This is a genomic window from Paramesorhizobium endophyticum (genome assembly GCF_014640615.1).
GTDB lineage: Bacteria > Pseudomonadota > Alphaproteobacteria > Rhizobiales > Rhizobiaceae > Paramesorhizobium > Paramesorhizobium endophyticum.
Genome location: NZ_BMHH01000001.1, coordinates 338,318 through 394,240, shown reverse-complemented (window position 1 = coordinate 394,240; position 55,923 = coordinate 338,318). Strand labels below are relative to the sequence as shown.

The following is a 55,923-nucleotide window of genomic DNA, read 5'->3' as shown; positions in this document are numbered from 1 at the left end:
CAACTGGGGATTATCTGATCCCAGCTACTCCTGAAAATCCATGCCCAACCGAAAGAGAAGTTCTCATGAATTACATTTATCACGCCAAACTGACGGACGATCCCGATGGCGGATATCTCGTCACCTTTCCCGATGTACCGGAAGCCATAACCGGCGGCGCCGACCATGCGGAAGCGTTGCGCAACGCCTCCGAGGCACTCGGGCTGGCGCTGCGTGGCTACCTTGTGGGAGACCGTCCATTGCCGATCCCCTGCGCTCGCGCGGACGATCTCGTGCCCGTCCCCGTCGAAGCGTCCGACGCGCTGAAACTGGCGGTTATCGAAGCCTTCAACGCCTCCGGCCTCACCAAAACCGAATTGGCGAGGCGCTTGGGTAAGGCTGAAACGGAAGCGAGGCGAATTCTGGACCCTGACTACCCGTCCAAACTCCCGATACTTCAGGCAGCGCTGGCCGTTCTGGGAAAAAGGGTCGTGGTGTCCATTCAGGACGCGGCGTGAGGACGCATCCTTAGCGACAGGCGCCACGGCCTGGCCCCATCAAGCCAGGCCGTGGTCGGCATTGCAGGGCGTCATGCGCACGAAGCGATGGGATACTCATGCGACCGACCGGCGTCCTGCAAACTTCATCCGTGTTCCCGGCTCCCTCCTCCCAAGCCGGGAAGCCCCTCTGGCTCCGCGGATGCTCGAAGGGACCCGCCTTGCGTGCCGGATCGGCAGATCAACCTTCGATTGCTTTATCTAGTCACGATTCTTATTGGTTGTAAAGATGGAATTTTAAACTATTGAGAGAGTGGCGTTACTGCTGGCAATACCATTTTCGAAGCGCCGAAAACCTTGTCGTTCCTTACGGAATTCTAATGGAATAGAACTTGTGCGCACCGCAATTGACTTGGGGGGAGGTTGCATCTATAAGCCGCCCCACGTTCGGACATATTGGCCTGACGGCAGTTTTGCGCTGCCTGAAAGCCGGCCGGGCCAGCTCCTGTTCAATCTGACAGAATCAAGAAGGGCCGCACACCGCGGTATTAAATAAATGAAGCGCACCTATCAGCCGTCCAAGCTTGTTCGCAAGCGCCGTCATGGTTTCCGCTCCCGCATGGCCACGCCTGGCGGGCGCAAGGTCATTGCCGCTCGCCGCGCCCGCGGTCGCAAGCGGCTTTCGGCGTAAAGCCGATCCGCGTGTCTTTCACGCGGCGCTCCGAAGAAACCATGAAAGAACAAAAGCCACTCCGCCTTCGCAAGAGAGCGGAGTTTTTGGCTGTAAGAAATGGCGAAAAGCGGCGGGGGCGGTTTTTCCTGCTGGAAGTCAAAAAGCGCGAGCCGGCGGAATCCGCCGCCGCGAAAGTGGGCGACAAGCCGCGCGTGGGGCTGACCGTCACCAAGAAAAACGGTAACGCGGTGATCCGTAATCGCATTCGCAGGCGTCTGCGTGAAGCAATGCGCGCCAATGCAGGTGACATGGCCGATGGGACCGACTATGTGATCGTTGCACGCCGTGACGCGCTCGATGCGCCATTCACCGAACTTGTCAGGGAACTCGCCAGACGGGTTGCCAAGACTGAAACGAAACGCTGATCCGGCTCGACCGGACCTGGGACCATCGATGGAAAACAACCGCAATTTCTTTATCACCATTGCCCTGTCCATCCTGATCCTGACCCTGTGGCAGGTGTTCTATATGAACCCTAAGGTCGAAGCCCAGAAGGAACAGGCCCGGATCGAGGCGCAGCGCCAGGAACAGGCGCAAAAGCAGGCGCAGACGCAGGCTCCCGCGCCCGGACAGGCGCAGCCGGCTCCGGCGGATAGCCACGTCAACATCCCCGGGGCGCCCGCCCAGCAGGGCATTCCCGGCCAGTCCACGGACGGCGCGGCCAATGTGACCCGCGAGGCGGCTATTGCACAGTCGGGCCGCGTCAAGATCGACACGCCGAGCCTTCGGGGCTCGATCAACCTGACCGGCGCGCGCCTCGACGATCTCTATCTCAAGGGCTACCACGAGACGGTCAACGATTCCTCGCCCAATATCGAGCTGCTGGCTCCGTCGCAGTTGAAGCAGGGCTATTTCATCGAGCTTGGCTATACGGGCAATGCCGAGACCGGCGCGGTGCCTGGCCCCACGACCGTCTGGAAGGTCGAGGGCAACGACACGCTGACGCCTTCGACGCCCGTCACGCTCGTCTACACTAACGACAAGGGCCTGACTTTCAAGCGCGTCATCTCGGTGGACGACAATTACATGTTCACCATAAACGACACGGTGACCAACGCCTCCGGGGCTCCGGTGACGCTGCAATCCTACGGCCGCGTGATCCGCTTCGAGCCGCCTGCCCATCCGAGCGCCACCTATGTGCTCCATGAGGGCCTCATCGGCGTCATCGGCGACGATGGCCTGCAGGAAATCAAATATTCAAAGATGGCCGACGAGAAGGAAATCGCGCCGCCGAAATCGGCCGGTGGCTGGCTCGGTATTACCGACAAATACTGGGCTGCTGCCCTGATTCCGCCGCAGAATGAGACCTATCAGGCGCGCTTCTCCTTCTTCCCCGATGGCCGATCACGCTATCAGGCGGATTTTCTCGCCAATCCCGTCACTATCCAGCCCGGCCAGTCGACCTCGATCGAGAACCATGTGTTCGCCGGCGCCAAGGAAGTGGCCAAGATCAACGCCTATGAGAAGAATCTCGGCATCCGCCAGTTCGAGCTCCTGATCGACTGGGGCTGGTTCTACTTCATCACCAAGCCGATGTTCTACCTCATCGACTGGCTCTATAAGCTGTCAGGAAATTTCGGCGTGGCGATCCTGCTGGTGACCGTCATCCTGAAGGCAGTGTTCTTCCCGCTCGCCAACAAATCCTACGCCTCGATGGCGCGGATGAAGATGATGCAGCCGAAGATGCTGGAAATCCGTGAGAAATATGCGGATGACAAGGTGAAGCAGCAGCAGGCGATGATGGAGCTTTACAAGACCGAGAAGATCAACCCGTTGGCCGGCTGCTGGCCAGTACTGGTGCAGATCCCGGTGTTCTTCGCGCTCTACAAAGTGCTCTACGTCACCATCGAAATGCGCCATGCGCCGTTCTTCGGCTGGATCCATGATCTGGCCGCGCCGGATCCGACCTCGCTCTTCAACCTGTTCGGTCTCCTGCCCTTCGCGCCGCCGCACTTCCTGATGATCGGCGTATGGCCGCTGATCATGGGCGTCACCATGTTCCTGCAAATGCGCATGAACCCGACGCCGCCGGACCCGACCCAAGCCGCGATCTTCACCTGGATGCCCATCATCTTCACCTTCATGCTGGCGACATTCCCGGCGGGCCTCGTCATCTACTGGGCATGGAACAACACCCTGTCGATCACCCAGCAGGCCGTGATCATGAAGCGCCAGGGCGCGAAGATCGAGCTATGGGATAATCTCAAGGGACTGTTCAGTCGCAAACCGAAAGCGGCGGAGTGACCTGCAAGCTGGGGTGCACCTGAACACCCCCCTCTGCCCTGCCGGGCATCTCCCCCCACAAGGGGGGAGATTGGCTGGCACCAGCCACGGCGCGCATTCTGCAACATTGGCGATTGGCGAAAGCGGTATTCACATCCAATCTCCCCCCTTGTGGGGGAGATGCCCGGCAGGGCAGAGGGGGGTGAGCACTGCCAATTCAAGAAAGTACTCAACCGGCCGTGACCCAACCCGACAATCAACAAGCCGAACTCATCGAAGCGGGGCGGATGCTGTTCGCCAAGGGCTGGATATTCATCCGCGGCGTGCCGGCGATGAAATTCCTGCCGCCGGAGGGGCCGCTCGAGATCGCATTTGCCGGGCGCTCCAATGTCGGCAAGTCGTCGCTCATCAATGCGCTGGTTGGACAGAAGGGCCTTGCCCGCACCTCCAACACGCCGGGCCGTACGCAGGAACTGAATTATTTCGTCCCGGACGGCTATTCGGGCGAAGGCAGTGACCTGCCGCCGCTGGCGCTGGTCGATATGCCCGGCTACGGCTTTGCGGAAGCGCCGAAGGCGCAGGTCGATGCGTGGACGAAGCTTGTCTTCGACTACCTCCGCGGCCGCACGACGCTCAAGCGCGTCTATGTGCTGATCGACGCGCGCCACGGCATCAAGAAGAACGACGCCGAAGTGCTCGATCTCCTGGACAAGGCCGCCGTCTCCTACCAGATCGTGCTGACCAAGATCGACAAGATCAAGCCCGCCGGCGTGCCGCGGCTGATGGAGGAAACGGCCAAGGCCATCGCCAAGCGTCCCGCCGCTTTCCCCGGCATCATCGCCACCTCGTCGGAAAAAGGCGTCGGTCTCGATGAACTGCGGGCCGCGATCATCCTTCTCACGCGAGAGTAAAAGCATGATTTCGAAAAGTTGCAGACTTTTCGCGTAAGATCATGCGGCGGGGATATTTCCCTTCGCCGCGACATGCGCTAAGAGACCGCCAATTTACCCGCCCTCTCTCCTGCGGAGCCCATCATGGCCCATTCTCCTGAAAACGCGGCAATCCAGGCGCAGCTTCTTTCCGCCGCGCTGCCCTTCATGCAGCGCTACGAGAACAAGACCGTGGTGGTCAAATATGGCGGCCATGCCATGGGCAATCCAGAGCTTGGCAAGGCCTTTGCCCGAGACATCGCGCTTCTGAAGCAGTCCGGCATCAACCCCATCGTCGTCCATGGCGGCGGCCCGCAGATCGCGGCGATGCTCGCCAAGCTCGGCATCGAATCCCGCTTCGAGGGCGGCCTGCGCGTCACCGACGAGAAGACGGTGGAAGTGGTCGAGATGGTGCTCGCCGGCTCCATCAACAAGGAGATCGTCGCGCTCATCAATGCCGAGGGCGAATGGGCCATTGGCCTGTGCGGCAAGGACGGCAACATGGTCTTCGCGCAGAAGGCCAAGAAAACGGTCGTCGATCCCGATTCCAATATCGAGAAGGTACTCGATCTGGGCTTCGTCGGCGAGCCGGTCGAGGTGGACCGCACGCTGCTCGACCTCCTGGCCCGCTCCGAGATGATCCCGGTCATCGCCCCGGTGGCGCCGGGCCGCGACGGCCACACCTACAATATCAACGCCGATATTTTCGCCGGAGCGATTGCCGGTGCGGTCAAGGCTTCGCGCCTCCTGTTCCTGACCGACGTACCGGGCGTGCTCGACAAGGACAAGCAACTGATCAAGGAACTCTCCGTCGCGGACGCGCAAGCGCTGATTAGGGACGGCACGATTTCCGGCGGCATGATCCCCAAGGTCGAAACCTGCATCGAGGCGATCAGGCGCGGGGTCGAGGGCGTGGTGATCTTGAATGGCAAGACCCCGCATTCGGTATTGCTGGAGCTTTTCACTGAGCATGGGGCCGGTACGCTGATTGTTCCGTGAGGGTTACCCCCACGTCAACAGCAGCAGAATTCCCGCCACGATCAGCAGGCACCCCGCAACCTCCATGCGGTTGATGCGCTCGCGGAAGACGAACACCGACGCGATGAAGGTGAACACCAGCTCGATCTGCCCCAGCCCGCGCACATAGGCGACCTGCTGTAGCGTCATGGCCGTGAACCAGCACGCGGAGCCAAGCACGCCCGCCAGCCCGACCAGCGAGGATGAGCGCCAAGAGCGGATGACGCGGACGATCTCGGCGGCGTCTTTAACCGCCATCCAGAGGAGCATGAACACCGTCTGGAATACCGTGACGAAGGCGAGCGTCACCGCCGCCTGCATGATCGGATGCGGGCTATCCAGCGCCAGCGCGGCGGTGCGATAGGCGACGGCGGAAATACCGAAGATCGCGCCCGAGGCGATGCCGATGAGCGCGGTGCGGCTCATCAGCGCCGCGCCGAGATTGCGCCAGGTAAGCGGCATCCGCGCCACGGAAATCATCATCACCCCGACAATGCCGACGGCAATCGCCGCCACCGCGCCCGACGTGATCCTCTCGCCCAGGATGATCAGCCCGAACAGCGCCGCCTGCACCGGTTCGGTCTTAGAGTAGGCGGTTCCAACAGCGAAATTGCGCAAGGAAAAGAGATACACAAGCAGGATGGTGGCGAATATCTGCGCCAGCCCGCCGATGATCGACCAGATCGCGAATGTCGCGCTCAGCGATGGAAAGGCGTAGCCCGCCAGATGATGGAGCGCCAGGACATAGGCGAGCGCCACGGGAAACCCATAGCCGAAGCGCACGAAGCTTGCGCCTGTCGTGCTGAGCGACGTGCGCAGATGCTTCTGCAAGGCCGACCGCAGATTTTGCAGAAAGGCCGCCGCGATGGTGACGGGTATCCAGAGTTCCATGATGAGGAGCAGTGAGACGGGAAGTGAACGGAAGTGAGTGAGCGATACCTCTACCTCACTATCGCACTGTTCACCATCTCACTTTTCATGTCATAAGATTGGCCATGACCAATACGCCGCAGCCGCAAGCATTCGACCATGTCACCGACTGGGTTTTCGACCTCGACAACACGCTCTATCCGCACGCCTCGAACCTGTTTTCGCAGATTGATGTGAAGATGACGAGCTATGTCGCCCAGTTCCTCCAGCTTCCGCGCGAGGAGGCGAGGGCGCTCCAGAAGCAGTTCTATCTGGAATATGGCACGACGCTGAAAGGGCTGATGACCCGCTACGAGATCGACCCGGACGATTTCCTCGAAAAGGTCCACGACATCGATTATTCCTGGCTCGCGCCCGACCCGGCGCTGGGCGAGGCGATCCGGCGGCTGCCGGGGCGCAAATTCATCTTCACCAATGGCAATAAAGGCCACGCCGAACGCTCTGCGCGGCAATTGGGCATACTCGACCATTTCGACGATATCTTCGACATCGTCGCCGCGGATTTGATGCCGAAGCCCGCCCGCGAGACCTATGACAAATTCGTCGGCCTCTACCGTGTCGACACCCGCAACGCGGTGATGTTCGAAGACCTCGCCCGCAACCTCGTCGTGCCTAAGGCGCTCGGCATGACGACCGTGCTGATCGTGCCGAAAAACTTCGAGCCGACCTTCTCGGAAATCTGGGAGAAGGACCCGGAATTTACCGACGCGGTGGATTATGTGACGGATGATCTGGCGGGGTTTTTGGGGGGCGTTTTGGTGGGAGAAAGAAGCTGAAGTCGGCTCCAGGCAACCCCCTCTGCCCTGCCGGGCATCTCCCCCACAAGGGGGGGAGATCGGATGCTACGAGGCTCCGCTCGCATTCTGCAACGGCTGCGATTAGTAGCCGGCATAGATGAAAGCTAATCTCCCCCCTTGTGGGGGAGATGTCCGGCAGGACAGAGGGGGGTACTGTCCCGCGACGTACCCTGTTTAAAGCTTATAAAACCCCTTGATCTCCCCCCACGCCTCCTCCGCCGTGTCGACGAAGGTGATCAGATCGACATCGGCAGGCGCGATGGTGCCCTGTTCCGCGAGATACTCGATATTGATCGCGCGGGTCCAGAATTCCTTGCCGAACATCAGCAGCGGCACGCGCTCCATGCGCCCGGTCTGGATCAGCGTCATCGTCTCGAAAAGCTCGTCCATCGTGCCGAAGCCGCCGGGGAACACGACGACCGCTTTTGCGCGCATCAGGAAGTGCATCTTGCGGATGGCGAAATAGTGGAAATTGAAGCACAGATCCGGCGTCACGTAGGGATTAGGCGCCTGCTCGTGGGGCAGCACCACATTGAGGCCGATGGATGGCGCGCCGGCATCCGCCGCGCCGCGATTGCCCGCTTCCATTACGCCCGGCCCGCCGCCAGTGACGACGACGAACTCGTGATAATCGGTCGTCGCAGAATATTGCGAGCAGAGTTTCGCGAAGCGCCGCGCCTCCTCGTAATAGCGGGAGTTGGCTTCCAGATTTTTCTTCTGCGTCTCGTTCTTTGCAGCCCATGCCTCGCCGCCCGGCTCGGGAATTCGGGCGCCGCCGAAGAACACCACCGTCGATTTGATGCCGTGTTCCTCAAGGAGCATTTCCGGCTTCAGCAGCTCAAGCTGCAGCCTTATGGGGCGCAGCTCCCGGCGGGTCATGAATTCCTGATCGGTGAAGGCGAGCCGGTAGGAGGGCGCCTCGGTCTGGGGCGTCTGGGGCACCGCTTTGGCGTGCCTGACGTCCTCGCGTGAATGGGGAAATGGCGTCCAGCCGTTCTTTTCCATCGGATTCATCTTTTTCTTCTTCATTCCCATTCCATTAAAACCATTTTCGATTTTCGTACTGATGCTATAGGTCATCCAAAGTCCGCCGGCCAATGATAGCCGCTTGATCGTCAATAGCCCGTTAGGAGTTCCCTAATGTCCCAGCCAGATTTCGCCAGCCTCGAAAAGACCGTCGATAACGCCTTCGATGAACGTGATGGCATTAATGTGAATACGCGCGGCGAAATCCGCGACGCCGTCGAGCATGCGCTGAACCTACTCGATCGCGGCGAAGCCCGCGTGGCGGAAAAGGGGGCGGATGGCAGCTGGCATGTGCATCAATGGCTGAAGAAAGCCGTGCTCCTTTCCTTCCGTTTGAATCCCATGTCCATCGTCAAGGGCGGCCCCGGTGAATCCACCTGGTGGGATAAGGTTCCCTCGAAATTCGAAGGCTGGGGCGCGCTGGAATTCGAGAAGGCGGGCTTCCGCGCCGTGCCCAATTGCGTGGTGCGCCGTTCGGCCTATGTCGCGCCCGGCGTCATCCTCATGCCGTCCTTCGTCAACCTCGGGGCCTATGTCGATGAAGGCACCATGGTCGATACCTGGGCGACGGTCGGCTCCTGTGCGCAGATCGGCAAGCATGTGCATCTCTCGGGCGGCGTCGGCATCGGCGGCGTGCTCGAGCCGATGCAGGCCGGCCCCACCATCATCGAGGACAATTGCTTCATCGGCGCGCGCTCCGAAGTGGTCGAAGGCTGCATCGTCCGCGAGGGCTCGGTGCTGGGCATGGGCGTCTATATCGGCAAGTCCACCAAGATTGTCGACCGCGCCACGGGCGAAGTCTTCTACGGCGAAGTGCCGCCCTATTCAGTCGTCGTCGCGGGCACCATGCCGGGCAAGCCTTTGCCCAATGGCGAGCCGGGCCCGAATCTCTACTGCGCTGTCATCGTCAAGCGCGTGGACGAAAAGACACGGTCGAAGACATCAATCAACGAACTGCTACGCGATTGATTTAACACAATGAAAAAGCGGCGAAGCTTCGGCTTCGCCGCTTTATGGACAGTTCGGCAATTGTACTGGAGAACAGAGTGCCTGCTGTCCTATTCATTATTCACCGTTTGCCGGTGAAGCATCGCCGAAACGGTTCGCCGCCGGGTTGGTGGCTTCGAGCGTGGTCTTCGGAGCCTTGACGGTCGCCGTCGCGGTGTAATCGACGCGGGTCTGCTGAGCGGACGACGCGTGGTCATTGATGCCGAAATTCGGGTTTTCAGCGAAGGCAACGCCTGCGCTCAAGGAAAGGGCGGCAGCGGCGAGAATGATCTTGTTCATGATATGATACTCCTGTGAGTAAATTCAGTTAGCGAAAATACCTGTTATTGACCAACGGCGGGCGAGGCGTCGCCGAAGCGGTTAGCCGCCGGGTTGCCAGCGTCGACAGTCTTAATGGTGGCCGTGGCCGTGCGATCGACGCGGCTCTGCTGGGCGGACGGCGCGGGTTCATTGATGCCCAAATTGGGGTTTTCAGCGAAGGCGACACCGGCGCTCAAGGCAAGCGCGGTCGCTGCAAGAACGATCTTGTTCATGGGTCTAGTCCTGATTTTGGGGGAGGGTGGGATAGTGAGAAGGTGAAATTCCTATCTCACTATTCCCCTGTTGGCTTGGATTACTGCTGGTTCGCCGGGGAGGCATCGCCGAAGCGATGGGCCGCCGGATTGGTGTCATTGACGGTGCCCGTCTTGATCGAAGCCGGAGCAGTGTAGTCCACCTTCTGCTCGGCCTTCTGGCTGGCAACGGGGGTGCTGTCATTTGCGTAAAGATCGTCCGGCGTACCAACCGAGGGGTTTTCAGCAAAGGCGGCGCCAGCGCTCAGAATGAGGGCAGCCGTGGCAAGGGCAATGGTCTTCTTCATGATAATCTCTCCTAGAACTTTTTCGGAAGGGCTGTTTGGGAGGAAGTGTGCCCTTCCGATGACGTTCAGATGGGAGACAATGCGCTTTAGTGCCAGTAACGAAAATGTGCCGGAACTCACGCGTTTGTGCGCTTGAAATCCGGCTTATGGATTCTAATCAAATAGCTTGATGTTTATTATCAATGGCTTACAAGGTCACTGCCCAATCACGGGATCGTGAGCATTGGTTCATTGTTCCGATGTTCTGAACAGTCTGTTCTAATGCAGCGTTCAATAATCGAAAACGATGCCTTGTTTTGGCACCCCGGACGCCGCGCTACATGGCCGATTTTCATGACAGCCGCATGACAATCATGTCCGATTGATTCTATTGGAAGCCCCCTCACTGGCCAAACGGGCATGGCGAGGAGGGTAGCGCTCTCCAATGTCCTCAATTCGCGGCCACTTCGATGGCGCTTCCCGATATGCCGATCCAGCGGCCCGAATGGTTGGGCGCCTGCATCTTGACATATTGATAGCCCGTCTTCTCGACCGGCAGGATCTCATTGCGCAGATTGTCGAGCACGAAATCGCCCCTGTCGGTGCGCACCGTCAGCACGACATGCGCCTCGCCCCGGTTGCGCACCATGGTGATCAGGAGCTGCGATGCGCTGAAGCCCATGCCGAGCAGCCTTGCGCGTTTCATGAGCACATAGTCCTCGCAATCGCCCATCCTGTTGGTGGGAATCGTCCAGTAATCGCGCTTGCCATAGACCTCCTGGTCCGATTTCGGCTGGATGGCGGCATTGACCGACTGGTTGACGCGCTCGAGCTTGCGCCAGCGCACGCCGTTCAGCGCCACTGCCGGCATGATACGGTGCGCGCCGCAATCGCGCGGATTGCGCTTGCAATAGTCGAGATGGCCGTAGGGAATGCTCGTCGCTCCCCCTTCGGACAGCCGCTCGGCTGCCTTGGCCACACCCATAGCCCCGGCGAGAAACCCCGCCACACATGCCGCGACCGCATATTTGCGCATCGTCGTTCCCCTTTGCTGGCATGATCTTATCGGAAAAGTCTGTAACTTTTCCAGATCTTGCGCCAAGCGTTTTGCGTTTTTTCAAACGTTGCGGCTGGCCCGTAATCCGGGCTCTCATCAATATTCAGTTAACTAACGATAGCCGAGGCGGCGCGGTCAAGTTAAATTTATATGTCAGCCTCTATATAGAGGATCCGAACCCCCGGAAGCCGATGGAACCCATGACCCTTCTCCCCACCGATCCTGTCGAGAATCTGAGCCTCCTGATCCGCTGCCCCTCCGTCACGCCTGCGGAGGGCGGGGCGCTGACGGCGCTGGAGAACATGCTGAAACCGCTCGGCTTTTCCATCGAGCGTCCGGTCTTTTCGGAAGACGGCACGCCTGACATCGAGAACCTCTATGCAAAGTTTTCGGGCAATGGCCCGCATCTGATGTTCGCCGGCCATACCGACGTGGTGCCGCCCGGCGACGAGAGCGCCTGGAAGCATGCGCCCTTTTCCGCCGTCATCGAGAACGGCGAAATCTACGGACGTGGCGCGGTGGACATGAAAGGCGGCATTGCCTGCTTCGTCGCCGCCGTCGCGCGTTATGTGGAGGCCCATGGGGTCCCCGCCAGCGACCGAAGGGAGCTTAAGGGCGGGGCAGAGAATTTGGTCCCCGCCAGCGACGACAAGGAGCTTAAGGGCGGGGCAGGGACCTTCCCACTACCGGGCAGCGTCTCCTTCCTCATCACTGGCGACGAGGAAGGCCCGGCGATCAACGGCACGGTGAAGCTGCTCGACTGGGCGGCGAAGAAGGGCGAGCGCTGGGACGCGGCCATCGTCGGCGAGCCCACCAATCCGAATGGGCTCGGCGACATGATCAAGATCGGGCGGCGCGGCTCCGTCTCCGGCACGATTACGGTCCATGGCGTGCAGGGCCATGTCGCCTATCCGCACCTCGCCGACAATCCGGTGCGCGGCCTCGTCACGCTGGTCGATGCGCTGCTAGCCCCCGTGCTGGACGCGGGGACGAAGGATTTCCAGCCGAGCAATCTCGAAGTCACCAGCATCGATGTCGGCAATGCCGCGACCAATGTGATCCCGGCGAAGGCGACGGCGAGCTTCAACATCCGCTTCAACGACCATTGGACGGACGAGACGCTGAAGGCCGAGATTGAAAGCCGTCTCGACCGGGCGGCGAAAAGCAGCAAGCTGAGGCCCGGACGCGACACGCCAATCCGCTATGAGCTTTCCTGGCGGGAACGCCCCAGCCATGTTTTCCTGACGCGCGATGGGAAGCTGGTCGATACGCTCAGCGCCTCCGTCGAGGCGGTCACCGGCAGGCGGCCCGAGCTTTCCACATCAGGCGGAACATCGGATGCGCGCTTCATCAAGGATTATTGCCCGGTGGTGGAGTTCGGCCTCGTCGGCAAGACCATGCATATGGTCGATGAGCGCGCCGCCTTGTCCGATTTGGAAATGCTCACCAGAATCTACCAGAACTTCCTTGAGCGGTTTTTCAGCCGCTAAAGCATGTCTCCCAAAAGTGGGAACCGGTTTTGGGCAAAGACATGCTAAAAAACAAATACCTAAAGCGCGTTGCATGGGTGCGATTAAACGCAACGCGCTTTAGGGGCGATTGTTTAAGCATAGTCCCGAAAACTCTATCAACTTTTCAGGATTATGCTCCGGCCGGTTTTCTGCGCGAGGTTCCATGCCGACGCTCGACGATATCTACCGCTATCTCTACGGCAGCTGGCGCATGATGCGCGGGCGGCCGGACGGCTTGACGCTGCTCGATATTTCGGCGGAGGGGTTCTGGCAATCCTTCTACGCCATGCTGGTGGCGGCGCCGCCGCTCTTCGCCGGCTGGGTCGCCTATGCGGCGGATCTGGCGCGCGGCGACGACGAGGCGGGCCTGCGTTTAAGCATCGTGGTGCGCACCGCACTGGTGGATATGATCTCCTGGGTGGTGCCCATCCTGGTGATCGGCCTCCTTGCCCGGCGCATCGGCATTTCGCGCCGCTTCGCGCCCTATGTTATCGCCTCCAACTGGGGCACGGCGCTCATCGCCTGGCTGTTCGTCCCCATCACGCTCGTCCGGCTTTTCCTGCCCGTCGCGCCGGAGGTGTTGGCGCTGTTCTCGGTCATATTGTTCGGGCTGTCGATCGTCTTTTCCTACCGCCTGACGCAGGTGGCGCTGCAAAGGCCGCACACCTTCGTGCTGCCCTTCTACATCGCGCTCTTCATCGGCTCGATCCTGGTTACGGTAGTCCTGCAGCATCTTTTGGGCATCGAATATGCGGCCCCGGCGGACAGTACGCTGCTGCATCGGTAAATATGCCATCATCCTCGGGCTTGTCCCGAGTATGGCGGTGAGGAGAACTACCTCACCCCGTAATCCACCCCGATCAGATACAGCCCATAGGGCGGGGCGACCTGGCCGCAGGCGGCACGGTCGCGGGCGTCTAGCGCGGCGACGAGATCATCGGCCGTCCAGCGCCCCACGCCGACCTCCATCAGGCTGCCGGCAAGCGAGCGCACCTGATTGTGCAGGAAAGACCGGGCCGAGGCGCGGATTTCGATGAGTTCGCCCTTGCGCGCCACATCCAGCCGGTCGAGCGTCTTGACCGGGCTCTTGGCCTGGCATTGCGAGGCGCGGAAGGTGGTGAAATCGTGCTGGCCCAGCAGCTGCTGCGCCGCCGCATGCATAGCCTCCGCATCGAGCGGCTGCTTCACCCACCAGGCGCGGTCGGCCTCGACGGCGATGGGCGGGCGGCGGTTGACGATGCGGTAGAGATAATGCCGCGCGGTGGCGGAAAAGCGGGCGTCGAAACTGTCGGGCACGCGTTCGACATTGAGGATGACCACGCGCTCCCCGGCCATGACGAGATGGGCGTTGAGGGCATCGCGCACACGGGCCGCGCTCCAGTCCTTGGTCAGGTCTGCATGGGCGACCTGCGCCAGCGCATGGACCCCGGCATCCGTTCGTCCGGCGGCTCCCAGGGTCCCCTGTTCGCCGGAAAATTTGGCGATGGCCTGCTCGATGGCCGCCTGGATCGTATGCCCATTCTCCTGCCGCTGCCACCCGGCATAAGGCGTGCCGTCATATTCGACCGTGAGCTTGTAACGCGGCACCTCAGAAGGACTCCTGTGCGGAGTGCGCCGTCGCAGCACCCCCCTCTGTCCTGCCGGACATCTCCCCCTCAAGGGGGGAGATTGGCTGACACAGACCACGCCGCTTATTCTTCAACGCCTGCGATTGGTACCAAGCGTCAATGAAGGCGTAATCTCCCCCCTTGAGGGGGAGATGCCCGGCAGGGCAGAGGGGGGTGTAGGAGGAAAAGTGCCAACGCATCATAAAACCCGCGTCACGGGCGCGCCGCGCAGGAAGTCTTGCGCGCCGAGCGGCTTGCCGCCCGCCTTTTGCAGGAGCGTGAGCTTCACCGCGCCTTCGCCGCAGGCAATTGTCAGGCCGTCGCCGAGGATCGTGCCGGGCATTCCTCCCGAACCTTCCGCCAACGTGGACTTCAGCAGCTTCACCCGCTCGAGTTTGTCTGCCCCGCCCTTAAGCTCCCTTTGGTCGCTGGCCGGGACCCCAATCTCCATCTCGCACCACGCCCCCGGAAAAGGCGAGAGCCCGCGTATCCGATTGTGAATCTCTCGCGCCTTCCCCACCCAGTCGATGCGCGTTTCCGCCTTATCGATCTTGGCGGCGTAGGTGACGCCACTCTCCGCCTGTGGCGTCAAGGTCAGGCTGTCGCGCTCGAGCGCGGCCATGGCGCGCACCATCAGGTCGGCGCCGATCATGCTCAGACGGTCGTGCAATTCCCCTGCTGTCATATCGGGCGTGATCGCGACCTTCTCCACCATGGCGACGGGGCCGGTATCGAGCCCTTCGTTCATCTTCATGATCATCATGCCGGTTTCGCGGTCGCCGGCCATGATCGCGCGCTGGATGGGGGCGGCGCCGCGCCAGCGCGGCAGCAGGGAGGCGTGGCCATTATAACAGCCGAGCCGCGTGCCCTCCAGAATGGCTGATGGCAGCAGCAGGCCATAGGCGACGACAACAGCCACATCGGCTTCGAGCGCGCGAAATGCCTCCTGCTCCTCCGGGCTCTTGAGGCTCTTCGGCGTGCGCACCTCGATGCCGAATTCCTCGGCCTTCTGGTGCACGGGCGATTTGGTGAGTTCCAGCCCGCGCCGTCCGGCGGGGCGGGGCGGCTGGCTATAGACCGCCGCGATCTCATGGCCCTGACCGATCAGCGTCGTCAACACCGGCACGGAGAAGTCCGGAGTGCCCATGAAAATGATGCGCATGGGCTTTCCCCCTGTTAGATGGCGAGCCGGCTCGGCGGACGATCCTTGGCGAGCTTCTTGAATCTTTTTATCACCATGTCGCGCTTGAGCTTCGAGATATGGTCGATGAAAAGCACGCCGTTCAAATGGTCGATTTCATGCTGAAGGCAGGTCGCCATCAGCCCCTCGGCCTCGATTTCCTGAGGCTTGCCGTCGCGGTCGAGATAAGTCACGCGCACCCGCGCCGGGCGCTCCACTTCCGCGTAATAATCAGGGATCGAAAGGCAGCCTTCCTCATAGACGCTGCGCTCTTCGGAAGACGAAACGATCTCAGGATTGATGAAGACATAGGGAGCCCGCTCTTCGCCTTCCTTGGAAAGGTCGATGGTGAGCATCCGCAGCGGCGTGCCGACCTGGATGGCGGCCAGCCCGATGCCGGGCGCGTCATACATCGTCTCCAGCATGTTGTCGGCGAAGGCGCGCAACTGGCCGTCAATGCGCTCCACAGGCTTCGATACCTGGCGCAGGACGGGGTCGGGCAGAATGACAAGCGGCAAAACAGACATGCGCCTTCACCTAATTGTTCGGAAGCCAAGCGTCAATGGATCAGCGCGCGCTTCAGTCATAAATGTTCTCGTTTTGATCTCGCAATTCCAACTGGAATCGGCTAAGCCTCATTGCATGGATACGAACACTCTTCTCTCCGCCCCGCTGTTCCAATTCGGCGGCAATGCAGTTTCCGTCGGCGCAACGATGCTTTGCGGCTTGGGACTCGTCATTGCCTTCGCGCTGTTCTTTCTCGTCATGGCGTGGCGGGCCGCGCAGGCGCGGACAATTGCGGAAATCGAGGCGGCTGAGCGCGCCCGCGACGCCGAAATGCGCATGACGGAAATCCTGAAAGCGCAGGCCGAAATGCAGGGCCGGATGCAGACCATGGCCGAGGTCTTCGGCTCGCGGCAGGCGGAGCTCAACAAATCGATCCGCGAGCGGCTCGACGGCATGACCAGCCGCATCGGCCAGACCATGACCGAGCAGAGCAAATCGACCCATGAGAACCTTGCCAAGCTGCAGGAGCGGCTGGCGGTGATTGACACCGCGCAGAATAACATCCAGGCGCTGGCGGGGCAGGTGGTGCAATTGCAGGCGATTCTCGCCAACAAGCAGACGCGCGGCGCCTTCGGCCAGTCGCGCATGGAAGCGATCATCGCCGATGGCCTGCCGCACGGCGCATACGAGTTTCAGGCGACGCTCTCCAACGGCAACCGGCCCGACTGTCTGGTTCGGATGCCCAACGGCGCGCCTTCGCTCGTCATCGACGCAAAGTTTCCTCTGGAGGCCTGGAGCATGATCCGCGACGCCGAAGGGCCGGAAGCAAAGAAGGTCGCAATCGCCCAGTTCCGGCGGGACGTGGAAGTTCATATTCGCGATATTTCGGCGAAATATCTCATCACCGGCGAGACGCAGGACACCGCCTTCCTGTTCGTGCCGTCCGAATCGATCTTCGCGGAAATTCACGAGAATTTCGAAGGGCTGGTGCAGAAGGCGCATCGTTCGCGCATCGTCATCGTCTCGCCCTCGCTGCTGATGCTGTCGATCCAGGTCATTCAGGCCGTGCTGAAAGACGCCCGCATGCGCGAGCAGGCGCATCTGATCCAGGGCGAGGTGATCCGGCTGATGGAGGACGTCGCGCGGCTCGATGAGCGGGTGCGCAAATTGCAGGGCCATTTCCTGCAAGCCAACAAGGATATCGACGATATCCTCGTCTCGTCCGGCAAGGTGACGCGCCGCGGTGAGAGGATCGAGGCGCTGGAACTGGGCGAGCCCGTGACCGACGCGCCCGTGCCGCCTGCGCAGGCTGTTGCCAAAACCGCCGAAAGCAAGACCGGGCAGTTGCGTCTGCGCGTGGTGGAGGAGGAGTAGGGCTACCCTTTTTCCTTCTTGCGATCCGAGTGCCCCAGATCGCGTTCCGGCCAGACAATATCGCGCACGCGCTGCTTCAACACCTTCGCCTCGGGGAAGCCGCCGTCGCGCTTGCGCTCCCAGATGAGCTCGTCGCCCACGCGAATTTCATAGACCCCGCCGGTGCCCGGAATGAGCGCCACTTCCCCCAGATCCTGCCCGAAGGTGGAGAGCAATTCCTGCGCCATCCATGCGGCGCGAAGCAGCCAGGCGCACTGGGTGCAGTAGGTGATGGTGATGCGCGGTTTGTCGGTCATGCGTCGCCTGTGTCATAACATGTATCCGATGGAAGATGGCACGGCATCAGCCCTGAATGCCAGCCTCTTTCGGCGGCCCGTCGCTTTCCCCCGGCACCAATTCCATCGGCCAGATCGTCTCGACCTTTTCCCGTGGGTATTGGCTCTCGAATGCCGGCAGTGCTGAAAGCATGGCTTCCCCCAGCCTAATGCCGAGATCGCGCAGGGAGATGCGGAAGCAGGTGAGGATTGGCGAAAGGAAGCGGCTCTGCGGGCTTTCGCGGAAACCGATGACGGCTATATCGCGCCCCGGCTGCAGTCCCGCCTCATGGAGCCGCCGGTAAAGACCGATTGCCATGTTCTCATTGACGAGGATGATCGCGGTCGGCCTTGGGTTCTGCTTAAGCACCGCATCCGCCAGCCGGTAGCCGCCTTCCTCATTGCCGCTTGCGGGGAGAACAAGCGCCGGGTCGAATGGAATGCCATTCGCGGCGAGAGCCTTTTTGTAGCCGTCGAGAAACAAATATCCGAGATTGAGATCGCTCGCCGGAGTGCCGATGGCGATGCGGCGGTGGCCAAAACCGGCAAGCCGCGTCACGGCCGTCGCGGCGACTCCTTCGAAATCGAGATCGATCCATGGATAATCGCCCTCGGTTGCGCTACGGCCCAAGGCGACAAACGGAATTTTCCGTTCCAGCATAAAATCGATGCGGGGATCGTGGCGCATGGTCGCCGAGATGATCAGCCCGTCGACGAAGCGCCGCCCGACCATGCGGTTGAGGTAGGAAGCCGGGTCCTCGTCCGTCCCGCAGAGCAGCGCGACGAGATCGAGATGATGGCGGCGGAACACCGATTGCACGCCTTCGAAAACCGGCATGAAGAAGCTGCCGCCATTGTCCGCCGTCTCCAGGCTCGACTCGATCATGAAGCCGATGGTGTTGGTCGTGCCCTGCCGCAAGCTGCGGCCCGACTGGTTCGGCACATAGCCGAGCCGCTTCGCCGCTTCCAGCACGCGCTCCCGCGTTTCAGGGTTTACGTCCGCCTTGCCATTGAGCGCACGCGAGACGGTTCCGATGGAAATATCGAGATGGCGGGCAAGGTCCCTTATGCTCACGGGTTTTCTTCCTTTGTGATCACGACGCCTTAAACCACTAAAAAGAGGGATTGACAAAATCAAACAGCTATTATGAAATCGTAAACGTTTACGGAAGGTGTTTTATACCGTCTAAAACGGTTTAATAACGCATTTCCTGGGGAGGAGAGAAAATGCAGCGCGCCGTTTTAGTCGGCTGCGGAGCCATGAGCAAAGCATGGTTCGAGGCAGTCCGGACCATTGGCGATATCGACATTGCCGGTATCGTCGATCTCGACCCGCAAAAGGCCGAGGCGCGCGCCCGGGAGTTCGGCCTCGACGGCGCGATCATCTCGGACGATCTGCCGAGCGTGCTCAAGAAAACCGAGCCCGAGCTTCTCTTCGACATTGTTATCCCGCAGGCGCGCCACGCCACCGTTTCGGTCGGGTTAGAGGCCGGCTGTCACGTGCTCTCCGAAAAGCCGATGGCGGAAACGCTGGACGAGGCGCGCGATCTGATCGAGCGGGCGGAGCGGGCAGGACGTATCCATGCCGTCGTCCAGAACCGGCGCTATATCCCGCAGGTGCGGCGCATCTGCCAGTTGATCCGCTCCGGCGCCATCGGCGAGGTCACCAGCCTGCATTGCGATTTCTTCCTTGCCCCCCATTTCGGCGGGTTCCGCGAGGAGATGCGGCATGTGCTCCTGCACGACATGGCGATCCACACGTTCGACGCAGCGCGGCTTTTCGCGGGCGATGCCCCGAGCGCGGTCTATGCGCGGGAGTGGGAGCCGGTCAATTCCTGGTACCATCAGGGCTCGTCCGCAGCGGCGATTTTCGAATTCTCCAACGGAGCGGTCTTCACCTATCGCGGCAGCTGGTGCGCGGATGGCCTGCGCACGAGCTGGGAAAGCGCCTGGCGCATTGTGGGAAGCCGCGGCTCGCTCGTCTGGGACGGGCATGACGACATACGGGCCGAAGCCGTGACCCCCGGCAGAGACGGCCTGTTCTCCGAGGTGGCCGCCATCGAGATACCTCCCCTCGATTACCCCCACCGCGTGGGCGGCCACCTCGGAGTCCTCAAGGATTTTATCGCCGCCACGCGCGGCGGGCCCACGCCGGAAACCGTGGGAAGCGAAAACATCAAGAGCCTCGCCATGGTGTTCGGCGCGATCGATAGTGCCGAAGCCGGACGGCGCGTGGAAATTACGATCTGAAGGAGCAGAAATTGAGCGATCCGGCAAAATCCATCCGCATCGGTACGATGATCAAGGCGAATGCGCCCGATCCGGCCGCTTACGTCAAGAGCATCCTTCCCCACGGCTTCGAAAGCATCGAGCCCTTCTTCTGGCAGGTGATGAACAAGGATCTACCCACGCTCGCCGCTGAGTTGAAGGAGGCGATCGGCGATGCGGATGTCACCATCTCGACGCTCGGCATGTTCGGCAATCCGCTTGAAGATACCGGAATCGACCGCGAGACGCTGAAGGGCTGGGAGGCGCTCATCGACCACGCCCATCTCTTCGGGGCAACCACCATCGCCGGGTTCACCGGGCGCATTCGCGGCAAGCCCATCGAGGAGAGCCTGCCGCGCTACAAGCAGGTCTGGAGCGAGCTTTCAAAACGCGCCGCCGACAAGGGCGTGCGCCTCGCCTTCGAGAATTGCGCCATGGACGGCAATTGGGCGAGTGGCGACTGGAACATCGCGCATAATCCGGATGCCTGGGAGATGATCTTCAACGAAGTGCCGGCGGACAATCTCGGGCTGGAATGGGAGCCATGCCACCAGATGGTCTATCTGATCGATCCGCTGCCGCAGATCCGCAAATGGGCGGGGAAGATTTTCCATGTCCATGGCAAGGACGCAACGATCCGCTGGGATGTCATCCGCGAGCATGGCATCTTCGGCAAGGAGAAGTTCGTCTTCATGCGCTCGCCGGGCTTCGGCGACACCAACTGGACCGATGTGATTTCCGAACTGCGCCTCGCCGGCTGGTCCGGCTCCATCGACATCGAGGGCTGGCACGATCCCGTTTACCGTGACGCGCTGGAGATGACCGGGCAGGTCCATGCATTGAATTATCTGAAAAGGTGCCGTGGTGGCGATTTCGTCGCCAACCCCTAAGCAGGATTTCCGAAAAATAGGGACGGATTTTCGGAGAAAAATCCTGCGGAGTGAATTGCCCCGCGCCGGACGGGAATTTCCGGCTCATGCTTGAAGAGGAGGAGATGGCATGAAACGCATCGCATCATGGATCGCAGGGGCGGCGGTGGCCTTATCCGCCGTGACCGCAAAAGCCGAGCCGGTGACGCTGGAAATCTGGACCATCGATCGGCCGGATCAATATATCTATCTCGTCAAGGACGAGTTCGAGAAAGCGCATCCCGACATCAAGCTCAATTTGAAGACCGTGCAGTTCCGCGACATGGTCAATGATCTCGCGCGTGCGACGGCGACGGGCGAGGGGCCTGACGTCACCTATATCGACAATCCGGAAGTGGCGCTTTTCGCCTCGCGCGGCCTGCTGCTCGACCTGACGCCGATGATCGAACAGTCAAAGGTGATCAGGAAGGACGACATCTTTCTCGGCCCGCTCGCCTCGGTGACATGGGATGGCAAGATCTACGGCGTTCCGCGCGGGGCCAATACCCTCGCGCTCTATTACAATGCCGACATGTTTCGGGCGAAAGGCCTCGACCCCGACAAGCCGCCGCGCGCATGGGACGAGCTTTACGACGCAGCGAAGAAGCTGACAGATCCGGCGAAGAACGTCTACGGCCTCGCCTTCTCCGCCGTCGCCACGGAGGAGGGCACCTTCCAGTTCCTGCCCTGGCTGCAGATGACCGGTGGCGACTACAACAAAGTCGACACCGAGGGCGGTGTCCAGGTGCTGGAATTCTGGCGTAGGCTCCTCGACGAGAAGCTGGCCTCGCCAGACACGCTCATCCGCAGCCAGTACGATTCCACCGCAACCTTCAATGCCGGCAACGCGGCGATGGCCATTTCCGGCCCCTGGGAAATGCCGCGCATGGCCAAGGAGGCGAAGTTCGAATACCGCGCCGCCTTGCTGCCGGTCCCGCAAGAGGGCGCGCCCCGTGCCTCGGCGCTGGGGGAGGGCGATAATGTCATCCTCGCTAACTCCAAACATCCGAAGGAAGCCTTCATCCTGCTCGAATGGCTCTATGGGAAGATGCCGGAGGTCTGGAACCGCTTCGGCTTCCTGCCGGCCTCGAAGGTGAAGGTGGACAATCCGCAATGGCCGGAGGTCTATGCGGTGTTCGAGGAGAGCATGAAATACGCCCGCAACCGCGGCCCGCACCCACAATGGCCGAAGATTTCCAAATCCATCTACACCGCCATCCAGTCATCCCTCACGCACCAGAGCGAGCCGAAAGCGGCACTCGCAGCGGCGCAGAAGCAGATCGATGGGGTGTTGGGGCGGTGACGCTTCTTTCCCTCCCCCTTGAGGGGAGGGTGGCCCGAAGGGTCGGGTGGGGGTGGCGACGCTTGACGCCACGGTCGTCAGTAAAAGCGCACCCGTCACCACCCCCATCCGCCCGCTGACGCGGGGTTCGTCGCTGGAAAAGCCAAATCGTTGGCTTCTCCTCGGCCTACGGCCGAACGCTCCTCAATCCCCGCAAGGGGGAAGGAGGGCGCAAAACGAAGGGAGGGAACCACATGCAGCACATCATCCGCACAATCCGGGACGGCAGCGGGTTCGATATCCTGCTCCTCGCGCTTGCTCTCGCCTATCTCGTGACGTTCTCGGCCTTTCCGATTATCTACAACGTCATCATGTCGCTGCAGACGGTCGACATGTTCACGCTGGCTTCGTTCAATCGCCCGTTCGTCGGCCTCAAGAATTATTACGACATCCTCTCGCAGCCGATCGCTTCCCTCGTCTTCTGGAACACGGTGAAGTTCGTCGTCCTCTCCATCATCTTCCAGCTTTCCATCGGCTTCGGGCTGGCGCTGTTCTTCCAGCAGGATTTCCCCGGGGCATCCTATCTGCGTGGCCTGTTCCTCGCCGGGTGGATCATGCCGGCGCTGGTGGTGGGCGCGATCTGGAAATGGCTGCTCGCCGGGGATTTCGGCGTCTTCAATTACATCCTGATGTCGCTGGGCCTGACGCAAGAGCGCATCTTCTGGCTCTCCGACCCCGATATCGCGCTCTATGCCGTCATCATCGCCAATGTCTGGCTCGGCATTCCCTTCAACATGATCCTGCTCTCGGTCGGCCTCGCCGCCATTCCGCGCGATGTCTACGAGGCGGCGGAACTCGACGGGGCGGGGGCACTGACCCGCTTCCGCACGATCACGCTGCCCCTGATGCGCGCGCAGCTTGGCGCGGTCATTTCGCTGGGTATCATCTTCACACTGCAACAGTTCGACCTCATCGCGGCGCTGACCCAAGGCGGCCCGGCTGATAGTTCCAACGTGGCGCAATACTGGTCCTGGCAGCTTTCCTTCCAGACCTACGAGATTTCGCTCGGCAGCGCCGTGTCGGTGCTGATGATCCTGTTCGTCATCGTGGTCGCGGCGGTCTATGTCCGCTCCACCCGGCATGAACACAGCTATTGAGGAGCGATCAGGTGAAACGTACCATCCTTCTCATCCTCGGCCTTGCCTTTACGGGCGTCTATCTCTTTCCGCTCTACTGGATGTATCTGACCGCCTTCAAGGGCAGCACGGAAATCTTCCAGTATCCGCCGGGCTTCTGGCCCAGCGACCCGCAATGGAATTTCTTCCAGGTGTGGCAGGCGCGGGATATGGGCCGCTATCTCTGGAACTCGCTCATCATCGCCATCGGCGTCACCTTCATCGTCACCGTGCTCGGCACCGGCTGCGCCTATGCGCTGGCACGGGTGCGCAATATCTGGATGGACATGGCGCTCTTCACCATCCTGATGCTGCAGGTGCTGCCGTCTTCGCTGATGGTGACGCCGATCTTCGTCGCCTTCAACCAGCTGGGCCTTCTTGCCAGCCCGCGCCTTGCGGTGACGCTGGCCCAGGCGGCCAAGATGCTGCCGCTCTATATTGTCCTCTGCCGCGCCACCTTCGTGCAGGTGCCGCGTGAGCTTGAGGACGCGGCGCTGGTGGATGGCTCATCGCGCATCGGCGCGTTCTTCAATATTATGCTGCCGCTGGCTCGAAACGGCATCCTCGTCACGTCGGTCCTGATTTTCCTTCAGTCCTTCGGCGAATATGTCTATGCCCGCTCGCTCATCTCAAAGAATGAGCTGCAGACGGCGACGGTCGGGCTCCAATCCTTCATGGGCCCCGAAGCCAATGACTGGAACGGCATCATGACCTACACGGCGATCTATGTGACGCCCATTCTCGTGATTTTCGTCCTGCTCCAGCGGCGCATCGTCAGCGGGCTCACCGCCGGCGCGCTGAAATGAGGTGACCCATGCTTCAGATCGAAATCGACCGCCTGAACAAGCACTATGCCGGGTTCCACGCGCTGAAGGATATCGACATCGCCATTCGGCAAGGCTCCTTCGTTGCGCTGGTCGGCCCGTCCGGGTGCGGCAAGTCCACCCTCTTGCGCACATTGGCGGGGCTGGAAAAGACCAGCTCCGGCGATATCCGCATCGCCGGCAAAAGCGTCATCGGCAAGCCGCCGCGCGAGCGGGATGTGGCCATGGTGTTCCAGTCCTATGCGCTCTATCCGCATATGGATGTCGAGCATAACATGAACTATTCGCTGCGCCTGAAGCGCCGTCCGAAACCGGAAATCCTCGAGCGCACCCGCGCGGCGGCGGAAACGCTGGGCCTGGGCAATCTCCTTGACCGGCTGCCAAAGGCGCTTTCGGGCGGCCAGCGGCAACGCGTTGCGATGGGCCGCGCCATCGTGCGCAACCCGCAAGTGTTCCTGTTCGACGAGCCGCTTTCCAATCTTGACGCTGCGCTGCGCGTCCATATGCGCTCGGAGATCCGCAAGCTGCATGAGCGGCTCGGCGCGACCTCGGTCTATGTCACCCACGACCAGGTCGAGGCCATGACCATGGCGGACCATATCGTCGTCATGCGCGCAGGCGTCGTGGAACAGCAGGGCAGCCCGCTCGACCTGTACGACAGGCCCGCCAACAAATTCGTCGCCGGCTTCATCGGCTCGCCCGCCATGAACTTCATACCCGTTACCGTGGGGGCGGATGGGCGCTCGATCACGGTAGAGGGCGCCGCCGCTGCTCCCCTGATCCTTGACCGGCAGCTCAATCCCGGCGCGCGGCTTTGGGCAGGAATGCGGCCCGAGCACCTCTCCTTAGCGCCGGTGAGCGGCGGGCTCGTCCTCGATGCGGCGGTGGAAAGCGTGGAATCCACCGGCAGCATGACCTTCGTCACCACCGCCCTAGGGCTGCACCATCTCGTGATCGCCCATGGCGGCAGGCCCGGCGTGGAGCGCGGCGCGACTGTCCGTCTCAGTATCGCGCCCGGGAACATCCATCTCTTTGACCGCGAAACGGAACTGGCGGTTTAGATGGAGATGCTTCAGAGAGCATTGGGTTATTGCCAGTCAATTTTAAGTAGCATAAGCTCTTTCAATGCAACCCAATTCATTGGGAATGGTTGAAGAGGAGAGAGCAATGACCGATGGAAGCTTCGTCTGGCATCCCGACCAGGACGACACCTACGACGGCGACAGATATGGGCAGCAGACGCTGACTGCTGCGGACTTCAGCGCCTTTAACAAAAACAGCGGCAAAAGCTTCACCATGACGGGCGATGGTGGTCATTTGATCCTTCGGCCGGGGGAGGGTACAGCATACTGGGCTGGAACGAATTACCAAAAAGGAGTGACCACCCAGATCACTATAAAGGGCGGTATGCTTGAGATTCAGTCTCAGCCGGGAGATCCGCCAAGAATATTAAGTCTTGGCAGCAATAGGATACAATATGTCAAAATTGATATAACTGGCAGTTTTATTATCAATGACACGACCATTATGGCGTCAGCCCCTAACGATTTCATAGAAGATCAATCTCCGGCTGTGACAGTCGACGTCCGTCCGGGCGGGTTGTTCCGCACATCACAGAGCGTAGCGACACCCGACATCGAGCTAAGCGCGACATGGGATGTAAATGTGTATGAGCAAGGGTCGGCCAGCATAATATCCAATATCATTGAGTTCCTTGGCGGAAGGATAACACTTTACGGAGCTCCCCCTTTACAAGGAGGTCCGACCTCGACGCCGGGCATCTCATTCGAAGCCGTTGCCACCTCCTTGAACCCGGGGGACAGAGTCGCGGCTCTGCAAATCAACAATGAAGATATATCCTGCCGAGCGGATTCCATTAGCCGGCTGCAGGCACCGACGATGAGCTTCGAATCCGCCGACATCAAGGTCGAAGATACCGCCTCCATAACCATCTCCTGCGATAGCATCAGTTTCGGCGACGACGATGTTGTATTTGCCATCGCACCGGGAGCGGCAGTTATCACCTTCGCCGGCCTTGGTGATGATCGGAACCCATTTAAATTTATCGGCGGGCCTATAAGTCTCCCGAAGGGATTGCTCAATTTCCTTACCGAGACGAAGGGCGACAACAAAGGCAAATTACGATTCCGGGGAATGGGCGGCAGTGCATTCGATCATGCGTATCTTGTCGAGAGCGGTATCCTTACCGTCAACGGCGACAAGGACACCCACGCTTTGACTGGCTGGGTTACCGAAACTGAAAACGGCGTTCCATATTTTACGCTTTACCTCAAAGCGGGCCGCTAAGAAAAAAGAGAGGCGGCCGGAAAATCCTGACCGCCTCGCTCTTGTGGCCGACCTATCGGTTCACCTGAACAGGCTCGGCAGCCAGAGCGACAGCGCCGGGATGTAGGTTACCAGCAACAGCACTGCGACGCTCGCGCCGAAGAACGGCCAGATCGTGCGCATCGCCTCGCGGACGGTGATCTTGCCCACCGCGCAACCAACGAAGAGCACCGTGCCGACCGGCGGGGTGTTGAGGCCGATGCCTGCATTGAGGATCATGACGACGCCGAAATGCACGGGGTCGATGCCGAAGGCTTTCACTACCGGGAGCAGGATCGGGGTCGTGATGATGACCAGCGGCGCCATGTCCATGAAGGTGCCGAGCATCAGCAGGATAATGTTGATGAGCAAAAGCACGATAATCGGATTGTCCGAGATCGCGCCGATGATGCCGACCAGCGCCTGCTGCACCTGCAGGAAAGACATCAGCCAGCTGAACGAGGCCGCCGCGCCGATGACGAGCAGCACCATGGCCGTAGTGCGCACCGCGCCCAGCACCGCCTCCACGAAGCCGTGCCAATCGAGCTCGCGATAGACGAAAAGCGACACCAGCAGCGCGTAGACCACGGCGATGCAGGAGCTTTCCGTGGCGGTGAAAACGCCGGAGCGGACGCCGCCGAAGATGATGCCGATCAGGAGCAGGCCCGGAAACGAGGCGAGCATGTAATAGCCCAGGCGGCGCAGGCCGGGGAAGGGTTCCGCCGGATAGCCGCGCCTGCGGGCGACGATATAGGCCGTCACCATCAGCGCGCCGGCAAGCAGCAGGCCCGGAATGATGCCGGCGGTGAAGAGGTCGGCGACCGACACATTTCCGCCCGCCGCGATCGAATAAAGGATCATGTTATGCGACGGCGGCACCATCAGCGCGATAATGGCGGCGTTGACGGTGACGTTGACGGCATAGCTGCGGTCATAGCCGCGCGCCGCCATTTGCGGGATCATCAGCCCGCCCACAGCCGAGGCATCGGCGACGGCAGAGCCGGAAATGCCGCCGAAAAGCGTCGACGCCACGATGTTGACCTGGCCGAGGCCGCCGCGCAAATGCCCGACCAGACCGGCGGCAAAGCGGATCAGCCGGTCGGCGATGCCGCCGCGCACCATCAGGTCGCCGGCGAAGATGAAGAACGGGATCGCCATCATGGCGAACACATTCATACCGGAGTTCATCTGCTGAAACACCACCACCGGGGGCATGCCCATATAGAGGACCGTGGCGAGCGAGGCGATGCCGAGGCAGAAGGCAATCGGCATGCCGATGAACATCAGCATGGCGAAGACACCGAAGAGAATGGTATACGCCATTACGCGAGCTCCTGCGCGACCATTTCGGCCGCGGTATGTTCACCGGCGGCAACATCGACGAAGCGCTCGGCGGCGAAGATGGAAATCAGCAGGCCGCCCGCGATCATCGGAAAGAAATCGACGCCGCCCGGCCAGCCGAGCACGGGAATGCTGGCGCCCCAGGTGCCGATGGCGAGCGAGGTGGAGTACCAGGTCATGGCGATGCCGAAGAGGACGATGAGGCCGAGGCTCACAAGGTCCATGGTGCGCTGCATCGCCGGGGGGGCGGAATGGCGAACGAAGTCGAGGCCGAGATGCACGGATTCACGCACGCCCACCGCCGCGCCAAGAATGATGAACCACGACATCAGATAGAGCGACAGCGGCTCCGACCAGCTGGGCGTGTTGTTGAGCACATAGCGGGCAAAAACCTGCCAACCGACAATCGCCGTCATGGCGACCATCCCGATGCCGGCGATGTAGAGTGACGCCCGGCTTAGTACGGCCAGTACGGGCCGGGCGGATTGCATGAAACGCAACATTGCCTTTCCTCCAGAGGCGGGGATGGAAGTAATCAAACGCTGGCTCCAAACACCCCCTCTGCCCTGCCGGGCATCTCCCCACAAGGGGGGAGATTACGCCCTCATGAATGTTCGGCGCCAATCTGCAACGTTGCAGGAAGATCGCCGAAGTTATGCCAGCCAATCTCCCCCCTTGTGGGGGAGATGCCCGGCAGGGCAGAGGGGGGTATTCGGGGGCACGCGCCTCCATCATTACAAAAAAGCCGGCCCGGAATGTTTCCGGGCCGGCCGCATGACTTGAATTAGTTGACGGCGCGGATGCGCTCGACCAGATCCTTCAGCTTCGGATCGGTGACGAACTTGTCGTAGACCGGGTTCATGGCTTGGATGAAGGGAGCCTTGTCGACCTTGATCACATTGACGCCGGCCGCGCGCACCTTCGCTTCGGATTCCTTCTCGCGGGCCAGCCATAGCTCGCGCATCTTGCCGACCGAATCCTTCGCGGCCTGCTTGATGATTTTCTGATCCTCAGGCGTCAGCTTGTCCCAGCTGATCTTGGACATGACGAGGATTTCCGGGTTGAGCGAATGCTCGGTCAGGGTGAAGTTTTTGGCCACTTCGAAATGGCGCGAGGACTCATAGGATGGCCAGTTGTTTTCCGCCCCGTCCACGACGCCGGTTTCGAGCGAGGAATAGACTTCGCCGAAGGGCATCGGGGTGGCATTGGCGCCGAAGGCATCCATCATAGCGATCCACAGATCGGACTGCTGGACGCGGATCTTCATGCCCTTCAGATCTTCCAGCTTCTCGACGGGCTTCTTGGTGTAGAAGGACCGCGCACCGGAATCGTAGTAGGCGAGGCCGACAAGGCCGTGCGGCTCGAAAGCGGCGAGGATTTCTTCGCCGATGGGGCCGTCCACCACCTTGTGCATGTGGTCGGTGTCGCGGAACAGGAAGGGCAGGCCGAGCACCACGGTCTGCGGCACGAGATTGTTGAACGGCGCGGCGTTGACGCGGTTCATGTCGATGACGCCGAAGCGGGTCTGCTCGATCGTGTCCTTCTCGCTACCGAGCGAGGCATTGTTCGAGACATTGATCTTGATGCGGCCATTGGTGCGCTCTGAAACGAGCTGGCCCATATATTTGACCGCTTCGACGGTCGGATAGCCGTCGGGATGGATGTCCGCGGAGCGCAGCGTGATGTCCTGCGCCTGCGCGGTCCCTGCGCCTAAGGCGAGGCCCAGGGCGAGGTATAGTGGTTTGGCGATATTCATGTCGTCCTCCTCCGTTGAAAAAACCCCGAAGCCTCCTTGCTTCGGGTCGATGTGTCAGTCCCCCTTTTCCTCAAATGGCGGTAGGCCAAAGAGGCGCTCGGGATTGTCGACGAGAGCGAGCCTCAGCGCCGCCTCATCCGGCAGCCAGCTGAGAACCGTGTCGGTCAGCGCCGCATCGTCGGGGTATTCTTCCTGGGTCTTCGCCAGATTGTGCGGCCAGTTCGTGCCCCAGACGATCCGTTCGGGCGCGTAGGCGGCAATGGCGCGGGCGACAGCAGCGACATCGGCATAGTCAGGCCCGCCGCTCTTCGAGGACTCATACACGCCGGCGAATTTGAACCAGCAATTACCGCCATCAATCAGCCGCTTGACCGCATCGATCTGCGGGCTGTCGGGCGTGACGCCGGAAAAGAACTTGCCATGATGGTCGAGCACCCAGCGGGATCTGAGTTTTGCAAGCCGTGCTTCATGTTCGAGGATATTGCTACCGTCGAACTGCACGGCGAGCATCCACGCGCGGGATGCGGCACGCTCATCGATGGCCTCCAGCGCCGAAAGCCCGACGGCTCCGCCCGGCAGATCCATGATGCGCGCGCCGACGACGCCCGCTTCAGCCAACGCGTCGAGTTCCGCGTCGGGCGTGTCGCCGTCGATGGAAGCGACGCCGCGAGCGATGTCGCCCATTTCCTTGAGGCAGGCGATGAGATTGGAATTGTCGCGCTGATGCGCATTGCCCTGGGTGATGATCACCCTGCTAATACCGAGCCAGCGCATGAGCTGGCGATATTGATCGGGGCCGGGAAGTTCGCCGGCCGGAAGCGGCGGCCCGCCGGGGAGGGCGGGAAAGCCGGGCAGATACATATGCATCTGCGTATCGACGGCGCCTTTCGGCAGGATAGTCTTGGGCGGCGTTCCGGAAAGCGTTCTGACCAGCATTCTATTCATCCTTCATCCGGAACTCGGCAAGCGCATCGCGGTCGATCTCGATGCCGAGCCCGGGTCCATCCGGGATTTTGACCACCCCGCGCTTGTGTTCGATCGGCGCCTTGACCACCGCTTGCCGGAACGGATTATCCGTCCGGTCGAATTCAAGGATCGGCTCTATCGGGTTGATGCGAACGGGATTCGGCACCTGTGCTGCCATGAATTGCAGCGCTGCCGCGATGTGAACCGCAGTGCCCCACACATGCGGTACGACACGCACGCCATGAAGCGCCGCCATGTCCGCGACGCGCTTTGCCTCGGTGAAACCGCCCACTCCGGCGAGATCGGGCTGGAGAATATCGACCGCGCGTGTCTCGACCGGCTCCTTCATGCCCCAGCGTGTGTGCCAGGTCTCGCCGCCTGCAACCGGGATCGGCTGCCCGGCGCGCACCGCGCGGTAGGCGTCCAGTTGCTCCGGCACGACAGGCTCTTCGAACCAGTCGATGCCATATTCAGCGGCGCGGCGACCGAGCGCCACGGCTTCGAGCACGTCATAGCCATGGTTCGCGTCCACCATCAGCCGCATGTCCGGCCCGACCGCCTCGCGCACGGCGCGGATGACGGCCATATCTTCTTCGACGCCGAAGCCGATCTTGATCTTGGTGGCGTGGAAACCCTCGTCCCGGTAGCGCGCCGCGTCGGTCGCGTTGTCCTCCACACGGTCCACGCCTTCGCGCTTGAACCCGCCGGTGGCATAGGCGCGGATTTCCTCGCGGAAGCGCCCGCCAAGCAGCGTGGAAACAGGCACGCCGAAATGCTTGCCCTTGATATCCCAGAGCGCAATGTCGATGCCGGACAGGGCCGTCACGGTCAGCCCGCGCTGGCCCTGGTCCCGCAGCGCATTATAGAGCCGCGCCCAGATCTTTTCCGTCTCCAGCGGGTCCGCGCCGATGAGCCAAGGCGTATAGGCGGCGACCACGGCGGCATTGGCGCGCGCCGGGCCGAGGCATTCGCCCCAGCCGGTCAGGCCATTATCACACTCGATTTCGACGAGCACATGGAGTCGCCGGTCAAAGCGCATCGACGCGCTTTCGAACGGCACGGACAGCCGGTGTTCGAGGAGATGAGTGCGAACCGCCGCGATCTTCATCTTACCGCTTCCAAGGCGCGATCAGCGCTTCGAGCATGCCTTCTTCTTCCACCGTCAAATCGTCGAGCGGCGGGCGCACTTTGCCGGCATCGAAGCCCTGCAGGCGCACGCCGGCCTTGATAGCAGCGACGGCATACCCCTTGCGGCGGTTGCGGATCGCCATGAAGGGATAGAAGAAGTCCTTCAAAATCTCTTCGCAACGGGCGCGATTTTCGGCCCGCAGCGCCTTGTAGAACTCCACTGCCAGCTGCGGCACGAAGTTGAACACGGCGGACGAATAGGTGGTGAAACCCGCTCCGAGATAAGCCTCGGCGAAGAGCTCGGCGGTCGGCATGCCGCCCAGATAGGTGAGGCGGTCGCCCATGGTCGCCGTGACCTGGCGCACGAGGCCGATTTCGCCGGTGCCGTCCTTGAAGCCGATCAGGTTCGGGCACTCGTCGCAAAGACGCTTCAGCGTGTCCACCGCAAGCACCGAATTGTCGCGGTTATAGACCATCACGCCGATGCCGACCGACTGGCAGATGCGCTTGATGTGGTTGTAGAGCCCTTCCTGCGGGGCGTCGATGAGGTAATGCGGCAGCAGCAGGATGCCGTCGGCGCCGGCCTTCTCGACTTCACGCGCCAGCTCCACGCCGACATGTGTGCCGAAGCCGCAGCCCGAGACGATGGCCGTCTTGCCCGCCGCTTCCTTGGCGGCGCGGACGATGCCGGGGATTTCCGCAGGCGCCAGCGAGAAGAATTCGCCCGTTCCGCCGGCGGCGAACAGCACCGGAGCTTCGAAGCCCGCCAGCCATTCGATATGGCGCTGATAGCTTTCGGGCTGGAACTTGCCCTCTGCGTCGAAATGCGTGACGGGGAATGACAGCAAGCCCGAGCCGAGTGCTGCCTTGATTTCTTGCGGCGTCATTTTCTGGATTATCCTCCTTGTGCCTCCTGAGGCAAACTTGTCATATGATTTCAACAATCCGCTGTCAATAACCTATCATACATGTTTGCGCTGTTCGCGCAGCAGCTCGCGATAGCGGCCCTGGCTGCCGCGCAAATGACGCCGCATCGCCTCGCGCGCGCCGTCCTCGTCGCCGCTGGAAATCGCCGCAACGATCTCCTCATGCTCATCGACAAGAAGCCCGATGTAGGATTCCTGGTCGGACTCGAAATCGTCATTGCGCAGCGCCGCGCGCGGGATGACATTCTTGCCGATCAGCGCCAGGAACTCGCGGAAACGCGGATTATTGGTCGCCTCGGCAATCGACAGATGAAAGGCGAAATCGGCTTCGCTGGTTGGCTGTCCGGCCTCGAGGCAAAGCCGCACCGCATAGTGCCGCTCCAAAATGACTTCCTCCTGCGCCGGCGAGCGCCGCAGCGCTGCAAGCCCGGCGGCCTCGACTTCCACGGCGGTTCGCAGCTCCAACAACTCGATCATCGAGGAAACGCGCGCATGGTCGACATTGCGCAGCGACAGCGGCGCGGGCGGCTGGGCGCGGCCTTCCAGCACGAACACGCCGGCCCCCTGACGCGTTTCCACCAAGCGGTCGGAGCGCAGTGCGGCGATGGCCTCGCGCACCACGGTGCGGCTGACGCCATGCGCCTCGGTCAACTGCGCCTCGCTCGGCAGCTTGCTGCCGGGCGGGAACTGGCCGGTGGCGATCGCCCTGCGCAGCGCGTCGGCAAGGCGCGTCGTCAGCGTACTATGGACCTCAAAGCTCATGAACGTCTCCCACCTTCCGCCTGACGGGTCAGGCCGTCTCCTCCGGATTTCGATGTATTTTCCTTCATATACGACTTATTGACCTCGGTTCGTCAACCTGTATGATGAGTTTGACGCCGAATGCGCATGGATCGCACCGGCTGGGAACTGGAGGAATATCGTGAAACGACTGTTGATTACCGGTGCGGCCGGCGGGCTGGGCCGTGCCATGCGGCCGCGCCTGAAGGGTTTTGCCGATGTGCTGCGGCTGTCTGACATCACCGATCTGGGCGAGGCTGCGCCGCATGAGGAACTTGTGACTTGCGATCTTGGCGATGCCGATGCCGTCAACAAACTTGTGGAAGGCTGCGACGGCATTCTCCATCTGGGCGGCATTTCGGTGGAGGACAAGTTCTCCAAGATCCTCAACGCCAATCTGCTCGGCCTTTACAATCTCTACGAAGCAGCCCGTGCGCATGGCCAACCGCGCATTCTCTTCGCAAGCTCCAACCATACGGTCGGCTTCTATCGGCAGGACCAATATATCGACGCGAAAGCGCCGATGCGTCCCGATGGACTCTACGGCGTGTCGAAATGCTTCGGCGAGGCGCTGGCGCGGATGTATTTCGAAAAGTTCGGGCAGGAAACGGCGCTGGTGCGCATCGGCAGCTGCATGGAAAAGCCGAAGAACCACCGCATGCTTTCGACCTGGATGTCCTATGACGATTTCGGCTCGCTGATCGAGTGCGTCTTCCGCGCGCCGATGCTGGGCTGCCCGATCATCTGGGGCATTTCGGATAATGACAGCAAATGGTGGGACAATTCCCACGCCGCCTATCTCGGCTGGCGTCCCAAGGACAATGCCGAACGTTTCCGCGCGGAGCTCGAAGCCGAGCAGGGACGCCCGGCAGCGGATTCGCCGATGTCGATCTACCAGGGCGGCATGTTCACGCAGGATCCGATCTTCAAGGAGTAACCCGCCGTTCGGGGGGGATGGCGAATCCCTTCACCCTCGCCCTTCGAGGCTCGCTTCGCGAGCACCTCAGGATGAGGGTGAAGGGGCGCCGGCGCTGCAGAATGAAGTGGAGGGGCGCGGCGCTCAAATAGCCCTCATGGTGAGGTGCGATTGGACCCTGAGGAGCGAGCGTAGCGAGGCCCGAAGGGGGAGTGAGCCTCGAACCACGAGGGCGCTTGGCGATTCCATCAAAACATGAACCGCTCCAGCGCCAGGAAAAGCAAAGAGCGCCAAAGATTCAGTAAAATCAACGCGCAACATTGTTTGTTTAGAATTTGATGCTTTCCTTCGCTGGGGGACAAAACATACGCGAGGGGAATAATCGGATGTCGCGGTCAGCAAGGGATATCGACCTGGAGCCGGAGCCGGATGAGGATTTCCGCGTTCTCTTCACCACCCATCCGACGCCCATGTGGGTCTATGATCCCGAAACCCTCAAATTCCTCATCATCAACAAGGCGGCAATCGAGCTTTATGGCTATAGCCGCGAACAATTCCAGGAACTGACCGTCCTCGACATCCGCCCGCCCGCCGAGCGCGACCGTATGCTCGATGCTATCAGGGAGAAATCCGACCTCGACCGTCCGGAACGATGGCAGCATCTGAAGGCCGATGGCGAGATCATCGATGTCCTGACCTATGGCCGGCTGGTGCGCTTCCGCGGGCGCGAAGCCATTCTCGCCATTGTGCAAGACCGCACCGAGGTGAGTGAGGCCTATCGGCAGGCGCATCACACCCGCTCGCTCCTCGATAATCTCGTCGCCAACCTGCCGCTCGGCGTTTTCGTCAAGGACATGGAACAGGACGGACGCTATGTGCTCTATAACGAGGCCGCCGGCGGCATCAGCGGTCGCGCGCCATCCGAGGTTCTGGGCAAGACGACCGGGGCCGTATATCCGCGCCGCGAGGCGGTCCGCCTGAACCGGCAGGACCAGGTCGCCATGCGCCGCAGCGACATGCTGCCGATCGAGCAGAAACTCGTGCGTCCCGATGGCCAGACGCGCATCATTCGAACTATCAAGCGGCGCATCCCCACCGATGACGGCTCCCGCCCGCGCTATCTGATCGGGCTTCTGGAGGATGTGACGGAGCGGCAGGAAATCCTGTCCCGCATCGAGCATGTCGCGCTGCATGATGCGCTGACCGACCTGCCCAACCGAGCTTATTTCACCCGCCATGTCAGCAAGCTCCTTATCCGGGAGCACGAGGCGGCGCCGTTCGCCCTGCTTTATATAGACGTTGACCAGTTTAAGCAGGTCAATGACAGTATCGGCCATCCGGCGGGCGACCGCCTGCTGCGCGAGGTGGCCACGCGCTTGCACCGGCTGATTTCGCCGGAGGATTTTCTCGCGCGCATCGATGGCGACGAATTCGCGATTGTCTTCATGAGCGGCGAGATGGCAGCGATAAGCCTCTTCGCCGAAAAGCTGCTCGCCGCCTTCGCTGAGCCTTTCCGCGTGGATGACAAGGAGGAATATGTCAGCTGCAGCGTCGGCATCGCGCTGGCGCCGAAACATGGCGACGATGTGGACCTGTTGCTGCGCAATGCAGATCTTGCCCTCCATGCCGTGAAGGCCGACGGCCGCTCCACATTCCGTTTCTATGAGCAGTCCATGCGGCTGGCCGCCGAAAAGCGCCATCTCCTGACGCTGGAACTGCGCCAGGCGCTCAATGAGGGGCAGTTCGAACTTCACTACCAGCCGATCTTTTCGCTGGCCGATGACAGCATCTCCTGCTTCGAGGCGCTGATCCGCTGGCATCACCCGCAGCGCGGCATGATATCCCCGATGGAATTCATTCCGGTAGCCGAAGAAACGGGGCTCATTTCCGGCATCGGCCAATGGGTGCTGCGCGAAGCCTGCCTGGCGGCGGCGCGCTGGCCGAAGCCGATCAAGGTCTCCGTCAATCTGTCTCCGGTGCAGTTCGGCCAGCCGGAACTGCTCGACATCGTGACGAGGGCGCTTGAGGAAGCGGGGCTGGAGCCGCATCGGCTGGAGCTGGAGATCACCGAATCTATCTTCCTGTCCAACAGCCGCCAGAATATCCAACTGCTTTACGGCTTGCGCGAGCTCGGCGTGCGCATCGCCATGGACGATTTCGGCACCGGCTATTCCTCGCTCAGCTATCTCAGGTCGTTCCCCTTCGACAAGATCAAGATCGACCGCAGCTTCGTTTCGGGCATCGAGGCCGACAGCCGCAACCTCGCCATCATCCAGGCGGTCGCCGTGCTGGGCTCGGGCTTCAACATCACCACCACCGCCGAGGGCGTCGAAACCGCGCAGCAATTGCACCGCCTGAAGAGCGAGCAGTTCGGCGAGGTGCAGGGCTATTTGACCGGCAGGCCGATGCCGCTGTGCGAGGTCGATGCGTTCATTTCCAGCAGGGCTGATTCTTCTTTCCCGGGCTCGCAAGGCTTGAACGAACCGGCGGCGTCTGCGATGACAGTGTCCACCTGAACGCGGATTTGACAGGCGCTGGCCGGGGAATCGCCGGCAGCATTCGGAGGAGACCCATGACCATATCGGCTGAAGCTTTCGGCACCGGAACGTTTGTCGGGCGCGTATGGCGCCCCGATGTGAGGGGGCCGGCGCTGGTCGCCCTGCGCGACGGCGTGCTTTACGACATCACCACCCGGCAGGCGCCCACCATGCGCGATCTCTTCGAAATGGAGGATCCGGTCGCCTTCGTCCGTGCCCAGGCCGGCGAACGGCTTCTGCTCCTTGACGAGGTCGCCGCGCAATCGGTTGAAGCGGCGGGCGATTTGTCTAAGATTCACTTTCTGGCTCCGAATGATCTGCAGGCGGTCAAGGCCTGCGGCGTTACGTTCGCCCGTTCGATGATCGAGCGCGTGATCGAGGAAAAGGCCGCCGGAAATCCGGCGCTGGCGCTCAAGATCCGGGAGCGCGTCACGGCGATCATCGGCGACTCCTTGCGCAATCTGAAGGCCGGTTCTCCGGAGGCAGCCCGGGTCAAGGCCGCGCTGATCGAAGAGGGTGTCTGGTCGCAATATCTCGAAGTCGGCATCGGCCCCGACGCCGAGGTCTTTTCCAAGGCGCAGGTTCTTTCCGCGGTCGGCTGGGGGGCCTCGATCGGCCTGCATCCGATTTCGCGCTGGAACAATCCCGAGCCGGAAATCGTGCTGGCGGTCAACAGCCGTGGAGAGGTGAGGGGGGCCACGCTCGGCAACGACGTCAATCTGCGCGACATCGAGGGCCGTTCCGCGCTTCTCCTGGGCAAGGCGAAGGACAACAACGCCTCCGCCGCCCTCGGGCCTTTCATCCGCCTGTTCGACGAGACCTACACGATCGACAATGTGCGCAACGCCGATCTCGACCTTTCGATCGAGGGCAAGGACGGCTTTATGCTTAGGGGTCACAGCACCATGCGTGAGATCAGCCGTGACCCGCTCGACCTCGTCGCGCAGACCATCGGCGCCCACCATCAATACCCCGATGGATTCATGCTCTTCATGGGCACGCTGTTCGCGCCCGTCGAGGACCGCGACATCGAAGGCGAGGGCTTCACGCACAAGATGGGCGACGTCGTCACCATCTCCAATCCCGAGCTGGGCAGCCTGGTGAACACGGTCCGGCTCTCGACCGAGTGCCCGCCATGGGTGTTCGGCACCGCCGCGCTCATGCGCAACCTCGCCACACGCGGCTTGCTGTAAGGCCGCGCGGAACCGCATGTCGCCGAGCACGACCGCCGTGCCCGGCGGCGCGGTCGAATGGCAATAGCCGTGCCCATGCGGATTGCGCGGCAAATCCTGCCCCATCAGATCATCATCGATCACCATGCTCGCGCCAAAGCCGGTTGGAACATAATCCAGCCGGTCCGGCGCCGTGATGCCCTTTGCCCAGCTATCGCCACTGAGCGCAAACCGCCGTCTCTCCATGATAAGAGAAACGATGTTTGCAAGCAGCAGCAATGCGGCAAGAGTTACGAGCACATTTCTTCTCCATGTGTACTGAAGTGTTAAGTGTATTCGCGTGATTCGCGGATATGTATGAATTTGTACCTGAAATTTACTTTTTGCAATAGATAATTTTTAACCATGTTGATGAAGCGTGATATAGATTTATTGTTTATACAATAATATCAAATTGTTATTAGAGTTTTTTTAAGTTTAATCAAGAGAGATTGAATCTTCTTCATAAGAAATACATTGCTTATCTGAAGTAACAACGATATGTTCTAGATGGTAGAACGTTTGTTAGCGTCTCGAGAGTGGAGCGAGGCCAGCGTATAAGCGCACCGTTTTTTATCTAAAGCTAAGCTGTGGTCTATTCAAAATTAATAAATCGAGGAATATATATTAGAAGTTGGCGGGATTCCGTCTGAGATTGCCTTCCCAATATGGAAAGCTTTCAGTTTCGTTCGTTCACCCAATTGTCAATCTTCAAAGGTGCCGAAGCCCGGGTAAATGCTCTATCGCGGGTGACGAGCGTGGCGTCCACGGCAACCGCATGGGCTGCGATCATCATATCGAGAGGGGCCAATGTCACGCCTTTGGCTTCACAAGCCGCCCGCAAATCCCCATAGACCTGCGTGACCTGATGGTCCCAGGGGAGGACATCGACGCGAAGGAGAAATTGCCTGACCCGTTCCGTCAGCGCCTTGGGATAGCCGCGCTTCGCAAGGCCGTACAGGAGCTCTCCTTCCGTAACGGATGAGATGACGACATCCGTTACCGGCAGCGCGACCAGCTTTTCAATGACCTCGGGTCGATCACCCTTGATGATATGGCTGGCAATGTTGGTGTCGAGCATCCAGCCGGTCATTCTTTCCAGCCTTCGAACGGATCACGGTCCTGCGAAGACTGGCGGCGGTCGGCAGCGTCCAGGAAGTCATTGGGCACCTGATCCTTGCCGTAAAGCTGGAAGAGGCCGTCCCAAGAATCCGGCTTACGCGACAGAATGACATCGCCCGTCTTGGGATCGCGGCGCACGAATACCTCGCTCTCCTCGAAACGGAATTCTGCGGGAAGCCGCACAGCCTGGCTGCGGCCCGTCGTGAATATCTTCGCAACTTTCGTCGTCATGGGCGCTTCCACTTCCTGATAGATACCATGATATATATCGTCGGAAGGTAATTATCAAGAACAGTCCAGATCTCCGTTCCCCTGCCTACAGCGTCCGCACCCTCGGCACCTCATTCTTGCCCTTCTCCGCCGCGGCCACCCGTTCCGCGCCCTCGAAGATGACGAGTCGCATCGCTGCGCGGGCGGCGTCCGGGTCTTTTGCAGCTATGGCGTCGGCTATGGCACGATGTTTGCGGGCGGAGGCCACGTGGCGTTCCGTGTCGGGGATGGGCGAGGAGAGCGTGAAAGCGGTCACCAGCGCCACCTCGATCAATGCGCTTAAGGAACGCATGAAGGGGTTGCCCGAGGCTTCGGCGATCGTCAGGTGAAATTGCAAATCGCTATAGACGAAATCCTGCGCCGTATCGTTGCGGTCGCCCATGCGGTCGGCCCAGCGATAGAGGTCGGTCAATTGCTGGTCGGTGCGCCGCTGCGCCGCCAGGGCCGCGGCCTCCGGCTCCAGCGACAGGCGCATTTCGGCGAGGCTTTCCATGAATTTCAGGTCGACGCCTGCCTCGAAATGCCAGATGAGAATATCCGGGTCGAACAGGTTCCATTGCGAACGCTCGCGCACCCGCGTGCCGATCTTGGCCTTGGGCTGGATGAGGCCCTTGGCGGCAAGCGTCTTCAGCGCCTCGCGCAGGACGGTGCGCGACACGCCGAAGCGTTCCAGAAGCTCGGCGTCGCCTGGTAAAATGCTGTTCTCGGCATAGAGACCCTTGACGATGCTTAAGCCCAGATCATGCATGACATGGGCATGATGGGTGCGCGACGGCGCCGCCGTGCTGAAATCATATTGGCCAAGCTTCGTTCGATCGATCGTCACCCGTTACTCCTCGTTGATCTCAGGCATGATCTTATCCGATTCATGCCCTGGCGCCCCCTGCTACCCGCCGTTCCGACAAAAATACCAGGATACGCTGCAACGCAATGAATGCGAAGAGCAATATCCCGACGACAATCTTGGTCCACCAGCTCGAAAGCGTGCCGTCGAACACGATATAGGTCTGGATGATGCCCTGTATCAGCACACCGAAGAATGTTCCTGCCACATAGCCCACCCCGCCGGTGAGCAATGTGCCGCCGATCACCACGGCGGCGATGGTGTCGAGCTCGACGCCGACAGCCGAAAGCGAATAGCCGGCCGAGGTATAGAGCGAGAAGACGATGCCCGAAAGCCCGGCGAGAAAGCCCGAAAGCGCATAGATGCCGATTGTGGTGCGCGCCACCGGAACGCCCATCAGCTCCGCCGATGTGCGGTTGCCGCCGATGGCATAGATATAGGAGCCGAACTTGGTGAAATGGGCGACAATGATGCCCGCCGCGAACACGGCCAGCATCAGCCCGCCGACCAGCGTCAGCCTGCCGCCGCCGGGCATGCGCCAGTAAAGCCCCTGCAAATCGGTATAGAAGGTGTGGTTGATTGGAATGGATTCGGTGGTCAGCACGAAGCAGAGCCCCCGCGCGAGGAACATCCCCGCCAGCGTGACGATGAAGGCCGGCACGTCGAGATAATGGATGATCGCGCCCATCGCCGCGCCGAACAGCGTGGCAAGCGCCAGCGCAATGGCAAAGGCCGCGAGCGGATGGACGCCGTGCTGCGTCACCAGCACGGCGATGAGCACCCCGGTGAAGGCGATGACGGAGCCGACCGAAAGGTCGATGCCGCCGGAGATGATGACGAAGGTCATGCCTACGGCGGCGATGCCGAGAAAGGCATTGTCGGTCAGGAGATTGCCGATGACGCGGGTCGACAGCATGTTCGGGAACTGGATCACGCAGGCCGCATAGAGCAGCGCGCAGATCAGCAGCGTGGCGTAAAAGGGAAAGAGCCGGGTGTTCATGGCTGAACTTCCTTGGGATCCGTCTTGGCCGGCTTCAGCTCGCGTTTCACGAAGCCGAAAAGGCCGGAAGCCGAGGCGGATTGCGCCAGCAGGATCATGATGATGACGGCCGCCTTGAGGATGAGATTATATTCCGGCGGAAAGCCCGAAATGAGAATGCCGGTGTTCATCGCCTGGATGATGATCGCGCCGAGGATCGACATCAGGATGCTGAACCGCCCGCCCAGCAGCGAGGTACCGCCGATGACGACCGCGAGGATCGCGTCGAGTTCCAGCCACAGCCCGGCATTGTTGGCGTCCGCGCCCCTGATGTCGGCGGCGATGATAATGCCGGCGAGCCCCGCGCAAAGCCCGCTGAACCCATAGATGAGAAGCAGGATCAAGCGGCTGTTGATGCCGGAATAGGTGCTGGCGCTGCGGTTGACGCCGATGGCCTCGATGAGCAGCCCCAGCGCGGTGCGCCGCACCAGCAGGATCGCCGCCAGCCCCAGCGCCGCCGCCAGCACGACAGGCATGGGAAAGCCCAGCACGGAGCCGGTGCCGAAGAAGATGAGACCGGGATCGTTGAAAGTGACGATAGTGCCTTCGGTGATGAGCTGCGCGATACCGCGCCCGGCCACCATCAGGATCAGCGTGGCGATGATCGGCTGCAGGTCGAGAAACGCGATGAGCAGTCCGTTCCATAGGCCGCAGAGCAGCCCAACCCCCAACGCCGCCAGCACAATCAAGGGGAGGGGATAGCCCTGCACCGCCAGCGTCGCCGCCACCGCGCCCGACACCGCCATGACCGCGCCGACCGAAAGATCGACGCCCTTGGTGGCAATGACCGCCGTCATGCCGATGGCGAGGATCGCGACGGGCGCGCCACGGTTCAGGACGTCGATGACGCTGCCGAAGAACCGCCCGTCCTGGAAGCGGATGTCGAAAAAGCCGGGAAAGGCGAGGTAGTTGCAGAACAGGATGATCGCCAGCGAGAGGAGCTGGGGTGTGGCTTTGGTCAGGGAGGCGGGGATGAAACGGTTCATTGTGGGAACCTTTCGTGTGGAAACGTCGGCGCCAAGACACCCCCCTCTGCCCTGCCGGGCATCTCCCCCACAAGGGGGGAGATCAGGCCTCCATAGATTCGCGGCACTAATCGTAGACGTTGGCGATTAGAGGCCGAAGGCCATGTCAGCCAATCTCCCCCCTTGTGGGGGAGATGCCCGGCAGGGCAGAGGGGGGTGAGCGCCGCCGCCGCTCCAGATAACGCTACCATCCTAATGCCCCTTCCCACTATCCGCCGCGATCGTTCGCATGATCGTTCCGGCGTTGATGTCGCTTCCCGTCAGCTCGGCGGTATGCGCGCGATCGCGCAGGACGCGCACGCGGGTCGAATAGGCGACGATCTCCTCGATCTCCGAGGAAATGACCACCAGCGCCATGCCCTCGTCGCAGAGCCTGTTGATGAGCGCGATGATTTCGGCATGCGCGCCGACATCGATGCCGCGTGTCGGCTCGTCGAGGATAAGCAGGCGCGGATTGGTGGCGAGCCAGCGGGCGAGAATGACCTTTTGCTGGTTGCCGCCGGAGAGGAACTTGATCGGCTTTTCCATATCCGTGGTGCGGATATCGAGCGCCTTGATGAAGCGGTCGGCGATTTCCTCCTGCTCGCGGCTGGAAAGACGCTTCATCCATCCCCGCCGGGCCTGCAAGGCCAAAGCGATGTTCTCGCGCACCGAGAGGTCGCCGATGATACCATCCGTCTTGCGATCTTCCGGGCAAAGGCCGAAGCCCGCCGCCACGGCATCGCGTGGGTTGCGGATGCGGATTTCCTGTCCGTCGATGGTGGCCTTGCCGCTATCGGGCACGTCGATGCCGAACAGCAACCGCGCCGTTTCCGTGCGGCCCGAGCCGAGCAGCCCGGCAACGCCCACCACTTCGCCCGTGCCGATATCGAGATCGAACGGCGCGATGCTGCGCGACAGGCCATATTGCTTGAACGAGATGCGCCGCTCCCCAGTGTCGGGCGCGGCGCGGCGGCTGGCATGGGTCGCCTCGGCGAGCGTGCGGCCCAGCATCAGGGAGACAAGCTCGATCTTGCTCAGATTCGCGGTCAGCGCCGTGCCCGCGAGCCGCCCATTGCGTAGGATTGTGACGCGGTCGCTGACGGCATAGACCTGATCGAGGAAATGAGTGATGAAGACGATGCCCATGCCGCGCGCCTTCAACTGGCGCATGACGCTGAACAGCATCTCCACCTCATGCGCGTCGAGGCTGGCGGTCGGCTCGTCGAGGATCAGCACCTTGCCGGAGAGATCGACGGCGCGGGCGATGGCGACAAGTTGCTGCACCGCCACCGAATAGCGCGAGAGGTCCGCCGAGACGTCGATATCGACGCCATATTGCTTGAGCAGCGCCCGGGCTTTGGCTTCCATCTCGTGGCGGTTGACAAAGCCGAAGCGCTTCGGCTGGCGGCCGATGAACAGGTTTTCGGCGACCGAGAGATTGGGCAGAAGGTTGACTTCCTGATAGACCGTCCCGATACCCAGATGCTGCGCCTGCAGCGTATCGCGGATCGTGACCTCGCGGCCCTCGAAGCGGATCACGCCGGAATCCGGCTTGTGCACCCCGGTCAGCACCTTAATCAAGGTGGATTTACCCGCGCCGTTCTCGCCCAGCAGCGCATGGATTTCCCCGGCGCGGATATCGAAATCCACGCCATCCAGCGCCCGGAAGCTGAGAAAGGATTTCTGGATTTTCTCGACGCCCAGCAGCACGTCGTGCTGGTTCGTATCCCGCGCAGCTTCGCGCGCAGGCGCATTCTCCATCATGCCGCCGCTCCTCTAGATCACGCGCGCCTTCCCTCCCCCTTGCGGGGAGGGTGGCCCGAAGGGCCGGGTGGGGGTGGTGACGGTGTGCTCCAACAGGCAATCACAGCGCGCTGCCTTTACCACCCCCATCCGCCCGCTAACGCGGGGTTCGTCGCTGGAAAAGCCAAATCGTTGGCTTTTCCTCGGCCTGCGGCCGAACGCTCCTCAATCCCCGCAAGGGGGAAGGAGGGTTCCTGAGAGGACTTAGTACCCCAGCCCCTTCTTCTCCTCATAGACCTTCATCGGGTCGTCGGCTTGCGTGTAGAGCTTCGATTCGGTCTGGATCCACTTCGGCGGGGCCTTGCCGCTGTCCTTGAATTCCTTGAGCGCATCGAAGGCCGGCCCCGCCATGTTGGGCGTCAGCTCGACAGTGGCGTTGGCTTCGCCATCGGCCATCGCTTTGAAGATATCGGGAACCGCGTCGATGGAGACGACGAGGATATCCTTGCCGGGCTTGAGGCCCGCTTCCTTGATGGCCTGGATCGCGCCGACGGCCATGTCGTCATTATGGGCGTAGAGCGCGCAGATATTCTTGCCGCCATTCTCCGCCTTGAGGAAGCCTTCCATCACTTCCTTGCCCTTGGAGCGGGTGAAGTCGCCGGTCTGGCTGCGCACGATCTTGAGATTGCTATGGCCGGCGATGCCTTCCTCAAAACCCTTCTTGCGGTTGATCGCCGGGCTGGAGCCGACAGTGCCTTGCAGTTCGACGATGTTGCAGGGCTTGTCCCCGACCGTCTTCACCAGCCAGTCGCCCGCAACCTTGCCCTCATGCACCGTGTCCGAGGTAACGGCGGTCAGATAAAGATCGGGGTTCGAGGTCTCGATGGTGCGGTCAAGCAGGATGACCGGGATTTTCGCGTCCTTGGCTTCTTCCAGCACCGAATCCCAGCCCGTCGCCACAACGGGCGCGATGAAGATGCCGTCCACGCCCTGCGCGATAAAGCCACGGATGGCCTTGATCTGGTTTTCCTGCTTCTGCTGCGCGTCGGCGAACTTCAGGTCGACGCCACGCTTTTCCGCTTCCTGCTTGGTGACGGACGTTTCCGCCGCGCGCCAGCCGGATTCCGAACCGATCTGCGAAAAGCCGACCGTCATCTCGGCGGCGTGTGCTGCGCCAGCGAAGGCAATCGCCGCAACCGTGGTCATCATCATGCGTTTGAAATACGACATAAGATCCTCCCTTGTCGTCAATGTCCGGCCCCATCGCCCCATCCTGAAAAGCAGGATGCCTCCATAACGCTGTCCTCCCGAACTGACTTAGCTATTATCATATAGTAATATGAAAAGAGAAGCCGCTATTTGCGATTTTCCCTATGTGATTTGTGGTCATCGAAGAGTAGTGGGAAGATGCCGGAGCATGATCCAAAAGTTGCAGACTTTTTGGATAAGATTATGCGGCTAAGAAAGCTGGGAGGAGACTTGAGATGAGCAGGACGGAGTTCGGGCATCTGGCGGGCGGCCAGGCGGTTCACGCGGTCGATATCGGGAACGCGGATTTGAGCGCGCGCATCCTAACTTATGGCGCGACTCTGGCAGACCTTCGCCTCACCACCGCGAACGGCCCGCAATCTGTGATCCTCGGTTTCGACACGCTGGAGGATTATCTGGCGCAGACCGCCTATGTCGGCGCCATCGCCGGGCGCTGCGCCAACCGCATTGCCGGTGGCCGCTTCACGTTCGACGGCGTGGACCACCAGCTGAGCCTCAACGAAAACGGCCGCACCCATCTCCATGGCGGTGTCGAAGGCTTTTCCAGCCGGCTATGGGATATAGAGGAGATCACCCCGTCCTCGGTCACGCTGGCGCTCGTCTCGCCCCATGACGATCAGGGCTATCCGGGCGAGGTGCGCGTGACATGCCGCTACGCCATCGAAGGCCGCACGCTGACGCTGGAACTTTCCTCCGAAACCGACCGCCCGACGCTCGTCAATCTCGCCGGCCACGCCTATTTCAATCTCGACGGCTCGGACACCATCCTCGACCATCGCCTCACCATCATGGGCAATGCCTATACGCCTGTTGATGGCGACCTGATCCCAACAGGCGAAATCGTGCCCGTGGCGGGAACGATCTACGATTTCACCACGCCCCGCCCGATCCGCTCGGGCGATCCCCATGCCGGCTACGACCACAATTTCGTCCTCGCCCTGGAACCTGCCACCACACCGCGCCCTGCCGCCCGCCTTGAAGGCCCGGCGAACGGCATCGAGATGGAAATCTGGACCACCGAGCCCGGCCTTCAATTCTACGACGGCAATTTCCTGCCGCTGCCGCAAGCCTTGCGCGGCGGACGCGAGGGCAAACGCTACGGCGGCCTCTGCCTTGAACCCCAACGCTTCCCCGACGCCATCCACCACCCGCATTTCCCCGGCGCGGTGCTGAGGCCGGGGGAGAGCTACCGGCAGGTGACGCAATATGTGTTTGGGGAGGGGTGAAGGAGCGTTGCATTCCACATCCTCTCGCGTGGAATGCCCCTCACCCTTACCCTCTCCCCGCGCGCGGGGAGAGGGGGACACAAACGTTGCGCCCCATTGCTTGTCCCCTGCACCTGGCATGAAGGGGAGGGCGAAAACGTCCATGTCCCCCTCTCCCCGTAAATCACGGGGAGAGGGTAAGGGTGAGGGGCTATCCGCGGCGTTTCAGCAACCTTATGGAGCTGCATCACACCCTCGACCCAAGATCCCTGTCTTGCGCATCGCCTTCCAGCAGATGCGTCAATTCATCGATCAGGCACACCCGCTTCCCTTGGAACTGGTAATAGGCGATTACCTTGAAACGGGAGTGCTGGCCGTTGGTTTTGACCGCATCGACGAGATGAACCGTCGCCGCGGAGTGGCCATCCGTCACGATATGCTCGAAAGTTATGTCCACCGAAGCAAGATGCGCCCGCAGCGCCGCCATATGGCTCAGGAATCCCGCATAGTCGATTTCCTTGCCGTCGACGCGCTGGATATAATCCGGCGTCAGCAATTCGGCGAACTGCTCGGACGTCGCCGCCGGATCGGCAAGCGCCGCGAACAGGCGGCGCAGGAGATCGTGGACTTCACTCTCGGTCATTGCGGGCTGTGCCATGGCTTGCCTCCGTTGTTCTGGATGTGGAGTATTTTACCTTTAGATGGAAACGGTCTCGTTCTTTTATCGTTGAGGTCACGCCACCGTAGAGGAATGGTTTCCAGCCATCTCCCCGGGTTAAAATCTCGTCGGGCGAGCGCTCGCTGATGCTGCTGTTTATGGATTCGTCGATGAGTTGGCATAACTCTTCGAGAGTATATTTCCGGTCATGTCGACGGGAACGAAGCGCCTTCGGCCTGCTCGGAGCCATATCGTCACCGACATGGACACCCTTTCCGCTACCTTCAGGACAATAGCCCGGCACATCGACGGTCATGCTTCTGTCCTGAGATGTGTGCGTCCAGGGACGAACCTCGCGCCGGAGAGTCTCGCCCGTTTCGGGAAGGGTCTTTACCGGCGCTACCATGACCAGTCTCCTCGGGCGCTATCGCCGGAGGATTTCATCACCTTATTCGGGGCAGATCAATCCTCCCGCCTCAAGGCTTCCGCATCGCCTCCGCCAGTTCGCGCCTGAGGCGGTTGTGCTCTTCCACCTTGGGCTTGGTGAAGCGACCGAGCAGGAGGTAGGCGACGGGAGTGACGTAGAGGGTGGCCAGGGTGGCGAGGCCGAGGCCGCCGACGATGACCCAGCCCAGCGCCACGCGCGCTTCCGCGCCCGCGCCCTGCGCCAGCACCAGCGGAACGCCGCCGAGGATGGCGCAGATCATCGTCATCGTCACCGGGCGCAGGCGGATGTTCGCGGCTTCCTCGATCGCCTCGCGCACGCTCATCCCTTTATCGCGCAGCTGGTCGGCGAATTCGACGATGAGAATGCCGTTCTTCGCCATGATGCCGACAAGCAGCACAAGGCCGATCTGGCTATAGACGTTGAGGCTCGTGCCGCTCATCAGCATGGCGAACACGGCGCAGCCGAGGCCCAGCGGCACGGTCGCCATGACGATGAAGGCGCTCACGAAGCTTTCGAACTGCGCCGCCAGCACCAGTAGGATGATGACGATGGCGAAGCCGAAGGTGATGGCGAGGCCATAGGAAGTTTCGCCCAGCGTGCGCGCCTCCGCCAGCGGGATGATGCGCGAACCGGCGGGCAGCTCCGGGGTGGCGATCTTGAGCGCTTCCTGATAGGCGTCGCCCAGCGCGAAGTCTGAGCGCAGGCCCGAAGTGATCGCGACGGAGCGCATCCGCTGCTCGCGGTCGAGTTCCGGCGGCACGGCCTGCTCCACCACGCTGGCGATGGACGACATGGGGACGTAACGGCCATCGCTCGTCTTCAGGAAGATGTTTTCGAGATCGGTCGGGTCGTTGATCGGGTTGGTGGTGGAGACCAGCTTCACGTCATAGCTGCGGTCGCCGATATAGACCGAGCCGATCTTGCGCCCGTCGAGGACGGACTGCACCGCATTGGCGAGGCCGGTGATGTCGATGCCAAGGTCGGAGGCGCGCTCGCGATTAATATTGACGGAAAGCTGCGGCTGGGTCGGGTCGATGGAGAGGCGCGGCGACTGGTAACGCGGGTCCTTCTCCATCGCCGCGACGATATTCTGCGCCGCGGTGCGCAACTGCGTATAATCATTGCCGAGCAGGGCGAACTGCAATCCGTTGCCGGCGCCGCGAATGCCGAGGCTGTTCGGCTGGGAGGTGAAGACGCGCACGCCAGTAATGACTTTCAGCCGCTGCATGACATCCGCCATGATCTGCTGCTGGGTGCGGACGCGCTCACCCCAGCGGGCGAGCGTCAGCACGATGATGCCGCTGTTTGGCGAGCCGCCGGTGCCGGCGATGGCAAGCGTGCTCTGGATTTCACCGGAATCGCGCAGGGGCTGGAGCAGTTTCTCGACCCGGTCGATCTGGCTTTCCATAAATTCGAGGCTGATGCCCTGCGGGCCGCTCAGGCGCAGCAGCGCCTGGGCGCGGTCCTCGGTCGGCGTCAGCTCCTGGCGCAGCGTGCCATAGGCAACATAGGAAGCGGCGGCGAAAAGGATCGCCACGGCCACCACAACCATCGGCGCGGCGAGGCAGGCGTGAAGCGTGCGGCGATAGAAGGCAGCGAGCGCGCCGCCGAAGCGGCGAAATGCGCCCGGCGAATGTTCCTCATGGTGCACGGCCGCCTCCGACAGGAAACGCGAGGCGAGCATGGGGCAGAATGTGAGCGCGACGACGGAGGACAGCAGAACGGAGATCGCCAGCACCACGCCGAACTCCCGGAAGAGGCCGCCCATCTGCCCCGGCAGGAAGGAAATCGGCACGAAGACGGCGGCGAGCGTCAGCGTGGTGGCGATGACGGCGAAGAACACTTCCTGCGTGCCGAGCACCGCCGCAGCGCGCGGGCCCAGCCCCATATTGCGGCGGCGCACGATGTTTTCGAGCACCACGATAGCGTCGTCGACCACAAGGCCGGTCGCCAGCACCAGCGCAAGCAGGGTGAGAATGTTGACCGAGAAGCCCAGCATATAAATGGCGGCGATGGTGCCGATGAGCGCCACCGGCATGGAAATGGCGGGGATCAGCGTGGCGCGGATATCCCACAGGAACAGGAAGATGATGAGGATGACGATGAAGACCGAGGCGACAAGCGCGATTTCGACCTCGTGAATGGCGCCGTCGATGAAGTTCGCGTCGTCGCTCGTCACCTGGATATTGACGCCAGGCGGCAGGGATTTCTGCAACTGCTCGATGGCGGCGCGCACGCCCTTGGAAATGTCGAGCGTATTGGACTGCGCCTGCCGGATGATGCCGAGGCCGATGGCCGTCTTGCCGTTGGAGCTGACCGAGGAGCTTTCGATATCCGGGCCGAGGGTCACATTGGCGACATCGCCGAGCTTGGTATGGCCGTTGATGATGATGTTCTCGAAGGCCTCCGGCGACGTCACCGTGGCCGCCGCACGAACCACGATCGACTGGTCATTGCTCTTGAGCGAGCCCGCCGGCTGGTCGAGCGCCATGGTGGAAAGCGCATTGGAAATATCGGCGATGGTAAGGCCGTAGCTTGCCAGCTTCGCCTGATCGATATCGATGCGGAAGATCTTGTCGCGGTCGCCATAGACCTGCACGTCGGCGACACCAGGCACGGCGGCCAGCACATCCTCGACCCGGTCCTCCACCAACACGGTCATGTCCTGGATCGGCATGGAATCCGAGGTCACCGCAAGGCGCATCACCGGATCGGCATTGGCGTCGGCCTTGACGATCTGCGGCGCGTCCGCCTCCTCGGGCAGATTGTTGGTCACGCGCGAAATGGCGTCGCGCATGTCCGCCGCCGCGACGTTGAGATCGACGCCGTCATTGAATTCCACCGTCACGCGGCTGCGCCCGAAGGAGGAAGCGGACGAGATCGACTTGACGCCCGGAACGCGCGCCACCGCGTTTTCCAGCACCTGCGTCAATTCGCGGTCGATGGTTTCGGCGGATGCGCCGTCGAAATCGGTGCGGATGGTCACGACGGGACGGTCGACATCCGGAAGCTCGCGAATATCGACGCCCGTGAAGGCGGCAAGGCCGGCGACGACGATCAGGACGTTCAGGACAAAGGCCAGAACCGGGCGGCGGATAAAAAGCGCGGTGAAGCCGCCCTGATCGGAGCCGTGGGGAGAGGAAGGTTGATTGCTCATGAGCCCGGCCTCATCCGGCATTCGGCGAAGCGGCGGGCTGCGCCTGCGCGCCGCCGTCATCGGCGACCTTCACCGGGCCGCCATCGCGCACGGTCTGCACGCCCTGGGTGACGATCATGTCGCCCGGCTTCAGCGGCGCATTCACGAGGATGCTGGTGGTGTTGCGCTGGATGATCTCAATCGCCACTTTATGGGCCACACCATCAATAATTCGCCACACAAAAGCGCCGTCCGCGCCCCATTGCAGCGCCAATGGATCGACGGAAGGATAGGTTTCGCCCGGGAAAAGCAGCGTCACTTCGAAGGACATGCCTGCGCGCAATGTGTCGTCAGGATTGGGGATCTGCGCGCGCACGCGCAAGGTGCGGCTCGCCTCGTCTATGGCATTGTCGATGGCGACGATCTTGCCCTCGAAGGCCCGCCCCGGCACGGCGATGGAGGTGGCCGTGACCGGCTGGCCGATCCTGATCTGCGGGGCGTAGCGCTCCGGAACCCAGATATCGATCAGTATCTGCGAGCGGTCGTCGATCGTCGCTATCGCTGTGGTGGTGGTGACGAAATTGCCGGCATTGACCGGCAGGATGCCGATGACGCCCGAAATCGGCGCGGTGATCGTGCGGCGGGAAAGCGCAAGCGCCGCCTCCTCGGCCACCAGCTTGGCATTGGCGACGGCGAGCTGGGCGTCGACCACCTGCACCTCGGTCGCGGTGTTGGTCGAGCGCAAGGTGGTGATACGGCGCAGGGTGTTCTGCGCGTTCTGAAGGGCGATCTCCGCCTTGTCGTGGGCGATCTGCTCCTCGGCGGCGTCGAGTTCCGCGATCGGCTGGCCTTCCTTCACATGCGCGCCGGCCTTGACCAGAAGCTTGGTCATCATGCCGCCGGACCAGGGGGTGACTGATACGGTTTCCATCGCCCTGCCCGTGCCGATGGCGCTCAAGCGCGTGTTGATCGTCTCCTCCTCGACGGGCTTGGCGACAACGAGCGTCGGCCCCAGCGCACCGCCGCGTCCGCCGCTTTGGCGTACGCCCGCGGTTTCGCTTCCGGGAGCGCCCGAATAAAAATATTTCCAGCCGGCGAAAGCCGCCAGCAGGACGAGGACGACGAGGATGATCTGCTTCCAGATTTTCATCCGGCACTCCGGTTGCGGAAAGGCATGATACCCTCACCATTGGAGGGGACACACGGTATATCGGGCAGGGGAATTAACGAAATCTGAGCGCTGTCTATCAAGGGCGCGGGCCTTCTCCAACCGGTCGGCGCCTCATGGCAGGCGAAACGTTCAAATCACTCGAGCGTGATGCAATTTGACGCCCGGCGCCAGCGACGTCCAATTAAATTTATGTAATCCACCAGCGCCGGGGGTATCATACCTCTTGATATTGCTCATACAGTATGACTTTTAACCTCATATGAAACCAACGCCCTCCCAAGGGAGGACGAAACCTGTCTGAATGGGAGGGTAATGATGAATCTGGTTCAGCTGATCAACGAAAAGGGCAAGCGCCGGGTCGCGGCGCGCACGCAAGACGGTTTCCGCATCGTGCAGGGCACCCGCTCGGTGCTGGAACTCGCGCATGAGGCGATCGAGGAAGAAACAACCATCGACGCCATCATCGAGGAGCGCGGGCTCGGCAAGGCGGTCGATGTGGAGGCCGCCTACAAGGATGGCCGCCTGCTGCCGCCCATCGACGCTCCGGACGCGGCGCATATTCACCTGACCGGCACGGGCCTGACGCATCTGGGTTCCGCCGCGACGCGCGACGCCATGCACAAGAAGGCCTCGACCGAGAAGGAAGAGAGCCTCACCGACTCCATGAAGATGTTCAAGATGGGCCTGGAGCGCGGCAAGCCTGCGAAGGGCGAAACCGGCGTACAGCCCGAATGGTTCTACAAGGGCAACGGCACGATGCTGGTGGCTCCGGGCGCAGCGCTCACCTCCCCTTCCTTCGCGGACGATGGCGGCGAGGAGCCGGAGATCGCGGGTATCTATGTCATCGGTCCGGACGGAACGCCGTTCCGCCTGGGCTTCGCGCTGGCGAACGAGTTCTCCGACCATGTGATGGAGCGGGTCAATTATCTCTACCTCGCCCATTCGAAGCTGCGCCCCTGCGCCATCGGCCCGGAACTGCGCCTCGGCAAGTTGCCTGACCATATCAGCGGCACCTCGCGCATCCTGCGCGACGGCAAGACGCTGTGGGAGAAGCCGTTCCTTTCGGGCGAGGACAACATGTCCCACACCTTCGCCAATCTGGAATATCATCACTTCAAATATGAAGTATTCCGCCAGCCGGGCGACATCCACATCCACATGTTCGGCACGGCTACGCTCTCCTTCGCCGATGGCATCCGCACCGAACCGGGCGATGTGTTCGAAATCGAAGCCCCGGATTTCGGCCTGCCGCTTCGCAATCCGCTGATCAACGCCAAGGCCGACAAGGTGAAGATCAAGGCGCTCTAGAGCATGATCCCGAAAAGTTGCAGACTTTTCGGATAATATCATGCGCGAAACAAAGAGTTAGAGCGTGATGTCCGCACGCTCTAAGCGTTTCGCAGGATTGTCATTGAGAGAGCAGGATGCACAGCGGGCATCCTGCTCTTTTTTTGCCTTCACTCGGCCAGGGAAAGCCGCACGTCGAGACTGTTGCGGGTGGCGTGGGAATAGGGGCAGACGATGTGCGCCTGATCGATGAGCTCGCGCGCTGTAGCTGAATCGACACCCGGCAGCGCGACGGTGAGCGCCACGTCGAGGCCGAAGCCCTGCCCGTCATCCCGCTTGCCGATGCCCACCGCCGCCGTGACAGTGCTGTCGTCGGCGATCTTTACCTTGCGCTGGCTGGCGACGAATTTAAGCGCGCCGAGGAAGCAGGCGGCATAGCCTGACGCAAACAGCTGCTCAGGATTGTTGCCCTCCCCGCCGGGGCCGCCCAGTTCCTTCGGCGTGACCAGCGCGACGCTGAAAGCGCCGTCCTTCGTGGCGGCCTTGCCGGTACGTCCGCCAGTGGCGGTGGCTTCGGTGCGATAGAGAATGTCCATTTCCGTCTCCTTCATTGGCGATAATTTTTATCGCGATAACGATAATGTTGTAGCGCAGTCATGCCGGCACGTCCAGCTAATTTTTATCGCGATATTTATTTTCGCGATTATCGTGGTAATATGGAATTCAAGGAGACCGCGTATGAGCCCGCAAGAAAAAGAAAATTCCGTACCGCTGCCGCTGGACGACCAGCTCTGCTATGCGGTCTACTCTGCCGGTATCGCCATCCAGCGGCTCTACAAGCCCTTGCTCGACGAGATGGGGCTGACCTATCCGCAATATCTCGTGCTGAATGTGCTGTGGCGGGAGGACGGGCAGACGGTGGGCGGCATCGCCGAGCAGCTGGCGCTCGAATCGAGCACACTGACGCCCCTTCTCAAAAGGCTGGAAGGGGCAGGCATGGTGCGCCGGACGCGAAACCCGGATAACGAGCGGCAGGTGGTGGTGGCACTGACCGGGCAGGGCCAGGCGCTGCGCCTGCGCGCCGGCTGCATCGGCGAGGCCCTGTTTGCCGCCTTGGGCCATAGCCCGGAACACTTGAGCGAACTCAACCGGGATGTCAGGGCGCTGCGCGACACGATCTATGCCCGGATCGGCGGGTGGAACAGGCCGGCGTGATTACGCCTCTGCCTGTCGGCGTCAATTGCCCTGAGCGATCTTGCCTTTTGCCACGGTAGTTCGCCCTCACGTCCGGCCCGGGACGGCGCCGGTTCGCTCAGCATCGTCGAAGGCACGCCGCGAGGCTTCGATGTCCTGCCAGGTATCCCTGATCCAGTCCGTGAAAGCCGACAAGGGCGGCAGCATGGATTTGCCGCGAGCCGTCAGCTCATATTCAACCCGCGGCGGCACCTCGGGATAATAATGACGCGCCACGAGGCCGTCACGCTCCAGGCTGCGAAGGGTGAGAGTTAGCATCCTTTGCGAAATGTCCGGAATGCCGCGCCGGATCGCCCCGAATCGCATCGGCGCATCGGGTGACAAGGCGAGCATGGACACGACCAGAATGGTCCATTTGTCACCCATACGGGCCAGTACGCTTCCTGGAGCGCATGGGGTCAGGACGGGCCCCCGTGCAGTCTCGATGACGGGGCGCCCATTGATTTCACGCGGCACGAATGAACTCCTTCAATGGTTATTATGGTGTAACCGACGACCAAAAATGTGCCGTCTTGCGCGGATTTGCAATTGGTTCCACTTGGTAACCGTTATTAATTACAGAAGGTAACCAAGATGGATCACAGCGATGAATTTCTCGTGTTCGGCGCGACCGGGCAGCAAGGCGGGGCGGTTGCGCGCGCACTGAAGGCGAAGGGGAGAAAGGTCCGGGCCTTCGTGCGTAATGCCGACAGCATCAAGTCGAGGGCTTTGGCTGCTGAGGGCATTTCCCTGGCAATCGGCGACCTGTTCGATCCTGCCTCTATCGAGCGGGCGATGACCGGCATCACCGGCGTTTTCAGTGTCCAGACCAGTTCGCCGGCGGGTGAGGTCACCGATGCGCAGGAGGTCTGGCAGGGCAAGACGATCGCCGACAGCGCACTTCGGCAAGGCGTCCGTCATCTCGTCTATTCTTCCGGCGGCGCAGCAGGGAAAGGCCCGACGGGAATGGGTCATTTCGACAGCAAGTCAGAGATTGAAGCCTATGTGCAAAGCCTTCCAATCATGAACACGATCACCCGCCCGGCAAGCTTCATGGAGATGATGCTGCTGCCCGGCATGGGATTGCCTCAGGGCGAATTCACGTTCTTCATGCGGCCAGAGCAGTCCATGCAAATGATCGCCCTAGACGACCTGGGCAGGATCAACGCAGAAGTCCTGATGGACCCGGATCGTTACGCAGGCAAGATCATCGAGCTGGCGAGCGCGTCCGTGACGGGCAAGGATCTGGAGCGGGCATTCACGAAAGCCGCCGGCCGGCCGATCGCTTACAGGCGCTTTCCCGACGAATTGCTCGCCCAAAACCCTTTCCTCAACCGTTTGGCCGAACTTTTAGACAATGGCTTGCTCGCCGGGGCGGCAAACCTCGCGGCTCTGAAGCGGGAGTTTGGCCGTCTGACCTCGCTCGTGGAGTGGCTGGAGGGTTCTGGGAAGCCCCTCTTCGAAGCGGCGATCAATCATGATAAAGCCGAGGTGGCGCTGCGTTAGAACAATGAAACGCAACACTGGCACGACGCCATCCGGCATGCCAACAAATGCCAGCAGTTGCTGGACGGCTCGTGCTCTTAATTTCAAGTTCGTGCGGGGCCGAGACTTCCCACGA

The 55,923-nt window shown here is 61.3% G+C and carries 56 protein-coding genes and 1 pseudogene (1 of these 57 running past the window's edge); 26 read left to right on the top strand and 31 right to left on the bottom strand.

Features of this window, described 5'->3' with window-relative positions; all coding sequences use genetic code 11:
* The 7 genes from IEX53_RS01885 to argB form a co-directional block, all read left to right on the top strand.
* Positions 1 to 18, top strand: the end of a protein-coding gene (locus IEX53_RS01885; protein ID WP_188820864.1) for a hypothetical protein. Its footprint begins 177 nt before the window's first position; the window shows 18 of its 195 coding nt (coding positions 178-195); its start codon lies beyond the left edge, outside the window; it ends in the stop codon at positions 16 to 18.
* Positions 19 to 65: 47 nt separating this feature from the next.
* Positions 66 to 497 carry a type II toxin-antitoxin system HicB family antitoxin gene (locus tag IEX53_RS01880; RefSeq protein WP_188820862.1) on the top strand — a complete coding sequence of 144 codons (432 nt, stop codon included), beginning with the start codon at positions 66 to 68 and terminating at the stop codon, positions 495 to 497.
* A 535-nt stretch (positions 498 to 1,032) separates the two neighbouring features.
* Positions 1,033 to 1,167, top strand: coding sequence for a 50S ribosomal protein L34 (rpmH, locus tag IEX53_RS01875; protein ID WP_068880068.1), 135 nt, complete (start codon positions 1,033 to 1,035; stop codon positions 1,165 to 1,167).
* 41 nt (positions 1,168 to 1,208) lie between these two features.
* Complete coding sequence (gene rnpA / locus IEX53_RS01870; RefSeq protein WP_188820860.1) at positions 1,209 to 1,574, top strand: ribonuclease P protein component; 366 nt, start codon at positions 1,209 to 1,211, stop codon at positions 1,572 to 1,574.
* Between the two features lie 28 nt (positions 1,575 to 1,602).
* Positions 1,603 to 3,453: a membrane protein insertase YidC gene (gene yidC / locus IEX53_RS01865; protein ID WP_188820858.1), complete on the top strand. Its 1,851-nt coding sequence runs from the start codon at positions 1,603 to 1,605 to the stop codon at positions 3,451 to 3,453.
* A 266-nt stretch (positions 3,454 to 3,719) separates the two neighbouring features.
* A complete protein-coding gene (gene yihA, locus IEX53_RS01860; RefSeq protein ID WP_188821108.1) occupies positions 3,720 to 4,343 on the top strand; it encodes a ribosome biogenesis GTP-binding protein YihA/YsxC in 624 nt (207 codons plus the stop codon).
* A gap of 123 nt (positions 4,344 to 4,466) precedes the next feature.
* Positions 4,467 to 5,360, top strand: coding sequence for an acetylglutamate kinase (gene argB / locus IEX53_RS01855; RefSeq protein ID WP_188820856.1), 894 nt, complete (start codon positions 4,467 to 4,469; stop codon positions 5,358 to 5,360).
* Between the two features lie 3 nt (positions 5,361 to 5,363).
* Here argB and IEX53_RS01850 read toward each other — a convergent pair whose 3' ends face one another.
* Positions 5,364 to 6,269 carry an EamA family transporter gene (locus IEX53_RS01850; RefSeq protein WP_188820854.1) on the bottom strand — a complete coding sequence of 302 codons (906 nt, stop codon included), beginning with the start codon at positions 6,267 to 6,269 and terminating at the stop codon, positions 5,364 to 5,366.
* Between the two features lie 104 nt (positions 6,270 to 6,373).
* Between IEX53_RS01850 and IEX53_RS01845 the strand changes: the two genes are divergently transcribed.
* Positions 6,374 to 7,084, top strand: coding sequence for a pyrimidine 5'-nucleotidase (locus IEX53_RS01845; protein WP_188820853.1), 711 nt, complete (start codon positions 6,374 to 6,376; stop codon positions 7,082 to 7,084).
* Positions 7,085 to 7,279: 195 nt separating this feature from the next.
* On the opposite strand, the gene IEX53_RS01840 is transcribed toward IEX53_RS01845, so the two are convergent.
* A complete protein-coding gene (locus tag IEX53_RS01840; RefSeq protein ID WP_188821106.1) occupies positions 7,280 to 8,119 on the bottom strand; it encodes an LOG family protein in 840 nt (279 codons plus the stop codon).
* A gap of 126 nt (positions 8,120 to 8,245) precedes the next feature.
* Here IEX53_RS01840 and dapD point away from each other — a divergent pair, with 126 nt between their 5' ends.
* Positions 8,246 to 9,100, top strand: coding sequence for a 2,3,4,5-tetrahydropyridine-2,6-dicarboxylate N-succinyltransferase (gene dapD, locus IEX53_RS01835; RefSeq protein ID WP_188820851.1), 855 nt, complete (start codon positions 8,246 to 8,248; stop codon positions 9,098 to 9,100).
* A 96-nt stretch (positions 9,101 to 9,196) separates the two neighbouring features.
* On the opposite strand, the gene IEX53_RS01830 is transcribed toward dapD, so the two are convergent.
* The 4 genes from IEX53_RS01830 to IEX53_RS01815 all read right to left on the bottom strand — a co-directional run bounded on the left by IEX53_RS01830 (position 9,197) and on the right by IEX53_RS01815 (position 11,013).
* Entirely contained in the window at positions 9,197 to 9,418 is a 222-nt protein-coding gene (locus IEX53_RS01830) for a hypothetical protein (protein ID WP_188820849.1), read from the bottom strand.
* A gap of 44 nt (positions 9,419 to 9,462) precedes the next feature.
* Complete coding sequence (locus IEX53_RS01825) at positions 9,463 to 9,672, bottom strand: hypothetical protein (RefSeq protein WP_188820848.1); 210 nt, start codon at positions 9,670 to 9,672, stop codon at positions 9,463 to 9,465.
* Between the two features lie 80 nt (positions 9,673 to 9,752).
* Entirely contained in the window at positions 9,753 to 9,998 is a 246-nt protein-coding gene (locus IEX53_RS01820) for a hypothetical protein (RefSeq protein ID WP_188820846.1), read from the bottom strand.
* A 430-nt stretch (positions 9,999 to 10,428) separates the two neighbouring features.
* Positions 10,429 to 11,013, bottom strand: coding sequence for a transglutaminase-like cysteine peptidase (locus IEX53_RS01815; RefSeq protein WP_188820844.1), 585 nt, complete (start codon positions 11,011 to 11,013; stop codon positions 10,429 to 10,431).
* A gap of 221 nt (positions 11,014 to 11,234) precedes the next feature.
* On the opposite strand from IEX53_RS01815, the gene dapE reads away from it, so the two are divergent.
* On the top strand, positions 11,235 to 12,524 hold the full coding sequence (dapE, locus tag IEX53_RS01810; RefSeq protein ID WP_188821104.1) for a succinyl-diaminopimelate desuccinylase: 1,290 nt from the start codon (positions 11,235 to 11,237) through the stop codon (positions 12,522 to 12,524).
* Positions 12,525 to 12,708: 184 nt separating this feature from the next.
* Complete coding sequence (locus tag IEX53_RS01805) at positions 12,709 to 13,332, top strand: hypothetical protein (RefSeq protein ID WP_188820842.1); 624 nt, start codon at positions 12,709 to 12,711, stop codon at positions 13,330 to 13,332.
* Between the two features lie 47 nt (positions 13,333 to 13,379).
* Here the strand turns inward: IEX53_RS01805 and truA are convergent, their stop codons facing one another.
* From truA to def, 3 genes are all read right to left on the bottom strand, one after another.
* Entirely contained in the window at positions 13,380 to 14,132 is a 753-nt protein-coding gene (gene truA, locus IEX53_RS01800; protein ID WP_188820840.1) for a tRNA pseudouridine(38-40) synthase TruA, read from the bottom strand.
* Positions 14,133 to 14,351: 219 nt separating this feature from the next.
* Positions 14,352 to 15,314 carry a methionyl-tRNA formyltransferase gene (fmt, locus tag IEX53_RS01795; RefSeq protein ID WP_188820838.1) on the bottom strand — a complete coding sequence of 321 codons (963 nt, stop codon included), beginning with the start codon at positions 15,312 to 15,314 and terminating at the stop codon, positions 14,352 to 14,354.
* A 14-nt stretch (positions 15,315 to 15,328) separates the two neighbouring features.
* Complete coding sequence (def, locus tag IEX53_RS01790) at positions 15,329 to 15,859, bottom strand: peptide deformylase (protein ID WP_188820836.1); 531 nt, start codon at positions 15,857 to 15,859, stop codon at positions 15,329 to 15,331.
* A 229-nt stretch (positions 15,860 to 16,088) separates the two neighbouring features.
* Here def and IEX53_RS01785 point away from each other — a divergent pair.
* A pseudogene (locus IEX53_RS01785) lies at positions 16,089 to 17,213 on the top strand (DNA recombination protein RmuC); the annotation flags it as partial.
* 2 nt (positions 17,214 to 17,215) lie between these two features.
* Here IEX53_RS01785 and IEX53_RS01780 read toward each other — a convergent pair.
* Positions 17,216 to 17,509 (bottom strand): Rdx family protein, encoded by a 294-nt coding sequence (locus IEX53_RS01780; protein ID WP_188820831.1) that lies wholly within the window; start codon positions 17,507 to 17,509, stop codon positions 17,216 to 17,218.
* 46 nt (positions 17,510 to 17,555) lie between these two features.
* A complete protein-coding gene (locus tag IEX53_RS01775; protein WP_188820829.1) occupies positions 17,556 to 18,602 on the bottom strand; it encodes a LacI family DNA-binding transcriptional regulator in 1,047 nt (348 codons plus the stop codon).
* A 152-nt stretch (positions 18,603 to 18,754) separates the two neighbouring features.
* On the opposite strand from IEX53_RS01775, the gene IEX53_RS01770 reads away from it, so the two are divergent.
* The 7 genes from IEX53_RS01770 to IEX53_RS01740 all read left to right on the top strand — a co-directional run bounded on the left by IEX53_RS01770 (position 18,755) and on the right by IEX53_RS01740 (position 26,291).
* On the top strand, positions 18,755 to 19,777 hold the full coding sequence (locus tag IEX53_RS01770) for a Gfo/Idh/MocA family protein (protein WP_188820827.1): 1,023 nt from the start codon (positions 18,755 to 18,757) through the stop codon (positions 19,775 to 19,777).
* A gap of 11 nt (positions 19,778 to 19,788) precedes the next feature.
* Positions 19,789 to 20,685 (top strand): sugar phosphate isomerase/epimerase family protein, encoded by an 897-nt coding sequence (locus IEX53_RS01765; RefSeq protein ID WP_188820825.1) that lies wholly within the window; start codon positions 19,789 to 19,791, stop codon positions 20,683 to 20,685.
* Positions 20,686 to 20,794: 109 nt separating this feature from the next.
* A complete protein-coding gene (locus tag IEX53_RS01760) occupies positions 20,795 to 22,006 on the top strand; it encodes an ABC transporter substrate-binding protein (protein WP_188820823.1) in 1,212 nt (403 codons plus the stop codon).
* 233 nt (positions 22,007 to 22,239) lie between these two features.
* Positions 22,240 to 23,142, top strand: a complete 903-nt coding sequence (locus tag IEX53_RS01755; RefSeq protein WP_188820821.1) for a carbohydrate ABC transporter permease — start codon at positions 22,240 to 22,242, stop codon at positions 23,140 to 23,142.
* Positions 23,143 to 23,153: 11 nt separating this feature from the next.
* The gene (locus IEX53_RS01750; protein WP_236015989.1) at positions 23,154 to 23,966 is read left to right on the top strand and encodes a carbohydrate ABC transporter permease; all 813 of its coding nucleotides are present in this window, start codon (positions 23,154 to 23,156) and stop codon (positions 23,964 to 23,966) included.
* Between the two features lie 8 nt (positions 23,967 to 23,974).
* A complete protein-coding gene (locus tag IEX53_RS01745) occupies positions 23,975 to 25,045 on the top strand; it encodes an ABC transporter ATP-binding protein (protein ID WP_188820819.1) in 1,071 nt (356 codons plus the stop codon).
* A 106-nt stretch (positions 25,046 to 25,151) separates the two neighbouring features.
* Positions 25,152 to 26,291, top strand: a complete 1,140-nt coding sequence (locus tag IEX53_RS01740; RefSeq protein WP_188820817.1) for a hypothetical protein — start codon at positions 25,152 to 25,154, stop codon at positions 26,289 to 26,291.
* A 60-nt stretch (positions 26,292 to 26,351) separates the two neighbouring features.
* Here IEX53_RS01740 and IEX53_RS01735 read toward each other — a convergent pair whose 3' ends face one another.
* The 7 genes from IEX53_RS01735 to IEX53_RS01705 form a co-directional block, all read right to left on the bottom strand.
* Entirely contained in the window at positions 26,352 to 27,632 is a 1,281-nt protein-coding gene (locus IEX53_RS01735; protein ID WP_188820814.1) for a TRAP transporter large permease, read from the bottom strand.
* Entirely contained in the window at positions 27,632 to 28,153 is a 522-nt protein-coding gene (locus tag IEX53_RS01730) for a TRAP transporter small permease (protein WP_188820813.1), read from the bottom strand. The genes IEX53_RS01735 and IEX53_RS01730 overlap by 1 nt, the downstream gene beginning before the upstream one ends.
* A gap of 281 nt (positions 28,154 to 28,434) precedes the next feature.
* A complete protein-coding gene (locus IEX53_RS01725) occupies positions 28,435 to 29,406 on the bottom strand; it encodes a TRAP transporter substrate-binding protein (protein WP_188820811.1) in 972 nt (323 codons plus the stop codon).
* 54 nt (positions 29,407 to 29,460) lie between these two features.
* Positions 29,461 to 30,342, bottom strand: coding sequence for an amidohydrolase family protein (locus IEX53_RS01720; RefSeq protein ID WP_188820809.1), 882 nt, complete (start codon positions 30,340 to 30,342; stop codon positions 29,461 to 29,463).
* Position 30,343: 1 nt separating this feature from the next.
* Positions 30,344 to 31,480 (bottom strand): mandelate racemase/muconate lactonizing enzyme family protein, encoded by a 1,137-nt coding sequence (locus IEX53_RS01715; protein WP_188820807.1) that lies wholly within the window; start codon positions 31,478 to 31,480, stop codon positions 30,344 to 30,346.
* A gap of 1 nt (position 31,481) precedes the next feature.
* Positions 31,482 to 32,387, bottom strand: a complete 906-nt coding sequence (kdgD, locus tag IEX53_RS01710) for a 5-dehydro-4-deoxyglucarate dehydratase (RefSeq protein ID WP_188820806.1) — start codon at positions 32,385 to 32,387, stop codon at positions 31,482 to 31,484.
* Between the two features lie 75 nt (positions 32,388 to 32,462).
* The gene (locus IEX53_RS01705; RefSeq protein ID WP_188820804.1) at positions 32,463 to 33,188 is read right to left on the bottom strand and encodes a FadR/GntR family transcriptional regulator; all 726 of its coding nucleotides are present in this window, start codon (positions 33,186 to 33,188) and stop codon (positions 32,463 to 32,465) included.
* Between the two features lie 160 nt (positions 33,189 to 33,348).
* Here IEX53_RS01705 and IEX53_RS01700 point away from each other — a divergent pair, with 160 nt between their 5' ends.
* The 3 genes from IEX53_RS01700 to IEX53_RS01690 all read left to right on the top strand — a co-directional run bounded on the left by IEX53_RS01700 (position 33,349) and on the right by IEX53_RS01690 (position 37,852).
* Positions 33,349 to 34,143: an NAD-dependent epimerase/dehydratase family protein gene (locus IEX53_RS01700; RefSeq protein ID WP_188820802.1), complete on the top strand. Its 795-nt coding sequence runs from the start codon at positions 33,349 to 33,351 to the stop codon at positions 34,141 to 34,143.
* Positions 34,144 to 34,508: 365 nt separating this feature from the next.
* Positions 34,509 to 36,638, top strand: coding sequence for a putative bifunctional diguanylate cyclase/phosphodiesterase (locus tag IEX53_RS01695; RefSeq protein WP_188820800.1), 2,130 nt, complete (start codon positions 34,509 to 34,511; stop codon positions 36,636 to 36,638).
* A 56-nt stretch (positions 36,639 to 36,694) separates the two neighbouring features.
* On the top strand, positions 36,695 to 37,852 hold the full coding sequence (locus tag IEX53_RS01690) for a fumarylacetoacetate hydrolase family protein (RefSeq protein WP_188820798.1): 1,158 nt from the start codon (positions 36,695 to 36,697) through the stop codon (positions 37,850 to 37,852).
* 697 nt (positions 37,853 to 38,549) lie between these two features.
* Here IEX53_RS01690 and IEX53_RS01685 read toward each other — a convergent pair.
* The 7 genes from IEX53_RS01685 to ytfQ all read right to left on the bottom strand — a co-directional run bounded on the left by IEX53_RS01685 (position 38,550) and on the right by ytfQ (position 45,107).
* Positions 38,550 to 38,963: a type II toxin-antitoxin system VapC family toxin gene (locus tag IEX53_RS01685; protein WP_188820796.1), complete on the bottom strand. Its 414-nt coding sequence runs from the start codon at positions 38,961 to 38,963 to the stop codon at positions 38,550 to 38,552.
* Complete coding sequence (locus tag IEX53_RS01680) at positions 38,960 to 39,223, bottom strand: antitoxin (protein WP_188820794.1); 264 nt, start codon at positions 39,221 to 39,223, stop codon at positions 38,960 to 38,962. Before IEX53_RS01680 ends, IEX53_RS01685 begins: the two co-directional genes overlap by 4 nt.
* Positions 39,224 to 39,308: 85 nt before the next feature.
* Positions 39,309 to 40,010, bottom strand: a complete 702-nt coding sequence (locus IEX53_RS01675) for a FadR/GntR family transcriptional regulator (protein ID WP_188821100.1) — start codon at positions 40,008 to 40,010, stop codon at positions 39,309 to 39,311.
* A 118-nt stretch (positions 40,011 to 40,128) separates the two neighbouring features.
* The gene (gene yjfF, locus IEX53_RS01670) at positions 40,129 to 41,106 is read right to left on the bottom strand and encodes a galactofuranose ABC transporter, permease protein YjfF (protein ID WP_188820792.1); all 978 of its coding nucleotides are present in this window, start codon (positions 41,104 to 41,106) and stop codon (positions 40,129 to 40,131) included.
* Entirely contained in the window at positions 41,103 to 42,131 is a 1,029-nt protein-coding gene (locus IEX53_RS01665) for an ABC transporter permease (RefSeq protein ID WP_188820790.1), read from the bottom strand. Before IEX53_RS01665 ends, yjfF begins: the two co-directional genes overlap by 4 nt.
* A gap of 231 nt (positions 42,132 to 42,362) precedes the next feature.
* Positions 42,363 to 43,916 carry a galactofuranose ABC transporter, ATP-binding protein YtfR gene (gene ytfR, locus IEX53_RS01660; protein WP_236015988.1) on the bottom strand — a complete coding sequence of 518 codons (1,554 nt, stop codon included), beginning with the start codon at positions 43,914 to 43,916 and terminating at the stop codon, positions 42,363 to 42,365.
* A 243-nt stretch (positions 43,917 to 44,159) separates the two neighbouring features.
* Entirely contained in the window at positions 44,160 to 45,107 is a 948-nt protein-coding gene (ytfQ, locus tag IEX53_RS01655; protein WP_373288522.1) for a galactofuranose ABC transporter, galactofuranose-binding protein YtfQ, read from the bottom strand.
* A gap of 272 nt (positions 45,108 to 45,379) precedes the next feature.
* On the opposite strand from ytfQ, the gene IEX53_RS01650 reads away from it, so the two are divergent.
* Positions 45,380 to 46,390, top strand: a complete 1,011-nt coding sequence (locus IEX53_RS01650; protein ID WP_188820786.1) for an aldose epimerase family protein — start codon at positions 45,380 to 45,382, stop codon at positions 46,388 to 46,390.
* Positions 46,391 to 46,616: 226 nt separating this feature from the next.
* Here IEX53_RS01650 and IEX53_RS01645 read toward each other — a convergent pair whose 3' ends face one another.
* The 4 genes from IEX53_RS01645 to IEX53_RS01630 all read right to left on the bottom strand — a co-directional run bounded on the left by IEX53_RS01645 (position 46,617) and on the right by IEX53_RS01630 (position 51,761).
* Complete coding sequence (locus tag IEX53_RS01645) at positions 46,617 to 47,027, bottom strand: nuclear transport factor 2 family protein (protein ID WP_188820784.1); 411 nt, start codon at positions 47,025 to 47,027, stop codon at positions 46,617 to 46,619.
* The gene (locus IEX53_RS01640) at positions 46,999 to 47,343 is read right to left on the bottom strand and encodes a hypothetical protein (RefSeq protein ID WP_188820782.1); all 345 of its coding nucleotides are present in this window, start codon (positions 47,341 to 47,343) and stop codon (positions 46,999 to 47,001) included. The genes IEX53_RS01645 and IEX53_RS01640 overlap by 29 nt, the downstream gene beginning before the upstream one ends.
* A 160-nt stretch (positions 47,344 to 47,503) precedes the next feature.
* On the bottom strand, positions 47,504 to 50,632 hold the full coding sequence (locus IEX53_RS01635) for an efflux RND transporter permease subunit (protein WP_188820780.1): 3,129 nt from the start codon (positions 50,630 to 50,632) through the stop codon (positions 47,504 to 47,506).
* A 10-nt stretch (positions 50,633 to 50,642) separates the two neighbouring features.
* Complete coding sequence (locus tag IEX53_RS01630; RefSeq protein WP_188820778.1) at positions 50,643 to 51,761, bottom strand: efflux RND transporter periplasmic adaptor subunit; 1,119 nt, start codon at positions 51,759 to 51,761, stop codon at positions 50,643 to 50,645.
* Positions 51,762 to 52,097: 336 nt separating this feature from the next.
* Here IEX53_RS01630 and araD1 point away from each other — a divergent pair, with 336 nt between their 5' ends.
* Positions 52,098 to 53,090: an AraD1 family protein gene (araD1, locus tag IEX53_RS01625; protein WP_188821094.1), complete on the top strand. Its 993-nt coding sequence runs from the start codon at positions 52,098 to 52,100 to the stop codon at positions 53,088 to 53,090.
* Positions 53,091 to 53,239: 149 nt separating this feature from the next.
* Here araD1 and IEX53_RS01620 read toward each other — a convergent pair whose 3' ends face one another.
* On the bottom strand, positions 53,240 to 53,665 hold the full coding sequence (locus IEX53_RS01620; RefSeq protein WP_188820776.1) for an organic hydroperoxide resistance protein: 426 nt from the start codon (positions 53,663 to 53,665) through the stop codon (positions 53,240 to 53,242).
* 142 nt (positions 53,666 to 53,807) lie between these two features.
* Here IEX53_RS01620 and IEX53_RS01615 point away from each other — a divergent pair, with 142 nt between their 5' ends.
* Positions 53,808 to 54,284: a MarR family winged helix-turn-helix transcriptional regulator gene (locus tag IEX53_RS01615; protein WP_188820774.1), complete on the top strand. Its 477-nt coding sequence runs from the start codon at positions 53,808 to 53,810 to the stop codon at positions 54,282 to 54,284.
* Between the two features lie 66 nt (positions 54,285 to 54,350).
* Here the strand turns inward: IEX53_RS01615 and IEX53_RS01610 are convergent, their stop codons facing one another.
* Positions 54,351 to 54,779 (bottom strand): winged helix-turn-helix transcriptional regulator, encoded by a 429-nt coding sequence (locus IEX53_RS01610; protein WP_188820772.1) that lies wholly within the window; start codon positions 54,777 to 54,779, stop codon positions 54,351 to 54,353.
* 117 nt (positions 54,780 to 54,896) lie between these two features.
* Between IEX53_RS01610 and IEX53_RS01605 the strand changes: the two genes are divergently transcribed.
* Positions 54,897 to 55,808 (top strand): NmrA/HSCARG family protein, encoded by a 912-nt coding sequence (locus tag IEX53_RS01605; RefSeq protein WP_188820771.1) that lies wholly within the window; start codon positions 54,897 to 54,899, stop codon positions 55,806 to 55,808.
* Positions 55,809 to 55,923 lie beyond the last annotated feature (115 nt).

Coding starts and splice junctions, on each gene's coding strand:
- IEX53_RS01665 (WP_188820790.1), bottom strand. CDS start 42,131: ATGAACCGTTTCATCCCCGCCTCCCTGACCAAAGCCACACCCCAGCTC.
- IEX53_RS01735 (WP_188820814.1), bottom strand. CDS start 27,632: ATGGCGTATACCATTCTCTTCGGTGTCTTCGCCATGCTGATGTTCATC.
- IEX53_RS01615 (WP_188820774.1), top strand. CDS start 53,808: ATGAGCCCGCAAGAAAAAGAAAATTCCGTACCGCTGCCGCTGGACGAC.
- IEX53_RS01740 (WP_188820817.1), top strand. CDS start 25,152: ATGACCGATGGAAGCTTCGTCTGGCATCCCGACCAGGACGACACCTAC.
- IEX53_RS01760 (WP_188820823.1), top strand. CDS start 20,795: ATGAAACGCATCGCATCATGGATCGCAGGGGCGGCGGTGGCCTTATCC.
- IEX53_RS01880 (WP_188820862.1), top strand. CDS start 66: ATGAATTACATTTATCACGCCAAACTGACGGACGATCCCGATGGCGGA.
- IEX53_RS01725 (WP_188820811.1), bottom strand. CDS start 29,406: ATGAATATCGCCAAACCACTATACCTCGCCCTGGGCCTCGCCTTAGGC.
- argB (WP_188820856.1), top strand. CDS start 4,467: ATGGCCCATTCTCCTGAAAACGCGGCAATCCAGGCGCAGCTTCTTTCC.
- IEX53_RS01650 (WP_188820786.1), top strand. CDS start 45,380: ATGAGCAGGACGGAGTTCGGGCATCTGGCGGGCGGCCAGGCGGTTCAC.
- IEX53_RS01705 (WP_188820804.1), bottom strand. CDS start 33,188: ATGAGCTTTGAGGTCCATAGTACGCTGACGACGCGCCTTGCCGACGCG.
- rnpA (WP_188820860.1), top strand. CDS start 1,209: ATGAAAGAACAAAAGCCACTCCGCCTTCGCAAGAGAGCGGAGTTTTTG.
- ytfR (WP_236015988.1), bottom strand. CDS start 43,916: ATGATGGAGAATGCGCCTGCGCGCGAAGCTGCGCGGGATACGAACCAG.
- IEX53_RS01755 (WP_188820821.1), top strand. CDS start 22,240: ATGCAGCACATCATCCGCACAATCCGGGACGGCAGCGGGTTCGATATC.
- rpmH (WP_068880068.1), top strand. CDS start 1,033: ATGAAGCGCACCTATCAGCCGTCCAAGCTTGTTCGCAAGCGCCGTCAT.
- def (WP_188820836.1), bottom strand. CDS start 15,859: ATGTCTGTTTTGCCGCTTGTCATTCTGCCCGACCCCGTCCTGCGCCAG.
- IEX53_RS01685 (WP_188820796.1), bottom strand. CDS start 38,963: ATGACCGGCTGGATGCTCGACACCAACATTGCCAGCCATATCATCAAG.
- IEX53_RS01635 (WP_188820780.1), bottom strand. CDS start 50,632: ATGAGCAATCAACCTTCCTCTCCCCACGGCTCCGATCAGGGCGGCTTC.
- IEX53_RS01805 (WP_188820842.1), top strand. CDS start 12,709: ATGCCGACGCTCGACGATATCTACCGCTATCTCTACGGCAGCTGGCGC.
- IEX53_RS01640 (WP_188820782.1), bottom strand. CDS start 47,343: ATGACCGTCGATGTGCCGGGCTATTGTCCTGAAGGTAGCGGAAAGGGT.
- IEX53_RS01840 (WP_188821106.1), bottom strand. CDS start 8,119: ATGAATCCGATGGAAAAGAACGGCTGGACGCCATTTCCCCATTCACGC.
- IEX53_RS01720 (WP_188820809.1), bottom strand. CDS start 30,342: ATGCTGGTCAGAACGCTTTCCGGAACGCCGCCCAAGACTATCCTGCCG.
- IEX53_RS01730 (WP_188820813.1), bottom strand. CDS start 28,153: ATGTTGCGTTTCATGCAATCCGCCCGGCCCGTACTGGCCGTACTAAGC.
- fmt (WP_188820838.1), bottom strand. CDS start 15,314: ATGCGCATCATTTTCATGGGCACTCCGGACTTCTCCGTGCCGGTGTTG.
- IEX53_RS01715 (WP_188820807.1), bottom strand. CDS start 31,480: ATGAAGATCGCGGCGGTTCGCACTCATCTCCTCGAACACCGGCTGTCC.
- IEX53_RS01850 (WP_188820854.1), bottom strand. CDS start 6,269: ATGGAACTCTGGATACCCGTCACCATCGCGGCGGCCTTTCTGCAAAAT.
- IEX53_RS01770 (WP_188820827.1), top strand. CDS start 18,755: ATGCAGCGCGCCGTTTTAGTCGGCTGCGGAGCCATGAGCAAAGCATGG.
- dapE (WP_188821104.1), top strand. CDS start 11,235: ATGACCCTTCTCCCCACCGATCCTGTCGAGAATCTGAGCCTCCTGATC.
- yidC (WP_188820858.1), top strand. CDS start 1,603: ATGGAAAACAACCGCAATTTCTTTATCACCATTGCCCTGTCCATCCTG.
- IEX53_RS01645 (WP_188820784.1), bottom strand. CDS start 47,027: ATGGCACAGCCCGCAATGACCGAGAGTGAAGTCCACGATCTCCTGCGC.
- IEX53_RS01605 (WP_188820771.1), top strand. CDS start 54,897: ATGGATCACAGCGATGAATTTCTCGTGTTCGGCGCGACCGGGCAGCAA.
- IEX53_RS01815 (WP_188820844.1), bottom strand. CDS start 11,013: ATGCGCAAATATGCGGTCGCGGCATGTGTGGCGGGGTTTCTCGCCGGG.
- kdgD (WP_188820806.1), bottom strand. CDS start 32,387: ATGACGCCGCAAGAAATCAAGGCAGCACTCGGCTCGGGCTTGCTGTCA.
- ytfQ (WP_373288522.1), bottom strand. CDS start 45,107: ATGATGATGACCACGGTTGCGGCGATTGCCTTCGCTGGCGCAGCACAC.
- IEX53_RS01820 (WP_188820846.1), bottom strand. CDS start 9,998: ATGAAGAAGACCATTGCCCTTGCCACGGCTGCCCTCATTCTGAGCGCT.
- dapD (WP_188820851.1), top strand. CDS start 8,246: ATGTCCCAGCCAGATTTCGCCAGCCTCGAAAAGACCGTCGATAACGCC.
- IEX53_RS01620 (WP_188820776.1), bottom strand. CDS start 53,665: ATGGACATTCTCTATCGCACCGAAGCCACCGCCACTGGCGGACGTACC.
- yihA (WP_188821108.1), top strand. CDS start 3,720: ATGCTGTTCGCCAAGGGCTGGATATTCATCCGCGGCGTGCCGGCGATG.
- IEX53_RS01745 (WP_188820819.1), top strand. CDS start 23,975: ATGCTTCAGATCGAAATCGACCGCCTGAACAAGCACTATGCCGGGTTC.
- yjfF (WP_188820792.1), bottom strand. CDS start 41,106: ATGAACACCCGGCTCTTTCCCTTTTACGCCACGCTGCTGATCTGCGCG.
- IEX53_RS01830 (WP_188820849.1), bottom strand. CDS start 9,418: ATGAACAAGATCATTCTCGCCGCTGCCGCCCTTTCCTTGAGCGCAGGC.
- IEX53_RS01825 (WP_188820848.1), bottom strand. CDS start 9,672: ATGAACAAGATCGTTCTTGCAGCGACCGCGCTTGCCTTGAGCGCCGGT.
- IEX53_RS01630 (WP_188820778.1), bottom strand. CDS start 51,761: ATGAAAATCTGGAAGCAGATCATCCTCGTCGTCCTCGTCCTGCTGGCG.
- IEX53_RS01845 (WP_188820853.1), top strand. CDS start 6,374: ATGACCAATACGCCGCAGCCGCAAGCATTCGACCATGTCACCGACTGG.
- IEX53_RS01690 (WP_188820798.1), top strand. CDS start 36,695: ATGACCATATCGGCTGAAGCTTTCGGCACCGGAACGTTTGTCGGGCGC.
- araD1 (WP_188821094.1), top strand. CDS start 52,098: ATGAATCTGGTTCAGCTGATCAACGAAAAGGGCAAGCGCCGGGTCGCG.
- IEX53_RS01680 (WP_188820794.1), bottom strand. CDS start 39,223: ATGACGACGAAAGTTGCGAAGATATTCACGACGGGCCGCAGCCAGGCT.
- IEX53_RS01675 (WP_188821100.1), bottom strand. CDS start 40,010: ATGCATGATCTGGGCTTAAGCATCGTCAAGGGTCTCTATGCCGAGAAC.
- IEX53_RS01695 (WP_188820800.1), top strand. CDS start 34,509: ATGTCGCGGTCAGCAAGGGATATCGACCTGGAGCCGGAGCCGGATGAG.
- IEX53_RS01780 (WP_188820831.1), bottom strand. CDS start 17,509: ATGACCGACAAACCGCGCATCACCATCACCTACTGCACCCAGTGCGCC.